The following is a 57671-nucleotide window of genomic DNA, read 5'->3' as shown; positions in this document are numbered from 1 at the left end:
GGTGCCAATGTTGGCCAAAACGCGCAAATACGCGGGCTTTTTCTCTGCACTTACGTTGTTGATTTGACCCAATAAAAGTTGGGTTTGTTGATTAGCATTTCCTGTACCTTTGAGGGCAGCGGTGATGGCTTCTTGAGTGGCAAGCAGCTCAGTAGGTGCCGAAACCGTGCCTAATAGTTCGTACAAGGTTGGTAAATCCTTCGGCATCGAAACGCGCTTGAGGGCAGAAAAAGCCGCATTCTTAACGCTGGGGTCGTTATTCTTTAATTGTCCTACTACCACGTCAATTTTTGAATCAGCCGCGCGGGCAGCCAAAAACTCAAGCAAAGCCACTTGGGCGTTGGCTGGTTGTGTCGGCAGTGCCGTGGCTACTTGATTGACCACATTGTCTCCTTTGAGCGACAAAAGCGCCGTTTTTACGGCCTTCACTTCGTCGTCTGAGCTTTTTTTCAAGACGTCCAATAAGTTCTTTAAGACGCTTTCTTGGCCAATCTTTGCGGAAGCGCCAATCGCCGCAATTTTAACCACACTTACTTTGCTAGAAAGTTGCTTGAGGAGAGCAGGAAGTGCCGTTTTGGCGTCGGCTTGTCCTAACATCGTAATCACCTCGGCTTGGGCTTCGGGTTTGAAACGTGGCAAAGCGGCTATCCATTGTTGCGTATTGGCGGGAGTAAGGAACTTTTGAGCCAGTTTCAAAGCGGCAATTCGCTCCTCAATGGCAGGACTAGCTACTGCTTTTTGGAGACTTGGGACGCTCAACGCTCCTTGTGCATCGGCCAAAATTTTCAAGGCAGCCGTGCGAGTAGGCGTTTGTTTGTCGGAGATGGCATTCTTTAAGAGCGCAGTAGCGCTTTTAACCGCCAACGCTTTTTGGCCATTTTCAACCAAACGTTCTAAATAGACAAGGTACGACGAGGTAGCGTTCGCGACGTCGTATGAATAATTGGCTTTAGCAGCGGCATTCGATAACGTATATACAGAGGTGTTACCCCCAATTTGGGCCAAAGCGTAAAGTGTTACCTTTTGCAAATTGCCCGTAGCACCCGCAGCGATTCGCTCAATGGCAGGGGCGGCGTCGCTAACTTTGGCGTCGCCAAGGGCTTCGATGAGGGAGATTTGTGCCTCACCCGTTGCGGTGGAAAGCGCTTGGTTCAAGGCTTTTGTTGCTTGAGCGGTTCCAATTTTACCAAGGGCGCGTGCGGCAGGGCCACTCAATTGTGCGTCTGTCAAGTAGTTGGCCAACGTGCCTACGACCTCGTCTTTTCCCACTTGTTGAAGTTGAAAAATCAGAAAAGCTTGGTTGTTTTTATCGCTCACGCGGGGTAGTGCTTCGGCGTAGGCTTCGGCCGCCATTTTCCGCCATTCTTCCTTGCCAGCTTGGGTAACGTAATACGTAAAGCCACCGATTGCATATTGTACTTTTGCGTGTTCTGTTTTATCGGGCGATGAAAGTTGTGAAGCCAGTGCAGTAATTCCAGTTTTGCCAAGCGCGGCCATGTCGTCCATGTTTTTTTGCTGCTGTTTGGCGTTTTGGGAGGGAAATTGCCGTAAAAGATTGGTAATTCGGGCATCCACCTGCGCCATGGCAGCGGTGGTACTTAGCCAGAGTCCTAAAAGTAAATGTATGGTATATTTCATAGAAAGTCGAAGTTTTAATTTTGCAATTTGAAAATGAGCAAATTTGAAAATGAAGTGCTAAATTGTCTCAGTAGTCATTCTTCAAATTTTCAAATTACCACATTATCTAATTAATTTACATAGTCCAAGGGCCGCGCATGGGTTGGTCGATGAGGCGGTTGGCCCCTTCGTCGTCCACAAACAGCTGCTTAACAGGGTCAAATTTGAGCGAGCGACCCAAACGCAATGCCGTTAATCCCATGTTGACAATCGTGCAAGAACGGTGGCCGTTTTCTTCGTTGAGCGCAAATTTTTGACGTTTTCTTACCGCTTCGGCAAAGTCCGTTACTTGAGGTTCGGGGTCGGGGAAAGCAGCTAGTTTTTTCTCCAAATCAGGAATATCTGACCTGAAATTGGGGTAAAGCTTGCCTTTTGGCCCTTCGATGTACGGAACGTTTTCGTCTTTTCCTTCGCCGTCGAGGATGATTTTACAGCCGTCGGCGTAGGTGTATTCGATACGGCGCCAAGTACCTACGGCGTCCGTATGTTGCTGTGGCGCATCAATTTCCACGCTGATGGGGCTGGTATCGTCTTTTCCTAGGAAATACTGGATAGGGTCTAAGTAATGTTGCCCCATGTCGCCCAAGCCACCGCCGTCGTAGTCCCAGTAACCACGGAAGGTATTATGGACGCGGTGGGTGTTGTAGGGTTTGTATTGCGCAGGGCCGAGCCACATGTCGTAGTCGAGGTCGGCGGGAACGGGTTCGGGCGTTAGGTCGGTTTTGCCTACCCAGTAAAACTTCCAATCGAAGCCCGTGTGGCGGCTTACGGTGACCTTGAGCGGCCAACCCAATAGCCCACTTTCTACCAGTTTTTTGATGGGTCGAACGGTAGAGTTCATGCCATAAAAGTTGGACTCGAACCGAAACCAAGTATTGAGGCGGAAAATCCGACCGTGTTGCTGTACGGCTTCTACCAAACGTTTCCCTTCGCCGATGGTTCGGGTCATGGGTTTTTCGCACCATACGTCTTTGCCTGCGCGGGCGGCGTCGGCGGCAATGATACCGTGCCAGTGAGGGGGAGTCGCCACGTGAACAATGTCCACTTCGGGCAATTGAATCAGTTCTCGGTAATCCCCAAAGGTTTTTACGCCAGAGGCATTGGTGCCCAGTTCATCGAGGGCTAGTTTGATGTGTCGTTTGTCCACATCGCACACGGCCACTACCCGCGTTCCTGCGTACGGAATATGGCCGCGGCCCATGCCGCCTACGCCGACGATTCCTTTGGTAAGTTGGTCGCTAGGAGCGAGATAGCCTTTGCCCAGCACATGCCGAGGCACAATAGAAAACGTGGCTAAGGTAGCCAGCGAACCTTTGAGAAATTTTCTCCGAGAAGTCTGTGAGGTCATAGCAGATAGTCAATTAGGTGCTTATGTCAGTAAGGCAACAGTGACTATACATTACTCATTTTTTTTAAAATAAGGCCAAGGGTTATTGAAGAAAAATAGAAAAGGGGGAAGGGCTAACCCTTCGGATTTTGTGTATCTCACTTCTCAAAGCAAATGTGCAATATCGGACAGGTCTTTTGGTCTGCCTGTTATTTTCTTGTCTGCTATTAAGTCCTCGCGACTTATGAATGGAATCTCAAGCTCATTTCCAGTAAAGATTTCTCTCCTGATATACGATTCGCTGAATTTTAAAGGAGCATTTATTCGAGGTAAGCAATCGAGCGTGTAATTATCAAATTCAAACTTGAAAAACGATTTTTTCGGATCTGGATTAACCTCATTAAGATAGGAAGTTATATCCTTTCCGAGGTCTTTTACAGCGTTAAGAAGAGAATAGTAATTTTCATAATTCGGGTTGTACCAAATATCAATATCAGGTTTTTCAGTAATTTCACCAGCGATATTAGTAGAAAGTCTGCTGTGGCCATAGAAAGCGACTGCCATGCCTCCAACAACTAAGAATTGTACATGGTGCTTATTTAAAGATGTGAAGATGGAGGAAATAGGGCTATCACTCATACTATCATTTAGAGGTAGGCTTACGGCTTTTTGAAGCTATTTTTTTTGCATGCTCCTCCCTAACAAACCCCATAAAGGTATCAAACATAGTATGGCGTTCCATTACTTCAGTAGCATTAGTTGGGTTTATTGAAGTAGAGTTGATTTTCATTTCATGAAAGCTACTGTATTTTTCTTTCTTTTTCATGTAAAAGTCATTTTTCTTTTGTACAAATATATAAAATAAGTGGGGAAAGCACTTATAACGTGAATCACAAACACAGTCTGTCTTCTCGAAGACAGGCTGTGTCCATTTGCTTACTTAGGCGTGGCGTAAATATTAATGGTTTTTTTCCATTTTGTAATTTCTTCCTTGGTGTTGATTGGAATGACCTCAGCCGTTGTTTCAAACGCTTCAACGTAATAAATTTCGTATCCGTGTTGGGCAATCGTGGTAAAAAGCTCCATTTTGTCGGTATCGGTATTTTTACCAAAGCTCTCAGCGATAATCACGGGTTTATACTGAGCAATCAAATCAGCAATCGACTTGAGAATTTCTTTGTCATAGCCTTCGGTATCTACCTTAATAAACGACAACTTAGGCAACGATTCGGCATAATTTTTTTCTAAAAATTGCTTCATTGGCACCCCTTTGATTTTTTCGGGATGGACAAATTTACCATGACGACTCTCTTTGGTGGGCGAAATCCCTCCGTTGACAAACGAAGCTTCGGAAGAAATAAAATAAAACTCTTCTTCTTGCACCGAAATAGCAAACGGCAAAGGATGAATCGTTGCTTTATCCCGATTGAGCAAAGCATTTTCCTGTAGAATTTTAAAGACGTACGGATTTGGGTCAAACCCTAAAACAAGACCTTTCTGACCAGCAGCTAAGCCCATCGGAACGGTAGTATCTCCGATGTTGGCACCAATATCAATGGCCAAATCCCCTTCTTTGATAAACTGACGGAAAAAATCTACCGTTTCTTGTTTGAGTCCAAGTGGTGTCATAAATGGATTTGTCCATTCGGCAAAGTCAACTTTACCTTCTTTTTCCAAATGATATTGATGAATATGTGACGGGTACTCTTTGGTAAAACGCCGAGCTACTTTTCGCCGAAACGAATTTTTTAAATACGTGAGCATGTAGAGTGTAATGGTTTTAATACAGTAGTTGAATTCGGAGATAAGCTACAGGTTTTTCTTGATATAAACTAATAATACTTTTTATTTTAATTATTAGGTAACAAAAAAGCCTGTCTCCTCAAAGACAGGCTTTCAAATATAAAATCGTTGGGGATTAGCCTTGCGATAATGCTTCGGCACCACCCACGATTTCGAGGATTTCTTTGGTAATGGCCGCTTGGCGTGAGCGGTTGTATTCCAAACGCAACGCTTTCAAAAGCTCTTGGGCGTTGTCGGTGGCTTTGTCCATCGCCGTCATACGCGCACCGTGTTCCGAAGCGTTTGATTCGAGTACGGCACGGTACAATTGAATTTTGAGCGTTTTAGGAATCAAATCTTGCACGATTTGCTCTTCTGAGGGCTCAAATACGTAGTTAGCACCCGAAGCGGATACATTTTGTGATGCTGTTTCGTCAGCGACGATAGGCAAAAACTGCTCGGTACGGATGATTTGGGTTGCAACGTTTTTAAATTCGTTGAAAACCACTTCTACCGCGTCGTATTTTCCAGCTTCAAAGTCGGCCATGATGCTTTCAGCGGCTTCTTTTACGACGCCAAAGCTCAAACGAGTATATACATCCATGTAGGTTGTATTTACGTTGAAGCCCCTGCGCTGAAATGCCTCACCTCCTTTTTTTCCCAACGCCAAAATTTCTACGTTGCCTTTGGCAGCTTGCGTAGCGTATTTTTCGTTGATGAGCAGGTTGGCGGCTTTAGCGATATTGGAATTGAACGCCCCACAAAGGCCACGATCAGAAGTAACAGTGACAATCAACACTTTTTCTACCGAACGGACCTGCTTAAATGGGCTTTCTGCGGCGGTTTCAGCTCCCGCTGATACCGTTGCAAGCATTTCACTCAACTTCTTGGCGTAAGGGCGCATCTGAATGATGGCGTCTTGCGCACGGCGAAGTTTAGCGGCGGCCACCATTTTCATGGCCTTCGTAATTTGTTGCGTCGAGTTAACCGACGTGATTCTACTGCGAACTTCCTTCAGTGAAGCCATTGTGTGTTACCGTTAACTGTTATTTGTTAATAGTTTCCGTACAGGATAAAACTATTTAAACTTACTGCTTTTTACTTGGTTTTTCTCAGCCATATACTCGACCCTCGTCCACGCGTGGCGTAGGTTGGCATGTGCTGAGCTAACCACTCTGAATGAAACGTTTGAAGAAAATCGTTGTAAAACAACACTTCAAACTGGTTTTGGTACATCAAAAATGCCCGCATCATGTAGGCTTCGTTCCAGCCAAAACGCCCGTTTCCGTCGATTACCCACGCTTTGGGGTACTCAAAAGGATAAAATACGTCGTGAACGTGAACGATAACCCCAGGTTGGAGGCGAGGGAATATCTCAAACAAGAAATAGTTGACGTCGCTTCCTGTTTTTGAGACGTGGGTCGAATCAATAAACAGGATGTCGTTTTCGCCTAATTGCTCAAAATACGTCACAGGAATATCCTGCAATGTTTTTTCAAAAATGGTTGTCTGTTGGCGGTCGGCGGGTGTCAACAACGAATACAAACGGTCGGGATAAGGCTCAATAAACGTGAACTTTACGCTTTGGTTCAAAAACCGTTCGTTGGTATCCAACATCACAGCCGACGAAAACCCAGACCCTGCTTCAATGATGTGCTTGGGCTTAAAGTGCCGCATCATGCAATGCAGCGTGGTGGCGTCGGCGTGAATAAAATATTTATTAACAAAATAATACCGAAAGCCTTCTTGGGGGTTGTCCGTAAACGGAACACTCCCAAAGTAAGACGAGGCAAACGTCTGCATCAAGGCGACTTGCGCTTCTTCGCGAAGATCAATACCTGGCAACGTCCGTGGCGGAGGTGTGGGGTAAATCTGTTCTTCACGTTTACGTATTTCGTCCACCGATACAATCGGGCTATAAAAGTGCCCTGCGGGTACCCGTGTGCGATATTTTCCGATAAATCGGGCTACGTCCCCAATGAGGGGCGTAGCCTTTACGATTTCTTTGATGCGAGACATTCGATATGAACCTGCTAATGCAGTAAATTAAGCGTATTTAGGAGCGAGTTCGCGACCTAGTTTCTTGATAGTATCTGTTACTGAATCGTCCAATTTGCCAGCAGCCAATGCTTTCAACACTTCTGGATGCGAAGCTTTCAATTGGTGGATAAATTCGGTTTCAAATTCTTTTACTTTTGAAACGTTTACTTTATCCAATACTCCGTTGATAGAAGCATAGATAATCGCTACTTGGTCGCCCACACTTACTGGTGAGAACTGACCTTGTTTCAAGATTTCTTGGTTGCGGCGACCACGGTCGATGGTCAATTTAGTAGAAGCATCAAGGTCTGAACCAAACTTGGCAAACGCTTCCAATTCACGGAACTGCGCTTGGTCAAGTTTAAGCGTACCTGCTACTTTCTTCATTGACTTGATTTGTGCGTTACCACCCACGCGAGATACCGAGATACCTACGTTGATGGCTGGACGGATACCTGCGTTGAAGAGGTTTGATTCCAAGAAAATCTGACCATCAGTGATCGAGATTACGTTGGTTGGAATATACGCCGATACGTCACCCGCTTGTGTTTCAATGATTGGAAGGGCGGTCAATGAACCACCACCTTTTACTTTGTCTTTCAACGAAGGTGGCAAGTCGTTCATGTTTCTCGCAATTTCGTCCGACGTGTTGATTTTCGCGGCACGTTCTAGCAAACGGCTGTGAAGATAGAATACGTCTCCTGGATAAGCTTCGCGGCCTGGTGGGCGACGAAGCAAAAGAGATACCTCGCGGTAAGCAACGGCTTGTTTTGACAAGTCATCGTAAACTACCAAAGCAGGACGGCCAGTGTCGCGGAAATATTCCCCGATGGCAGCACCCGTAAATGGTGCAAAGAACTGCATTGGTGATGGATCTGCTGCTGACGCCGAAACGATAACAGTGTAGTCCATTGCTCCATAACGACGGAGGGTAGCTTCTACTTGCTTCACGGTAGAGGCTTTCTGACCGCAAGCTACGTAGATACAATATACTGGCTCACCTTTGTCGTAGAATTCTTTTTGGTTGATGATGGTATCGATACAAACGGCTGTTTTACCCGTTTGACGGTCACCAATCACCAATTCGCGTTGGCCACGTCCGATAGGAATCATGGCGTCGATTGATTTGATACCTGTTTGAAGAGGCTCAGTTACAGGCTGACGATAGATAACCCCAGGGGCTTTACGCTCAAGTGGCATTTCGTACGTTTCGCCTTGGATAGGTCCCATACCGTCGATAGGTTCCGCAAGCGTGTTTACTACACGTCCGATGATTCCTTCACCTACTTTTACAGAGGCGATTTCGCCAGTACGTTTTACGGTATCACCTTCTTTAATTTCGGACGATTCGCCGAGCAATACCGCTCCGACGTTGTCTTCTTCGAGGTTGAGGGCAAGGGCTTTGAGGCCATTTGCAAACACGAGAAGCTCTCCTGCTTGTACTTTGGTAAGGCCATAGATACGGGCTACACCGTCACCTATTTGGAGCACCGTACCTACTTCTTCGAGTTGGGCGTCGGTTTTGGCTCCTGCCAATTGTTCCCGAAGTATCGCCGAAACCTCATCCGGTCTTACAGCTACCATATTATGATATAAAGTTTATAGTGATTCATAAATTTGCCGCAAAATTAACGATAAATTTTCTTTGATAACAGACGAGCGTATAAAAAATGTACAATTTTTTGCTAAACAGCAGGTAGATGCTCTTGTGAGACCAAACAGCCTATTTTTGAGGCCAAAATTACAAAGCATAACTACCGAGAGAATAAACCCCCATCAGAAGGATATTTGAAAGGGTATCGGTAAAATTTTATTTTGGATAGACTTTTTCTTGTACCTTTGGGTGTCTTTTGTTACCCCAAAGAAATCAGCACCAACCCAAAGGTGGTATGAACCCAGTCGTCGTCGTTATTCCTGTATATAAATCTGATTTTACTGCATACGAACGGATTGCTTTTGTTCAATGCCTGAAAGTTTTAGGAAAATACTCCATTCAAATTGTTAAACCTCAATCACTCGACCTTCAATTTTTGACAGAAGTTCGGCCTCAATTGCATTTTGAGTCTTTTGATGATAGCTATTTTAAAAGTGTTCAGACGTACAACCGATTGATGCTTTCGACGGAGTTTTATGAGCGTTTCGCTAGGTATGAGTACATGTTGATTTACCAATTGGATGCGTTTGTGTTTCGGGATGAGTTGCTGGAATGGTGCCAGAAAGGATACGATTACATTGGAGCACCTTGGCGTCTTGAACGCGATTTTTCATCGGTAACGGACAAGCTTATTTTTCGTCTCAAGAAACAATTGGCGATTTGGTTTGATTTGCGCGACAAAAACCGAAACAATCAACCGTTGGATGTTATTCTCAAAATGACCGTAGGCAACGGTGGTTTTTCGCTTCGTAAGGTTCAGAAAATGCTTGATATTGTGCGTTCACAACGCCCTATGATTGAGCGTTATTTGGCAGGAAAAGGTTCTTTTTACAATGAAGACGTCTTTTTTTGCATCGAAATGAACCGATACTTCCAGCGGGTACGGGTACCGCATTGGCGCGAAGCATTGCGGTTTGCTGTGGAAGATAAACCGTCCAAATCGTTTGAGCTCAACGGCCAACAGCTTCCGTTTGGATGCCACGCTTGGGATATTCATGAGTTAGAGTTTTGGAAAGAGAAATTTAGCCAACTGGGTTACACTTTGTAAATAAAGAATTATAATTGATTGATGAAGCGATATTACAGCGGCACCCCTCGCGAGACAATTCCAATGCGTTTGACTGATTTTTTTATAGATGCCTATGCAAGGTGGTTCTATAAAAGGAGAGAACGTGGGTCTATTTCGAGTAGTCCCAAGGTGTTGATTGCTTCGTTGGGGCACATGGGCGATGCCCTGACGGTTTCGTACCTGTTTCCGCTGATTCGTCAAAAATACCCCAATGCCATCATTGATGTGATTACGCCGACATGGTGCAAGGCCGTTAATGAACATAATCCTTACATTCATCAGGCTATTTACCTCGACCACATCTTGAGTAATCGTGCCAAAAGTAGTAACTGGCAGAAAATCAAGCAGTTTTTTGCTACGTTCAAAACGGCAATTGCGATTTTAAAACGGGAAGAGTACGACTATTATATTGATGTCCGTACCTCCAACGCGGTATCTCATTTTATCCTGCCTTTTACGAAAGTAAAAAAAGCGATTGGATTTAATCGACGAGGGCAGGGAGGTTTGCTTGATGTGGAATTGACGTTGCCCGAAAATACGTGTTTCCATCATTTTGACACTTATGCAGCGCTCTTGAAAGAGATGAATATTACGGCCAAACTCGAAGATGTAAAGCCGTATTTTCATATTCTTCCGTCAGTTTCTTGGGAATCCGTTGGGACAAAACTTCCCTATCCGCTGGTCAATTCCTACGTCATGCTTTTTCCTGAAACGGGAGAGCCGCATCGACAAATGAGCCTTGCTTTTTGGGCAGACATTGTCCGAAAAGTTTTGCAAGAATCGTCTTATTCAGTAGTGTTTTGTGGCCAGACTGATTTATCTGCCCGCATTATCAACGAAATAAATCCCTCGTCAGTCGATTCAAATCGCCTTTTAAATGCGTCGCGGCTGTTGTCGATTCAGGAGTTGGCATTGGTGGCTACCCAAGCAGAATATGCCTTAACGCTTGATTCTTTTCCTGAACATTTGGCCTGTATTTTTTGTAAAACCATCACCATTTATCGGGTTTCGGGCTTGCCGTTTTTCCCGATTGCTAATTTTCCTGCATTGCTCTTCCACGGGCATCAACCCAGCGTAGGCATAGAATACGTCCGCAAAAATGTTGAAATTCATTACTATCCCGAAACGGACATTCCTGAAGTGAAGAATAAGATTACGGAACGAATACTACTAGAGAAAGTGGTTAATACTGATTCACAAGAGTGGGAGTAGCTTGTTAACAGTACTTTAAAGGTGCTAATGAGCTTGTATGTATGTGCTGTACTTCAAATATGTTTATACCTTCCTGTAGGCTACGAACTTTGTAAAAGAGCAAATAATGAGTTTGCAAAGTCTGAACGTAGATTTTTGTCAACTAGGTCTGTATGAAAATCTGATGTCACTAAATATTGATTATTTGATACGTCTATTTTTAACACAAAATTCAAGTTATATACATCAGAGACTTCAACTTTTCTTTTTCCAGCTTTAAATGACTCTTCGTAATCGCTAGTTGTGACGAAAAGGTATCTATCTTCACTCAATTTATTAATATAGTGAATCCTGAATTTTCCTATGTTGTTTTTATCCTTGTTTAGATAAAAATCAAGCTCTTTAAGACTATCGCTATTGTTAATACTCGACTTTTTTACTAAAATGTCGAGTGATTCTGCAAAAGCGTCTTCGGTATCAGTGTCTTTCTTTAATTGCTTAATGAGAGAACTAGTTCCCGATTTTGTTCTAAAATTCTCAATAATTTTATATCCAATATAAAGGATAGCAGCAGAACCTATAATAACTATTTTTGGGCTCATTCGATTGAAAATCAATAAGTTGAGTATTTTTTATGGGTGCTGCTAATAATCAATAAATACATTATTCTCCAATCAAATTTTGAGTAGGAACAAACGAAAGTGTCAAAGTAATTAATAGAAAAATACCTAACAAGATAAGGCCTATTGCAGCTCCATTACTAAACCCTTTGTCCCCTCGCTTCAGTACAATTGCATTAGCATTTATATGTAATCCTGACGAGGTAAATAAGTTTAAAGTTTCGTTTGTTAACTTTTCACCGCTATATTGCCCCTCTATACTGAAAGTTGGACTATTGAAATACGTACCAGTACTATCAAGGTCATTGTCTAAAACATGAGTATCGTAAATTACTAAATTCGCCTCTATATTGTCTGTGTTTTTATAGATAGCTATATTTCCTGTAGAATCAGCAATGATTTTTGAATTATCACTCTTTAACTGTGATACGGAATCTAAATTTATTTTTACAGATTCGTGTGGATATACAGGATAGTAAATACCAACCAGTGAATTATTTTTCTCCTTACGATATTCGACATAAGAACCAGAAGGAACAACAGCGTCCTTTATTTTTAAATAACGAGGTATATTTTCTGGGGATGTTTTTAATAACTCACTAATTGATACTTCTACAGGCTTACTTGAATATATATTGAATTTTAAATCAGGGATTGCTTCCCAAAAAACTACAAAAAATGACAAAAATATGCCGATGCCACGGTAAATAAAACTAAGCCTTTTGAAAAAGAGAGCAATTTGGATTATAGCTTTTTTCATAATTGTATTTAAAAACGTTAATTTATCTTATGATTTCATTGAAAAATAAAGAAAGGCAATAGTAACTATAAATTTAACCTTAAAAAAGAAAATTATAAAATATTTTTAAAAACATACGCATAGAATTAAAACAATATACCTAAAGGTTGGAGTTTTGGAAGTAAAATAGGCTTGAGAAAAGTACTGCCGCTTATACTTACCCAAGCCTATTGTTTTTAAATTGAAAAATGAACTGCTCATAGCCCTACTAATTTCTTCCGCTACCACTCAAACAAATACTCTCCACTTCCAACTTCCAATGCTCCTTCTACAAGCTTGAGGCGTTGGGTTTGGGCAAGTTGATTTAACTTATCTGCACCAATGCTAGGAAGTTTGACAAGGGCTTTTGAATTGGTGGGTACGCTTATTTTTAAGGTAGTTTTTCCGTTTTGTTGTTCCCACGACGAAGCTATCGTTCCATACGGAGATTCATAGGTAGCTTTGGTGGAAGTAAACCCGCCGCCAGGTTTGGGTGCAATCACAAATTTTTTGAAACCAGGCTCTACCAAATCAATTCCTGCCATGTTTTGATACATCCAATCGCCAATGGCACCGTAGGCATAATGGTTGTAAGAGTTCATGCTAACATCCTGAAAACTTCCATCGGGTTTAATTCCGTCCCAACGCTCCCAAATCGTGGTTGCGCCTTTCTTAACGGGGTAGAGCCACGAAGGGTACGTTTCTTGATTCAGTAGGTCGTAAGCGACGTCGTTTTTGCCAAAACGAGTCAGGACGTGGCACAAATAAGGCGTACCCAAGAAGCCCGTAGTGAGGTGGTTGCCGTGTCGCTTGATGTCTTGCACGAGTCGCTCAACGGCCTGTGGACGAAGGTTTTCGGGTAATAAATCGAAATGAAGTGCCAACACATAAGCCGTTTGGGTATTGCAAACCAACCGACCATTGGGTGAAACGTATTCTTGCAAAAAGGCTTTTTTGATGTTTTGGAACAACTCCCCGTACAAGACGGCATCCGTGGCTTTGCCTAGGGTAAGTGCCGCTTTGGACGTTAGGTTAGCCGAATGGGCAAAAAAGGCCGTCGCAATAAAGTCATTGTCGGTTACAGGCTCTCCAAATTGTGCGGCACCACGGTACGACAGCCAGTCACCAAAGTGTTCGCCGTTGGTCCACAGAAGCTTAGCCCCCGCGTTTTTACGGACATACTCCACCCATTTTTTCATGGATTCGTACTGCGTTTCTAACAGACGACGGTCGGAATACACTTGGTAAAGTGTCCAAGGGGCAATCGTTGCGACGTCGGCCCAGCCTGCCGATGACTTAATGTCGTCTGGGTTTTTATTTTGAATCACGTCGGGTACGACGTGCGGAACTCCGCCGTTGGGCTTTTGATCAATCGCCACGTCGCGTAGCCATTTGCTAAAAAAGCCTGCTACTTCTTTGTTGAACGTAGCGGTACGAACAAATGCTTGGGCGTCGCCCGTCCAGCCTAGGCGCTCATCCCGCTGCGGGCAATCGGTGGGTACGTCCACAAAATTGCCAATTTGTCCCCAAACAATGTTTTTTTGAAGCTGATTTACCAGCGGTTTTGACGTTTCAAACGTTCCTGAATTGGGGAAATCAGAGTGAATGACGATGCCCGTGAGGTTATCGAGGGTGGGTGGATTGGGAAGCCCTTCGATGCGGGCGTAGCGAAAACCCATGAACGTAAAACGAGGTTCATAGACTTCGATGCTGTCGCCTTTCAGGGTATAATTGAGTTCACATTTGGCCGAGCGGAGGTTGGCGGTGTAAAAATTGCCTTTTTGGTCGAGGACTTCGGCGTGGGTAATGCGGATTTTGGTGCCAGCAGGGCCTTGCACGCGCAACCGAACCCATCCGACCATGTTTTGGCCAAAATCATAAACGGTTTCTCCCGCGGGCGTTGTCAGTACCTTGAGGGGTTTCAACTCTTGGGTACGGCGTACGGGCGGACCAGCGGGGGCAATTAGGTTGTCTTTGGGGTAATTGCCAAGACGGACATTCCACCACGCACTTTCGTCGAAACCAACGGCTGCCCAGCCTTTTTTCTCCAAACGTGCGTCGTAGGTTTCACCGTTGTAGAGGTCATTTTCGCGGACAGGGCCGTTGTTGTTGGCCTTCCATGTTTCGTCGGTACCAATGATTTGTTCGGTTCCGTCTTCGTATTTAATCACCAATTGACTCAGCAGGGCGACGCGTTCACCCCATACGTTGCGGTTGTTTTCCCACACCAAATAGCCACGGTACCAGCCATCGCCCAGCATGGCACCTATCGCATTGTTGCCTGCTTGAATAAATGCTGTGACATTGTAGGTAAAATACGGAATACGAGCTTGGTAGGCCGTCCAGCCTGGGCTGAGGACGTCTTTGCCGATGCGTTGGCCGTTGATGTACATTTCGTTGAGTCCACGGCTGGTGACGTACAAACGGGCGGAGGCTATCTTTCCTTTGGGTTTGGTAACAAACTCTTTGCGGAGAAGCGAAGCGGGTTGTTGTTTTTTGAAATCAATTCCTTCTTTTTCGGGTTCAATCCATTTGGCTTGCCAGTCGGAAGCGGCTAAAAGGCCCATTTCAAAGAAATTGACGGCCGATTCGGCTACGTTTCCGTAATTATCGACGACTTTGACTTTCCAGAAATACCGTTGGCGACTTTGTAGGTTAGGACCTTGGTAATCAATGAGGTGAGAAGCGTCAGAAACAACGTCGCCCGATTGCCAAATAAGCCCTTTTTTGGAAAATTTATCGTCTTTTGAAACTTGGATTTGATATGATTTTTGAAGGGTATTGCGCTCCTTGGAAAAGAGCTTCCAGCTGAAACGAGGCAAAAAGGCATCAATACCAACGGGATTGGTTTTGTACTCTACCCGCAGCTGCTCCACGCGCAAAGGGGAAGGCGGAGGTGTTTGTCCAATTACCGAAAGCGACAAACACAAAAAGAACAACAAAAAACGATTCATTGGGGAAAACGATTGATTTACTAGATAAAGGCTGAAAGGAGGGGAATCTACACGAAAGAACCGTGAAGAATGCGAAAAGCGGCGGCCAGTTCTAAACTGACCGCCGCTTTTTTATGTGTAGGGTTGCTCACAACCCGACTGTACTAGCTTAGAGGGTTGTGAGCAACCCTCTACACCTATTAGTGCTTAAAGTGACGAACGCCCGTTGTCACCATCGCCATGCCGTTGGCGTCGCAGTATTCAATCGAATCTTTGTCGCGGATAGAGCCACCTGGTTGTACCACTGCGGTAACGCCTGCATTGTGCGCGATTTCGACGCAGTCGGCAAACGGGAAGAACGCATCCGAAGCCATTACCGAACCTTTCAATTCAAAGCCAAACGACTTCGCTTTTTCAATCGCCTGACGAAGGGCATCCACGCGTGACGTTTGACCCGTACCACTTGCAATAAGTTGGTTTTCGTTGGCCAATACAATTGTGTTTGATTTGGTGTGTTTACACACTTTCAACGCAAACTCCAATGCTTTTACTTCCGCGTCAGTGGGGGCTACTTTCGTCACGGTTGTAAATTGAGAAGCGGTTTCTACTACCAAATCTTTGTCTTGCTCCAGTACCCCGTTGAGGATGGTTTTGAACATTTTGGTAGGCAACTCAATGTTTTTACGCTGGAGAAGAATGCGGTTTTTCTTCGATTGCAACAACGCCAACGCATCTGCTTCGTAGGCAGGAGCAATCAAAATCTCCATGAAAAGCTTGTTAAGTTCTTCAGCCGTAGCCAAGTCCACCGTTGTGTTGGTGATAATAACCCCTCCGAAAGCCGAAACAGGGTCGCAGGCCAAGGCATTTACGTAAGCCTGATGAGACGTAGCGGCCGTTGCTACGCCACAAGCATTGGTATGTTTGATAATCGCAAAAGTAGGTTCATCGCCAAACTCGTCGATGAGCGCAACGCAAGCGTCAACATCGACTAAGTTGTTGTACGACAACTCTTTTCCGTGAAGTTTGTCGAACATCGCATCCAAATCTCCGTAAAACGTCGCGGCTTGGTGCGGGTTTTCGCCGTAGCGAAGGGTTTGTTGTGGACAGTTTGCTGTTTGCAGTTCAGGGAAATTACTAACAGGCTGGTTCAAAAACCACTGATTAATCGCGGTGTCGTAGTGGCTAGTAGTGGCAAAAGCCTCTTGCGCATAACGACGACGGTCGGCAAGGTCGGTAGCGCCGTCTTTTTCAGTAAGAATAGCGAGTACGTCAGCGTATTGATTCCGCGAAGAAACGATGAGTGAATCTTGGAAGTTTTTAGCACCTGCCCGAATCAATGAAATACCTCCGATGTCGATTTTTTCGATGATGTCTTCGGCACTTGCCCCCGACGCAACGGTTTCCTCAAAAGGATACAAATCGACAACCACCAAGTCAATCGATGGAATGTTGAACTGAGTGGCTTGAGCCAAATCGCCAGCGTCGTCACGACGGTACAAAATACCTCCAAAAACAGCAGGGTGAAGCGTTTTTACGCGGCCTCCGAAAATAGAAGGGTAGCCCGTAAGGTCTTCCACCGCAGTCACAGGAATTCCCATGTTTTCGATGAACGTCTGTGTTCCACCCGTTGAGTACAACTTTACGCCGTGTTGGTGGAGGAGTCTTACGATTGGTTCAAGACCGTCTTTGTAATAAACCGAAAGTAAGGCCGATTGGATTTTTTTCATTGGATTGGGAGTTTGCGCACTTCAAATAGTTGCTTCTAAATCGTGTTTTTTGGTTTAAAATACTTTGATTATTAGGCAATTAGTGCGGTATGTGGTGGTAAAATAACTAGGGATGACTTAGTTGTAAAAAATGAAGCCGCAAAATTACGGCTTTTATAACAAAAAATCGCCTTGTCGATGAAGACAAAGGCGATTTTTAGGGTAAAAAATGAGAATCAATTACCAAATTTTCACTCGATTGGCTTCAGGACGGTACATTTTGTCGCCAGGTTGTACGCCAAATGCTTTGTAAAATGGCTCAAAGTTGGACAACGGGCCATTGGCGCGGAACTGCCCTGGAGAGTGCGGGTCGGTGTTGACTCTCAAGCGAAGGGCTTCGTCGCGGAGTTTGGCACGCCAGATTTGTCCAAAAGCCAAAAAGAAGCGTTGCTCAGGTGTAAAACCGTCGATTTTTTCGTTGCCTTTACCTTGCTTCGTAAATGTCTTGAAGGCTTCATACGCGACCGAAAGCCCCCCAATATCGGCAATGTTTTCGCCTAACGTCAACTGACCTTTTACGTGCAAATTATCCAAAACGGTAAAGCCGTCGTATTGGTCAATCACCACTTGGGCGCGTTGTTTAAACTGGTCGTTATCGTCTTTTTTCCACCAATTCTTCAACATTCCCATGTAGTTGTATTGACGTCCTTGGTCGTCGAAACCGTGCGTCATTTCGTGGCCAATCACGGCCCCGATGGCACCGTAGTTGAAGGCATCATCGGCTTCTGGGTCAAAGAACGGCCACTGCAAAATTCCCGCTGGGAACGCGATTTCGTTGCGCAATGGGCTGTAGTAGGCGTTCACCGTTGGCGGCGTCATGCCCCATTCGGTTTTGTCAACGGGCTTGCCCAAACGACCCAACATTTCTTCGTAACGCCATTTGCCAAAGGCTCGCACGTTGCCGTAAAAATCGTTGCGTTTTACGGCAACGCCTTCGTACGTTTTCCATTTAGACGGATAACCGATTTTGGGCGTAAATGCTTTGAGTTTGCGAAGGGCTTCTACTTTGGTTTCAGCAGTCATCCAGTCGAGTTCGTTGATACGTTTTTCAAACACCTTCTGAAGATTGGCTACCAACTCGTCCATGCGTTTTTTGGCTTCTGGTTTGAAGTGTTTTTCCACGTAAAGTTGTCCCAACAAATCGCCCGCAAGGTTGTCGGTAAGGCTCGAAATCCGCTTCCAGCGGTCTTGTTGCGCTTTTTGCCCGTTAAGGGTTTTGCCACTGTACTCAAAACTAGCCTCTACAAAGGGTTTGCTGAGGTAGTTGGCGGCGCCACTGATGACCGAAAACTTCATTTTGGCTTTCAGCGTTTCGATGTTGGCCTTAGGCAACCATTCGTTGAGGGCTTCGTAGTACTTTGGTTGGCCTACAATGATGCTGTCGGTTTTCATACGCATCGTCGTCAATCCATTCACCAAGTTGAGATTGGGCACTTTGGCGGCAAAATCCTTGGTGGCAAATTTGTTGTACATCGCCACAGGATTTCTCATTTCGATGCGACCCATGTGCGAAGTAGCGATTTGGGTTTCCAAAGCCAAAATATCGTCGGCCAACTGTTGGGCTTTGGCGGCGTCGGTACCTGTGAGGGTAAACAGCGTCGCGATGTATTTTTTGTAAGCATTCCGAACCTTGATAGTAGGCTCGTCGGTCTTGGTGTAATAGTCTTTTTCGGGAAGCCCTGTGCCCGTTTGGCGCATACTCACGATGTACGTATCGGGGTTTTTAGCATCTTGCCCAATGCCTGCACCAATAAATGTGCTTCCTCCGTCTTGGGGGTGAGTGGCCGAATAACGGAGTAAATCTTCGTAGTTTTTGATTTTGTCGATTTCGGTCAAAACGGCTTTAATAGGTTCGTAACCAAGCTTTTCGATGGCAACGGTGTCCATACCCGACGCAAAAAAGTCGCCAACGCGCTGTTTGACACTTCCCTTAGGGGACTTGTTCGCGGCGGCCTCTTCCAAAATGGCTTTGAGGTTTTTAGAATTGCTGTCTCGAAGAATGTTGAACGACCCCCAAGCCGTTTCGGAGGCAGGAATGTCGGTTTTTTTCAACCAGCTACCGTTGGCATACAAAAAGAAGTCTTCGCGCGGGCTAACGCTCAAATCCATGCCAGATAGGTCAAGTCCTTTGTTGGGCTTTGGGTCGTCTGATTTGACGAATGCGACAGAAAGTGCTCCTGCGAGCATCCAACTAGCCGTAAATCGTAATTTTTCCATTTTTGGGTTGTTAGTTTGAATGATTATTAGGCAAAATTCCTCAATACCAAATGAAAACCGATGGCGTATGGTCTATTTTATGTACTAACCCGATGATTTTGTCGATAAATCAGTCTTTTATATCATGCTCTAACCATCCCAAGGTAAAATTAAAAACTTCCAATTTTTGAGGTTCATTGTGAATTTCGTGGTACATACCCTGCCATTTTTTGTAAGTGACCGAACTACCAACGCGCTGAGCAAACTCTTCGCTGGCGGGTTGAGAAGTGAGCAAGTCTTCGTCGCCGTGCATGATGAGGGTCGGGATGGGCATAGGTTTTTCGTACGAATTGAGAAAAGCAGCGGCTTCAAGTAGTCCAATGCTCGCGGAGGCAGTGATGGTACCGTGAACCAACGGATCATTTTTATAGGCTTCTACCACGGCGGGGTCTTTGGAAATATGGTCTTGTATCAAGCCACTTCCTTGCGAAAATCCTGGGAGCACCTTGCGAAAAAGTTTACCGATGGTCACTAAAATAGGCTTCGGTTCAAACGCCAGTCGAATCCACGGCCCAGTGGCAATCACACCTTTGAGGGCAGGTTTGCGACGAAGGGTGTAATTAAGCGCCAAATTTCCCCCCATCGAGTGCCCGTAGAGATAGATAGGTAGCTGAGGTACTTGTTGTTTGGCATAGTTGAGAAGGGTTTCAATGTCATTGAGATAGACATCGTAAGTAGGAGCGTGCCCACGTTTACCTCCCGATTTGCCATGGCCGCGGTTGTCCATCGAAACGACAGAATAGCCGTTTTGGTTAAAAAAATCAGCAAAATGAGCGTAGCGACCACTGTGTTCGCCAAATCCGTGAATGAGTACGATGACTGCTTTGGAAGAAGGTGCGAGCCAAGCGCGGGCAAAAAGAGAGGTGCCGTCGCTGGCCGTGAGGGTAGTAGTAATTTCAGACATGGTTAAGGAGTTTTGGGGGGAAGATACAGAATTTGCGTCTATATCCATTCTAAAACACATAGAGCCCATTAGAATTTTCACATAGAAAACATAGCTCTGTTCTCTGTGCTCTATGTGCAAATTCTATCTGAACTATGTGTTTACAAAGTAACTGAAACAATTGATTGATTGAGAAAAAGAGACTCCAATTTAAAACACATAGAGCACCTTAGAATTTTCACATAGAAAACATAGCTCTGTTCTCTGTGCTCTATGTGGAAATTCTATCTGAACTATGTGTTTACAAAGTAACTGAAGCAATTGATTGAGTGAGAAAAAGAGACTCCATGCCTTTTATAAATGGAAAGGCTAGATTTGATTTTTGAAGAAAACAAGAAAATGAAATCAAAATGGATATTGACGGGGGCTGCGGCGATTGTGCTGTTGAGTTCCTTTTCGTTTTTAGGAATTTTTAGTCACCAAATCAATTTTAATGAGGAGGTAAAACCCATTTTGAACAAGCACTGCATGGCGTGCCACGGTGGGGTTAAGAAAGCAGGAGGCGTGAGTTTTTTGTTTGAAAAAGACATGTACGACCCTGCCAAATCGGGGAAACCTCCTGTGGTGGCGGGAGACGCCGAGGAGAGCGAAATGATGCGGCGGATTTTGCTGCCCGAAGGCCACGAAGATAAAATGCCCAAAGATGGCCCGCCGCTTTCAACCGAAGAAGTTGAGATTCTTACCAAATGGATTGACCAAGGGGCTAAGTGGGGCAACCACTGGGCGTATAACCGAGTCGAGCGGCCGAGTGTGCCTTCTGTTGGTAGTTTTTGGGCGCGATTGGGCTTTACCGACGATGAGGAAACGCGCTGGGCTAAAAACGAAATTGACCATTTTGTGCTGGAAAAGCTGCGCGAACAGCAACTCAAACCCGCTGCCGAAGCCGACCGCGCTACGCTGATTCGTCGAGTGAGCTTGGACTTGACGGGATTGCCTCCGACGGATGCTCAAGTCCAGCGATTTTTGAAAGATACTTCTCCCAAAGCCTACGAAAATTTAGTGGATTCGCTCTTGGCCTCGTCGGGCTACGGGGAGCGCTGGGCGGGAATGTGGCTCGATTTGGCCCGTTATGCCGATACCAAAGGATACGAACGCGATCCTGGGCGAAGCATTTGGCGCTACCGCGATTGGCTCATCAAGGCGTTTAACGAAGATAAAGCCTACGACAAGTTTGTGGTGGAGCAGCTCGCGGGCGATTTGTTGCCTAACCCAACCGATGCTCAGTTGATTGCGACGGGTTTTCACCGCAATACCATGAACAACGACGAAGGGGGAACGCAAGACGAAGAGTTTCGGGTAGCGGCGGTTATCGACCGAGTAAATACGACTTGGGACGTTTTTCAGGGGACGACATTCGGGTGTGTGCAATGCCACAGTCATCCGTATGACCCGTTTACCCACGAAGAATACTACAAATACTTGGCCTTTTTCAACAACACCCGCGACGAAGACGTGACGAGTGACACGCCGACGCTGCGTTTTTATGGAAAAGAAGACTCGGTGCGGGTTGTAAAAATTGGGCAGTGGATAAAAGCTCACCAAGGGCAAAAAGGGATGAAATTGCCCGATTTTCAGCGCTTCGCGCGAATTATGGAGCCGAAGGTCAATTCGCACGATTTTGACCAACACGTCAATGCGTCGTTGTTGGATGCCAAATACTTTGGGATTCAAGACCAAGGAACGGCGCGCTGGCCGAATGTGACGCTGACGGGCAAAAATAGGTTATTACTGAACATCGGTACCAATGCTGAAAATGCGCTTTTGCAACTTCACCAAGATAGTACGAAAGGGAAAGTCATTCTTTCGCTCGAATTATCCAAAGTAGGAGATACCGTGATGGTGCTGCCTGTAGCGCCTGATGGGGGGAAACGTTCGCTATTCTGGACGCTCCATAGCCCCAAAACGCCCAAAGAATGGGTAAGAATCAAGTGGGCGGCGTTTCAGGAGGCTTTGCCAGGGAAAGACGAAGCTGGCTTTGCCGATGTTGAAAAATTGTACGCCGAAATTCTGACGGGTGGGGTGGAAAGTACGCCCATTATGTACGATGGACACGGCGATTTGGCGCGTACGACACACGTTTTTGAACGAGGTAACTGGACGGTCAAAGGCAAGAAAGTAAACCCTGACGTGCCCAACCTCTTTAGAGAATCGGGAGCAAAAAACGCTTCTATGAAAAACCGTTTGGATTTGGCCCAATGGATGACATCGCGAGAGCATCCACTCACGGCGCGGGTGGCGGTAAATCGGATTTGGGAGCAGTTGTTCGGAACAGGCATCGTCGAAACGGTCGAGGATTTTGGCTCACAGGGCATTACCCCCACCCACCAAGAATTACTGGACTGGCTGTCGGTGGAGTTGATGGAAACGCACCAGTGGAGTCTTAAAAAACTGCTCAAACAAATCACGCTTTCGGCTACGTACCGACAAAGTGCTGCCGTCACTCCCGAAAAATTAGCCCAAGACCCCTTCAACAAATGGTTGTCGCGGGGGCCACGGGTGCGTCTTTCGGCCGAGCAAATTCGTGACCAATTGCTGGCTACCAGTGGTTTGTTGTCGCACAAAATGTACGGACGTAGCGTGATGCCCTTGCAGCCCGATAATATTTGGCTTTCGCCCTACGATGGGGCAAAATGGCAACTGAGCGCAGGCGAAGACCGCTACCGTCGAGCGTTATATACTTATTGGAAACGGACGGCTCCTTATCCGTCGATGGTGATGTTTGATGCCCCCAGTCGGGAGTTTTGTCAAGTAAGGCGTATCCGAACCAATACGCCATTGCAGGCATTGGTAACGCTCAACGACCCCGTGTATTTGGAGGCAGCGCACTGTTTTTCGGAAGCTATTGCGGCGAAGTACGCGAGTCCGCAGGAGCAAATTCGCGAAGCCTACCGCCGTTTGACGTACCAATCCATCTCTCCCAAACGTTTACAAGTTTTGCTTAATTTGTATAACAAGTCATTGGCAAACTATCGAAAAGATACTGGTGCAACGAAGAAGCTTTTGGCCAACGATGGCAACGCCACGCCCGAACTGGCGGCTCTGACTGTCACCGCAAATGCCATGCTTAATTTGGACGAAGTAGTGACAAAACCATAAAGTAGTGACGAATGTCAAATGCAGAATGTCGAGTTTAGAGTGCAGAATGTCGAATAAATACGTTTAATTCGAGACTCGGGGCTTTACGTTTAAACAAAAAATCAGATGAAAATACAATTCTTTGGCGCGGCGCGCCGCGTAACGGGCTCTAAGCACCTGATTACGACCGAAAAAGGAACAAAAGTTTTGCTTGATTGTGGGATGTTTCAAGGGATTAACACTCAAGATCTTAACCAAAATTTTGGCTTCAAAGCCAATGAAATTGATTTTGTGGTGCTCTCCCACGCCCACATTGACCACACGGGGCTGCTGCCTCGCTTGGTTCGTAAAGGTTTCAATGGCCCCATTTATTGTACACCTCCAACGGCCGATTTGTGTAATATTATGCTGCTTGATAGCGCTTTTATTCAGCAAAAAGACTTGGAACGCATCAACGAACGCCGTCGGAAACGGGGCGACGAAGAGTTGGAGTTGTTGTACGATGAAAACGACGTGCGCAAAACCCTTGAATTGCTGGTGACAGTCGATTATCACCAAGATTTTTGGCTTAATACCGACGAGATAAAAGTACGCTTTACCGACACAGGACATATTTTGGGAAGTGCAGCGGTGCATTTGACCATCAAAGACCAAGGAACTGAAAAACAAATTACGTTTTCAGGAGACGTGGGTCGCCCAGACGACAAAATCTTGCGTAGCCCTGAGCCATTCCCGCAGGCCGAAGTGATTATTTGTGAGTCAACCTACGGGAATCGTCAGCACGAGCCTGAGCCCGACATGAAGGCGCACTTGCTGCGGGTGGTGCGTGATACGTGCGTAACACGAGGAGGAAAACTGATTATCCCTGCTTTTGCCATTGACCGTACCCAAGAACTGATTTATGCCCTAGATCAATTGGCCAACGAGGGACTTTTGCCCCGTCTAAAAGTATTTATTGATAGTCCGTTGGCCATCAAGGCAACGTCTATCATGCGCAAGCACGATGAATATTTTAATCCTGATATTTTGGAATATATTGAGAAAGACGGCGATGCGTTTAACTTCCCTAACTTACACTACGTGTCTGATGTACAGGAGTCGAAGGCCATCAACGACCTCAAAGAGCCTTGTGTGATTATTTCGGCATCGGGGATGGCCGAAGCGGGACGGATTAAACACCACATCAGAAACAATATCCTCAACCCCGATAACACAATCATGTTGGTAGGTTACTGTTCTCCTGATAGTCTTGGGGGAGCGCTAAAACGCGGTGATGCGGAAGTGCGGATTTTTGGAGAAACGTACCAAGTAAAGGCGAGAGTAGAGGTGATGGATTCGTTTTCGGCCCATGCTGATTACAACGAATTGATTCAGTTTTTGAAATGCCAAGACCCCGCGCAGGTGAAGACGTTATTTTTGGTGCATGGGGAGTACGACAACCAACTTGCTTTTAAACATCGCCTTGAAGCGGAAGGCTTCCGCCATATTGAGATTCCAGACCAGTTTACGGTCTTTGAGGTGTAGAAGCCAAACTTCCCGAAAGTTCAAAACTTTCGGGAAGTTGAAAGGAAGTTGAAAACCTTCGGGAAGGTATCTACGAAAGAGGAGTTACTTCCACCACGGCTTCGCGATTGATACCACCATAAATGTGCGGGAACAATTCTCCGTTGTGCGGGGCAGGTTCGTAAAGTAGCGTTGAGGTAAGTTTTGACTCGTCGATGTGCAGCAAAACCAAGCCTGTGACGCCCACATAATACCGCTCCAATACCCCCGCAATCTGCTCTTCGAGGCTACAATGGATGAACGTTTCAGCGTCGAATGTTTCGCTGAAATAAGCGGGTTGGCCTTCAAAGCCTTTCCAGTAATCTTCCGAAACAATGTGATAAATCATGCGTTAGCAGGGGTTTCTTCTTTGGGAGGAAACAAAAGCGAAGCAATGACTGCCACGGCCAAAATTCCCACAATGATGTACAATGAATAGATGGTTTTGAAACCCCATTTTTCCAAGTAGCTGTGGGCAATCATCTTGGTTCCAATGAACGAAAGCAAGATACCCAAGCCTGGCTTGAGGTAATGGAATTTGTCCATGATGCTCGACAAGAAAAAGAACATCGAACGTAGCCCCATGATGGCAAATACGTTAGAAAAGAAGACGATATATGGGTCTTTGGTGATGGAGAAAATCGCGGGAATAGAATCCACGGCGAAAATCAAATCAGTGAAAGCAATCACAATTACCACCACAAAAATAGGTGTGATGTACCATTTTTTGAACCGCTTATGATAGACAAAAAAGTGGTCGATGACATTGCGTTTATACACATTGAAGTATTTTGACGCAAACTTCACCGCAATGTGGTCGTTGGGGTTCATTTGTTCGTCTTCTTCTTTTTCGAACAAAATTTTCACCCCCGTGTAAACCAAAAAACCACCAAAGATGTAAATAATCCACTCAAACTGCTGGAGCAAGGCCGAGCCCACAAAAATGAAGATAAAACGAAGCACAACTGCGCCCGAAATTCCCCAAATCAAGACTTTTTTGTAGAACTTTTCGTGGACGCCAAACGAATTGAAAATCAGAATAAAAACAAAAATATTGTCGGCCGAGAGCGAATATTCCACCAAATAACCTGTGATGTACTCCAGGGCCATGTTGTTTTCAAAGATTTGGAGACTCGCGTCAAAGTTATCGGGCACAAGGACGAGGTGTTTGGCGTATTTATCTACAATTTCTTGCAAATGAGCCATGTCCGACACGTCGTGGATGAGGTAGCCATATTGTTTGATAAAGAAATAGAAGGCAACCGACAACGCCACCCAAATGGCACTCCAGATACCTGCTTCCTTAAAACTAACAATGTGGCTTTTTTTCTTGGAAAACACACCAAGGTCGATGAGCATTACGAAGATGACAAAAATCGTAAACGCTCCAAAAAATAGAGTTTCGTTCGAGAGCATATTTGTTTAGTGGGTAAAATAGCTTGAAAACATCCGCACGGAGGCTTTCGCAGGCGCCGTTTCTAGGGGTAGAAGCGAGAACTGTTGGTCAAAGTTCCATAGATTCTTTCAGAAAGCCAAGAATAGCAGTTCCTTATTCGATATTTTTCAGAAACTCCGCCAGCGCATTTGCGCAGGCTTCGGGCGCTTCAAACATACCCATGTGGCCTACTTCGGCCAGCACGAGCGTCTGCGCATTTTGGGGAAGTTCGCTGAGCCCGATGTTCTTTTCAAAAGGAATAAATTTATCTTCTTTCCCAAAAATGAATAAAACAGGAAGAGACGTTGCCTCCAAAACCGCCGTACGGTCGGGGCGATTCATGATGGCTTTGAAGCCTGCAATCACCGCATCGGTAGGAAGTTGGGAGTACGTTTGAATATGATTTGAAAGTGCTTCTGGATTCGTTTCGAGGTAGCTTTCGGCATACATGTTGGGAGAGGCCTGTTTAATAAACGCCGCTGCCCCGTGGGTTTCCATAAACCGAAGCGTTTTGATGCGTTGCTCGCGCTTGGCTTCGTCGTCGGCGTAGGCCGTGGAATGAAACAACCCAAATCCAGCCAATAACTCAGGGTATTTTTCGGCAAAAGCCAACGCAATGTAGCCACCCATCGAATGCCCCACCAGCACACAGCGCTCAATGCCTTGTTCCAACAACCACTCCCGAAGCCCTGCGGCATAGTCTTCGATGCTCACAAAGCGAGTTTCGGAGGCAAGTTCAGGGGTAAAGATAGGGTACTCAGGAAGGCATTTTTTGATGCCTTCCCAAATTGAACTATCAATACCGTGGCCGTGAAGAAGTACGAGCGGTGTCATTAGGCGACTGATTTAAGGATGTGTATAGACGAACGCTCAAACTTCTCGCGGGCGTAATCGAGCGTAAGGGTAAACTCGGTAACGTCTTTGTTGGATGGCAAATCGAACATCGCATCGGTCATAATGGCTTCACAGATGGAGCGAAGACCACGGGCCCCGAGTTTGTACGCCAACGCTTGGTCAACAATGTATTCAAGCACTTCATCATCGAAAGTGAGTTTAATCCCTTCCATTGAAAACAGCTTTTTATACTGTTTCGTCAACGCGTTTTTAGGCTCAGTCAAAATCTGACGAAGTGCATCGCGGTCGAGCGGATTGAGGTATGTCAACGCTGGAAGACGCCCGATTAGCTCAGGAATCAAACCAAACGACTTCAAGTCTTGGGCCGCTATGTAGCGCAGCAAGTTGCCTTTGTCGAAAATTTCTCCCAAACGGCGGTCGGTCGTAAACCCAATCGGGCGCGAATTAATCCGTTTGGCAATGTGGCGGTCGATACCATCAAAAGCCCCTCCGCAGATAAACAAAATGTTTTCAGTATTAAGCGGGATTAGCTTTTGGTCGGGATGTTTACGACCTCCTTGCGGCGGTACGTTCACCACCGAGCCTTCCAACAATTTAAGAAGCGCTTGCTGAACCCCCTCGCCACTCACGTCGCGGGTGATAGAAGGATTGTCGCTTTTACGCGCGATTTTATCAATTTCATCAATAAACACGATGCCGCGTTCGGCTGCTTCGGCGTTATAATCGGCCGCTTGGAGAAGGCGCGTCAAGATGGTTTCTACGTCTTCGCCTACATAACCTGCTTCGGTCACGACGGTCGCGTCGGCAATACAGAAAGGTACTTGGAGCATTTTGGCGATGGTACGGGCCAAATAAGTTTTCCCCGTCCCTGTTTCACCTACCATGATGATATTCGATTTCTCAATCTGTACATCATCGTTCGACTTTGGCTGCATTAGGCGCTTATAGTGGTTATAAACGGCCACCGAAAGTGTTCTTTTTGCCTCGTCCTGGCCAATGATGTATTGGTCGAGGTAGCGCTTCATTTCCAGGGGTTTAACAAGGTTAAACTTCGGGGTAGAAGGCTTTTCTTTTTTCTTTTTTGGGTACAACTCTTCTTGCACTACCCCGTATCCTTGTTCGATACAGAAGTTACAAATATGGGCATCGATGCCCGAAAGCAGGAGCTGAACCTCGTTCTTGCGTCTGCCGCAAAATGAGCAATTAATTGCAGCCATGGAAGGTGTCAAAATAGGCGAAGTATGATTTTAATATGCAAAGGTAGATGATAACAACCACAATCGCGAATAAGTTTATCTTGCGAAATACGCATAAACCGCAAAACATGTTGCTAGTTTCGCAAAAACGGCGACGAAGCTACCAACTAACGAGACGTACTAGGACAGGTCTCAACGTTGAGTAGTTAGAAAAAATCCCCCTCGAAAGAAATTCGAGGGGGATTTTTTAGTCCTTGAGAAGACCCAAAAACAAGCTTACGCTCCTTGGAAAGTAGCTTCTGCTTTGTTCCAATCTACAACGTTCCAGAAAGCGTCCACGTAGTCGGGGCGTTTGTTTTGGAACTTCAAATAATAAGCGTGCTCCCACACATCAAGGCCGAGGATAGGTGTGCCTTTTACTTCGGCAATGTCCATCAAAGGGTTGTCTTGGTTGGGAGTCGAAGTGATGGCTACGCCTTCGGCAGTTTTGATAAGCCACGCCCAGCCCGAACCAAAACGGCCCAACGCTGCTTTTTTGAACTCGTCTTTGAACGCATCAAATGAACCGAACTTAGCGTCGATAGCCGCCGCCAAATCACCTACTGGAGCGCCGCCACCGTTGGGTGAAAGGATATTCCAGAAAAATGTGTGGTTCCAGTGGCCACCGCCGTTGTTACGAACGGCTGGTGAAATAGCGCCTGCGTTGGCTACCAATTCTTCGAGGCTTTTGCCTTCGTTTGGCGTACCAGCTACGGCATTGTTGAGGTTCGTAACGTAAGTATTATGGTGACGACCGTGGTGGATTTCCATTGTCGTTTGGTCGAAATGGGGTTCCAACGCGTCAGATGCGTATGGAAGCGGATCTAATGTAAAAGCCATGTGATTGGTTGTTTATTTTAAAAGTAAGATTGTATGTTCGAGAGCAAAACATCATGCCCGCGTTTTATGTTCGCAGCTTGAGGAAAAAATTCTTCAACAATTGCGTATTTTCTTCTTCAAGCACGCCTCGGCGAACCAACGTTTTGGGGTGGAGCAGGGGCTGTTTGACGAGCGAAAAACCGCGTTTTTCGTCGGAAGCACCATAGACTACTTTGCCAATTTGTGACCAATACAGTGCGCCCGCACACATCACGCAAGGCTCAAGCGTTACGTAAAGCGTACAATCGCGCAGGTATTTTCCACCCAAATACGAAGCCGCTGCCGTGATGGCCAAAATTTCGGCATGAGCAGTGACATCCGTTAATTGTTCGGTTTGATTGCGGGTTTTGGCAATGATTTTACGTTGGCATACGACCACCGCTCCCACGGGGATTTCGCCTGCTTCGGCGGCGGCTTCGGCTTCGTAAAGGGCCAATTGCATGTAGTATTCGTCCGAAAATAAAGGGTACATAGTCGTGTACAGTAAGTCACAAAAATAAAGAGGATATGACCATCATAGCCATATCCTCTTAAAAGTGTTTGAATGGGTTGCTTGCCTTAGGCGGCCATCGCAACGCTTTGTTCTTCTTCAAGGTACTGGATAAGTTTACTCAATGTAGTGAGTTTGTGATAATCTTCGTCGGGGATGCGCAAGCCAAACTCTTGCTCAAGCTTCATCATTAAGTCAACAGTGTCGAGGCTGTCAAACCCTAAATCTTTTACAAAATGAACATTTTCTGTGACGGCGCGGCGTTCAACGCCAAATTCTTCAAGGATGTTTAAAATACGATCTTTCATGGCACTGTACGTTATGGTGACTACTGGTTTCTACTATGCTTGTTTAACGTCGAGTTAGGCATAAAAATTTCACAAAATAAGATGAAACGAATGCTTAGCTGGCTGCCTTTTGCACAACCTCCTTTGAAACAGTAAGATAGGGGAAACGTTTTTTGTAAAAAAAGTAGAATCTGGCTTTTTTGCTGCCTAATTTATTCTGAGGGGCTGAGTAGTCACTTGCAAAAAAAATGACGTATAGTTTGGAAAGATTTTTGTAAATTTCGCTTTGAGCGGCACAGTACCGCACAGTTATTTGAAACAAGTTTTTTAAACTTGCCCACTTTCTTCTGAAATTGATATTTATACTAAAAATACTGATAGGTTAAGGAACGAATGAAAGCAAATGGTAGTAGTTAATCACTACTACCATTGTCCATTTGGTTATCTTTTTTTAGTAGCTTGCTCCCTCGATTTTTCTCCCTGTCGTTTTTTTTTAAATTAACACAGAATTTATGAAACAGCTAGTGGCTAGTTTTTGCCTTTTGATGGCTTTTTTTTCGGGATTGGCGCAAGATTTTCGACCAACGTTTCATTATACTCCTCCCAAAAACTGGGTAAACGACCCCAACGGTTTGGTCTATCTTGATGGAGAGTATCATTTGTTTTATCAGTACAATCCTTTTGGGAACAAATGGGGGCACATGAGCTGGGGACATGCCGTGAGCAAAGACCTAGTGACGTGGGAAACGCTACCCGTTGCGCTACCCGAATATCCCAATACCGACGGCACAACGACCATGGTGTTTTCGGGCTGTGCGGTAGTTGATAGCCTCAATACGTCAGGCTTTTTTGAGGAAGGGTTTCATAAAGGGCTGGTAGCCATTTATACGTCGCACATTGAAGGAAAAGCACAGCACCAAAGCATTGCGTATAGCAGCGATAAAGGCCGTACGTGGCAACTGTACGAGAAAAACCCTGTGCTAGATTTGGGAATGAAAGACTTTCGTGACCCCAACGTAATTTGGTATCCTGAACACAACGCTTGGATTATGACGGTGGTAAAACCGCTGGAATACACCGTACAGTTTTATGAATCCAAAGACTTGAAAACGTGGGCGTTGTTGAGTGAATTTGGAAAGCAAGGCGACATGACCAAGATTTGGGAATGTCCTTCGCTGATTAAAATACCCGTAGAAGGGAAAGGCAAAAACCAATCGAAGTGGGTATTGATGATTTCGAGCGGGCATCGGCAAAAGGGTTATTTGGCGATGCAATACTTTGTTGGGGACTTTGATGGGAAGCAATTTATACCTCAAAAACAGGAAGAAATTTTGTACGTGGACGAAGGGAAAGATTTCTACGCAGGAATTCCGTTTAGCAATTTGCCTCCAAAACACAAAAAGCCAATCATGATAGGATGGATCAACGACTGGGAATATGCCAACGATATTCCTACGGGCGATACTTGGCGAGGGGCGTTTTCAGCACCGCGTGAGATGTCGCTACGGATGACACCCAACGGGTATCGGCTTTTTCAACGGCCTATTCCTGTGTTTCAAAAAGTGATGAGTAAAAAAGCGTTAGTGGCTAAAAATGCGGCCATCAGTGGTGTATGGAAAGTGCCTTTTCAGGGAGATTCGTACGATTTACTGCTGGTGATTCAACCTCAAAAAGCAGAAGGATTTACGCTTCGTTTGCTTCAAAGTGGAGAGGAAGCGACCGTGCTGCGCTATGATGTGGCTACCCAAGAACTTTTGCTCGACCGTACAAAATCGGGCTTGACCGACTTCCACCGCCGTTTTTCGGGTATTGATCGGGTAAAAGTACCACTCCGAAAAGGTAAACTGTATGTGAGGGTATTGGTAGATAAGTCCATCGTGGAGGTGTTTGCGCAGGGGGGAGAAAAAGTAATGACCAATTGGGTGTTTCCCACCAAAAACGCGGGTGAAATCTCTATTGCTTCAGAAGGTAGCAGCATTAAAGTAAATTCCTTGTCTATCAAGACCTTCTAGTTTGCAAATCACGAAAGCATTTCTAACTTGCAGGCCATTACAAATATACCTATGATGAACAGAAAATACGCTTTAGTATCGGTCGGAGAACTACTGGCCGACCTTATCGGAACGGAGTTTACCCAAAACTTAACGGACACCACTACCTTCCAACGTTTTCAGGGAGGAAGTCCCGCCAACTTAGCCGCCAACATGGCGCGTTTGGGCAACCAGACCGCGCTGGTGTCGTGCGTCGGTACCGACAATGTGGGGAATTATCTCATTGAAAAAGTGGCTGAAACGGGCGTTGATACAGCTTACATTGCCAAAGATGCCTTGGCTCCTACGAGTATTGTGCTGGTGTCACGTACCAAAGGAACGCCCGATTTTATTGCGTACCGTACGGCCGACCGAATGATTCAACGGGAACATATTTCGGATGAATTACTCCAAAATGCCTCGTTTTTTCATACTACTTGTTTTGCCCTGAGCCAAGAACCTGCCCAAAGCGCCATTGTAGATGCGGCAGCACGGGCGCAAGCAGCGGGCTGCATCGTAAGCCTTGATGCCAATTATGCACCGCCCATTTGGCCTGACCGTGCGCACGCCCAAAAAGTGATTGCGGACTATTGTAAAAACGGTGCTTTTGTAAAACTAAGCGAAGACGACGCCGAGCGAATTTTCGGTGAAGTTCGCTCAAATGCAGCGGTTATTCAGACTTTCCACCAAATGGGGGCGCAGTTGGTGTGTCTTACGTTGGGGGGGAAAGGAAGCATTGTTTCGTCTAATTATGGCAAAGACTACGTCGAAATAGAAGGCCGTCCGATTGAAGTAAAAGATGCCACGGGTGCGGGTGACTCGTACTGGTCAGGGTTTTTGACAGCGTGGCTGGACGGAAAAACGCCTGCCGAATGTGCCCAAGCAGGGGCCAATATCGCCGCGTTGAAAATCAGCACCGTAGGCCCGCTTCCTGCCAAAGTCGATAGGGCTATCTTGTATTGATTTTGTCGGATTGCCTTGATTCTGTCGGGTTGTGAGCAACCCTACTCACGGTGAAGCGGGTTGCTCACAACCCGCCTTACTGATTCTATTTAGTAGAAGTAACTTGCAGTCGATTTTCGTCGCCCGTTCGGTAGGGAACGTAATAAATCACCATTTCCATCATTTCGGAGGTGGTATTCCAGCCAAAGCCTACGTCGCGGGCGGGCTTGAAGGGATTGAGGAGGTTTTCTTCCGTATTGTCATAGGCTGCTTCGGCCAAAATAACGGTGCCGCGGGGTACTTTCACGAGCTTTTCAAACTGGTAGGTCATTTGCCAATTAAAATCCCAATTGTCAATTTTAATAAACGGTGCCAAGTCGCCGTCGGGTGTGATTCCAAACGACTTGAAGGTTTTGCCCAAATAGTGCATGTGGGGCAAAATCGAAATCGCTGAAATGTCTTCTTTGAGCGGGCCTAAGCTCATAAAAAATGACGCTTTTTGGTTGGCACGAATCAAAAAAGGCGGGTTGGTGATGTGCTGCTCGTGAAGAATCAATGACTGAACTTCTCGCTCGACGGGCTTACGGGTGTAGTAAAGACGGATTTCTGATTGGTCGGTTTGGAAGGTGGCCGAGGGCGAGTAGTGCATGTACAAAATCAGGTTGGAATGCGCCTTGATTTTCTTGGCAACGCCATCGGGAAACTGAATGCGGTCATTGCCAGGCACCCAGCCGTACAGAAACTCATCAGCCATCGGAATTTTTTGAAATTCGGCCAATTTTGGGTCAGCGCCGTGCATCCCTTCCAACCCCGCCATGCGCCCACTGGTATCGACCATCACACGGCTGTGGTGTACCACCTTGCGGTTGCCAGGCAAAAACTCGATGGCTTCCACCATCACATCTTCGGTCAGCCCAGTGGGAATGTGAAAATACCTAAACTCCTCAACGCCCGTATTGGGAACCGTAAACGCATTTTGCATTTTCAGAACCAAATCGGGTTGGCGCATTGTCATGCTGACGAAGGAAGCATCTATTTCCTTGCCCTTTGCCAATTTTTGCTCCTTGCTTTTTTTTCCTTCCACACTCCCTTGCGCTACCCATTGCTGAATCAACGCAATTTCTTCATCGGTAAGTCCGCGTTCGTTGGCATAATGCTGAAAAGAGCGGTCGGCAGGAAAAGGGGGCATGTAACGAATTTGGGTTACTTTGGCTACAAATTCGGAACGTTTGGCGACTTCTTGGTAGGTTTGAAGACTAAATGGCCCAATGCCGCCAGGGCGGTGGCAACCCGTGCAGTTTTTGGCAATGAGGGGTTCTATATGCTCATAAAACGTTAGCTTCGTTTGAGCCCACGAGTTCGTAATAAAAAACAGTAAAGAGAGCGTTAACCCCAGTCGCATTAGTTGAGGGCATCAAAGTTTGCGTCTAAAAAATGCCATATTTTTAGTTTCAGAAAATCTTCACGCAATTGCCGATTATCTCGCTCTGTGATAATAATAAAATCAGATTGGCTCATGCGTCTCACCTCGTCTTTGAATTCCATGTTTTATGACACTTTATTGCTCTCCAAAAATAAAACAAAACCCACCCAAAAACAAAAATAGCAGACCCCGAAGAATCTGCTATTAAATATTCTATGGAATTGGCGGTGAGAATACCACCAATGGAGTTATAAGTTGTTATTGGTAATATATTAAACAAGCCAAATCACAACCACAATCCCCCAATTCAATTCCATAACTTCCTATAAGGTCATTAGGACAATGTGAACCTTCAAATTCAGAACAGTCTGCTATTTGAATCGTAATATAACTCGCATTACCGCCGCCAGCCACTACTGTTACCCACGTACTGGTAGGGTCTTGCCATGGGGCAGAGCTACAAGGACAAGAAGTAGAACGATAATATGTAACTGTTGCTCCACAATAAACTTGAGTTGGTCCCGTAATACCTTCTACAGCCTTCTTTTCAGAAGTTAAATGAGTAAAACTCATTCTTACTAGACGCACCAATACTGATAAAGCTCATTAGGGCAGCTACACAGAAAGATAGTAGAACTTTCATAAGAGTAATAAGTTTAGAGGTTACAAATATTAACTAAGTTACAACCTCTAAACTTAAAAAGCAAATACTATTTGACATATTTTATCTGACATCCAACGTCAATCGGCAATTTGCATTACCTTCTGAAGGAGGGGTTGGGTCAAGGCAGATACTGTCTTCATTCCACACACTAAATACTAAGCCAGATGTTGTAGTTAAAGCCCATGTAACTTTGATTAAGTCAGCAGCAGCACCTGTTTTTGCTGCTTGTAAACGTGCTCCCGCAGGGCGAGGACGCGCTGGGTTATCAAATACTTTTACCGCATTTACTTTGTCATACTTTACAGTAGCATCCTTAAACAAATTATAAATTTCGTCAGGAGTAATGCTAAAGTTATTCCATTGACGGTTAGCAGTAACACTTGAAATGGACTTAATAACTTTTTTACCAAGTGAAGCAACTTTTGGATTTCCATCAGGGTCTGTATAGGACTCCTGCATTTCCACGAAGATGTCTATTTTATTTACTGTTAACTGATTATCCAAGGATACCCAACGAATTTTGAAGTCAATTTTTTGGGTACTTTGATCTGCTTTGGTAAAGTAATCTGCATAATCTTTCTTAAGTGAAAGATATTGTTCAGTTGCTTTTTCTGCATCCGTTTTTTTGGCGGCGATATTAGCAATATAAGTCGGGTTCGTAACTTTTACAAAAGACCCTAATCCATGCACACCTGGTTCCCAAGGTTTGTTTGGGTTCAACGATTCATCACGGCATCCTACCAAAAGGAAAATCGCCAGAGATAGTGAGTATATAAGTGTTTTTTTCATTTTGTATCTTTCTTTAGGTTTGGAGAATGAAGAGTGCTAATGTTAACATTCGGCATTCTTCATTCTAAATTCGTCACTATTTTAAAACTCCCACTTCACTTTAACTTTGTCCCAGAAGATTGGGTCGCGGTCAAAAATCACATCTGTGATGTACTTAGAGGCGTTAGGGTTTAGTGCACCTTCCGACTGAGGATAAGGCAAACGCAACGCGTACTGACGTGGTGGTTTTGAGATTGGAGTCATGATACCTACCGAAAACTGCTTAAATTGGCCTTGGATAGGATAACCTGTACGGCGTTGGAAATTCCACAAATCCATGCCTTGACCCCAAGAACAGAACCAAAGTTGTTTGGCCACTACGTTTAATTTAGCCGAATTACTTGCAGCAGCATCATAAAGACCTAACCAAGTTTTTACGTAAGCGTCCACATCAGCTGTAGCTGGTGCTTTGGCGCGGGTTGGATCCGACTTTAGCCCTTGTGCTACTACTACTGCCATTTGCTCGCGCATTGCTGCTTCAAACAACGCTTTTGCGTCGCCTGTTACCCCTGTATTATCCAAGATAGCTTCAATTTGGTAATACTTAGTGTTCCAGCTATGGATGATAGGCCATTGACCATCACCACCTGTGTTAAGGGCAGCTTGGCCAGTAAGTCCTACGGCAGCCACACTGCGGTCAGAATATACCCCACCCGCAGGATAACAACCTGGCGTAGCGCGAAGCGTTCCATCGGCAGCAGCTCCTGATACGTCTCCACGGTCACGGCCAAAGAAACCAGCGATGTAAGCTAAGTCGGCTGCAGGAATATCGCCTGTGATGTTAAAGGCTTTTTTATACTCATCTAAGAATGTAGCACGCAATGGCAAGTAAGAACCCCCAAAAGGAGTCGTACCACGGTCAGTTGGGTTGTTTTGATCCAAGATGCGGCTTGTCTGACGATAGAAATAGAAAGGCAAACGTGGGTCTTTGTTCAAAAGCATTTCTCCCATCAATTGGTGGTTGATGTAACTTGGATCACCAAGACCTGCGTAGGTAGCATACCATGGGTGCGTATTTCTTTCAGGAGCTACTTGCTTAGAGTACAAATAAGACCAGTTTTGGGCAGCAGTAGTAATGTAACCACCTGCTTCAAAAGCTGCTTTCAATTCTGCATTTCCGTTGGCACGACCCTTACGAGAGGTAAGCAACAAACGTAGCTTAACAGATTTTGCGATACGCGTCCACGTAGCAGCGCTACCACCACCAAAGTAATCATTTTGAACGGCTACGGCTTGAGGCTTTGCCAATTCAGTAACCGCTTGGTCACACAATTTGAGCAAGTCTTCATAAATCTCCGAATCTTTGTCAAACTTCGGCGTTTTATTAGGTTCTGTGGCGTTTCCTTTCCAGGCTTCAGTGTAAGGAATATCGCCAAACATATCCACCATGTGACCTACTGCAAATGCTTTCAAGGTCAAGGCAATGCCGCGATATACGGGGTTTTTACCATCTGCGGATGCTTTTAACATTTCTTCGATGGTCTGAAGCTCACGGAAACGAGAGTTCCAAGTTCCTTGGTAAGACGTATTGCTGAGGTTATAGGAATCACTAACCGTACTTAGACCTGCAAAGCCCATAGCGTCGTTGTTGACTGCTACGTGTGCGTTGATGGCAGCGTTTTCTGCTACTGGCAACAAAAGCGCCAATGAGCCCGTTGCAGGGCGGTTGGGGTCGGTGTTGATATCCAATTCTGTCAAAGTACAAGAACTTGCAATCGCAATAAGTCCTCCTAGCGACAGGGTTTTAACTATGTTTTTGTAATTCATTGTATGTCTCTTTTGAATGATGAATGAATTGGGCTACTGATTAGAACGTTGCCGTTAAGTTCACCCCAAAACGGCGTGTTGAAGGTGAAGCTCCCAAGTCAAATCCTTGAATATTTGAATCCGAGAAGTTTGACAAAACTTCAGGGTCAAAGTTCAAACCTTGTAACATATTTGGAGCGTAGAACCACAAGTTACGTCCTGATACTGAAGCACGGAGGCCACCAAATACTTTGAGGTATTTTTTCAAGAACGTTTTAGGAACTTCGTAACCCAAAGAGATTTCACGAAGACGTACTACTGAAGCATCATAGATGTTTACTTCATCAGCACCGTATGCACCATAACCATCAGAGAAGTGGTATTGGAAGGCAGACATGGCAATCGTGTTTTTGATAGGCTTACCGTCGTCACCCAACAATGGCTTGTACGTAGCTGGATCACCCAATACACCTGGGATTACGCGCATTCCTTCGCGATTTTCAGAGTTTTTCAACTGACCACGCAACAACAACGATGCTGCCGTAGATGAGAACAAGCTTCCACCCGCTTTGTAATCAAGCAAGATATTCAAGTTAAACCCTTTGAAAGACACTGTGTTTGTCCAACCTACAGTATATTTCGTGTTAGGATCTCCGATGATGGATGCACTAGCCGCGCGTATTGGCAAACCAGTATTAGGGTTAATCAATAAGTTACCGTTTTCGTCGCGAGCATTTACTGAACCGTAAATTTGCCCATAAGGCAATCCGTTACGGAAGATAGTTCCCAATGACGAAAGACCTGTACCGCCAATGAAGATTTCGCCTCCAGGGCCTGCATCTTCCACTTTAGAGCGAATACGTGTGTAAGCTACAAACGAAGTCCAAGTAAAGCCGTTGCGTAATTTTACTGGTACAAGCGTTAAGCCCAATTCCCATCCCTTGTTTGAGATTTTACCTGCGTTGGTAATTTCTGTGTTAAAACCAGTGGTGTTTGGCAATTGGCGTGTTACAATCAAATCGGTAGAAACACGATTGAAGTGAGCTAAGTCAAGACCGATACGGTTGTTCAAGAATTGAAGTTCTGCTCCTAATTCTACTTCAGAAGTGAATTCTGGTCGTAGCGTGGCGTTGTTCAACTGGCTTGGCAAAGACGCGGTTGAAATAGCCGTTCCGTTGTAGAAAGTACGACTCAAGTTGTAAGCCGTATTTACTTGATATGGATCGGCATCTTTACCTACTTTAGCGTAGTTAGCTCTGATTTTACCAAAGTTGATGATGTTTTTAGGCAGTGCTAAGATATCCGTAAAAATAAGTGATCCTGAAATCGCAGGATACAAATAGCTGTTGTTAGCCGCAGGTAATGTAGAAGAATGGTCTTGACGAACTGATGCCGTGATAAAAGCATAGTTGCCATAGCCCAAAGTCAATTCAGAGAAAACACCATACAAACGACGCTTGCGAGAATATTCGTACGCAGTTTGGGTCAACGTTGCTGCGGTTGTCATTACGTTTGGATCAATTACAGGAGACCCTGATACACCAGACTCACTATAGCTACGTTCGTTGGGGTTAAAACCAACCAATAATTTTGCGTTGAATTTTTCGGTGAAATCGTGTTGTGCGGTTGCCAAAAACGTAAAGTCAACCTCCGTATTGGTCAAATCTTGACGTGAAACTGAGCCCAAAGGTTGGAAAGTACCGCCTGGACGGATGGTGTTACGACGAATTTCTGAGTAGGTGTTCAAACCACCACGGGCTGTTAGGTTTAACCAAGGCGTTACGTCGTAGCTCAATGCCATGTTTCCATAAACACGGTTTACGCTTGAGTGATAAAGGTTGTATTTCGCTGTCCAAAGTGGGTTGTCCAATGCACGGAAATAAACGTTTGAGCCATCCACTGGGTTTTCAAATGGATAACCAGCAAGGTCAAAGTTACGTGGCTGATAAAACAAACGACCATAGATAGAACCCGCAGAAGCAAGTCCGCCGTAGTCGGCGTAATAACCAGCACCCGACTGCGGGCTTTGCTGATTGGTGCGTGTGTAAGCAACACTACCACTTACGTTCAAACCATTAACCAAGGTAGCATTTCCACCAAAGCTAAGTGTTGTACGATCAGTTGATGAATTAGGAATAATCCCTTCGTTTTTGGTACGCGACATAGAGGCGTTCAACGAAGTTTTGTCCCCAGTAGAGTTGATTTGAACGCCATTTTCGATGACATTACCTGTACGGAAGAATCCACCGATGATGTCATAAGGCTGCAAAGGTACTGCAATACCACGGCCATTTGCTTGCAATAGCTCAGGAAAAGCTGTTTTATAACGTGCTGCGCCGTAAGCTACAGTTTGGTCCACCAATGGGTGAGGAATTGTACCTGCAGGATAATCAGGGTCAATAATTTTTGAATAACGCTCAAAGCCCAGAGCAGCATTAACACGATCTACTTCAGAGGGGAATACAGTTCCCCAGTTACCGATAAATCCACCGTTATAGGTTTGGCTGGACCCTTGGGTATAAGTATTTTGGTAGTCTGGAATAGATGAAATCTTTTCCATTGAATAAGAAGAATTGTAGGTTACTTCCAATCCTTTGCGGGCCGATTTACTACCTGCTTTTGTGGTGATAACGATAACCCCGTTGGCAGCACGTGAACCGTAAAGTGCCGAAGCCGCCGCACCTTTCAACACCGTCATTGACTCAATGTTGTTAGGGTCGATGTCGTACGCACGGTTTGAGGTTACAGTGTTTTGGTTGTAACCTTGGGTTGAGTTTACCCCGTTGTCAAAAGGAATACCGTCCACAACGAAAAGGGGCTGGTTGTTACCTGTAAATGAGTTGTTACCACGGATGGTGATACGTGTACCCGCACCTGGGGCACCGTTACCCGCTGTGATGTTAACCCCTGGCACTTTACCACTCAATGCACGAAGTGGGTCAGGCTCAGAACGTTGTTGTAAGTCAGAGCCTTTTACGTTAGAAACGGCAAAGGCCAACGCCTTCTTGTCGCGCTGGATACCAACCGCCGTTACCACCACTTCCGACAATTGCTTGGTGTCAGCTGCCAAGGTAACGTTGATTTGCGTACGACTACCTACTGCAATTTCCTGAGAAACAGTACCAACAAAGCTAAACACTAATGTAGAGCTGTTAGAAGCATCTATTGAATAGCTTCCATTCCCGTCGGTATTCACACCTTTCGACGTACCCTTTACTACTACCGACACACCTGGCAGGGCACTCCCGTCCTCTGCCGAGGTCACTTTTCCTGTAATCTTGCGATCTTGAGCCACTACTGTGACACAACCTGCGCATATCAACAGGAAGCTCAGAAATAGAATTTTCCTCATAGGGATGTTTGATTTGATTTAGTTTGGTTAGATAAGTGAAACATTAGTTATGGTTAAGAAAAACGCGTGAGCGCAAAAGCAAAAACGGCTATATAATCATCGCAGAACTGTAATAGAATCCACACCATAGAATAACTATATAAGACTACTATGGTAAGAACGTAGCTTGTGTTATTCGATGTTTTGAACCTGTCTGTCTGGAATGAAAAATAGCAGCGCTATAAGAAATACGAAGAAATTGAGAAAGTAGAGTTTTTTGTCATATCAAGATTTAGTTAGGTTAAGAAAATTCCGTTCGTAAAGTAAATCAAATAATCCAAGAAATCAAATAGGAAGTAAATTCTGCAAAAGTGCCAATTTGCCAAAAATCATCTATGGAAAAATGGGTACTTTGGAAAGAAAAATTTGCTATTATAAGCGTTTTTAAGCGAATATTCTAGGTATTTTAGGCGAATGATAAGCCATGATAATCCTAGTGCAACGTTTTTTTTTCGATGCAAATTTAAAACAAAATTCTTCAAAAAATACAATAAAAAAGTGAAAAAAGAATGTTAAATTTTACTGATACCAAGGTGTGTCATTCAGGTTTTCGTCTTCAAAAAAAGGTAGTTCGTCTATTTAGTGTGTCAATTTTGATAAAATTGGAAGCCTTACTTTTTGGAGAGGGAAGAAAGAAGCATGGGTTGCTTGAGCGCACAACGATAACCTATCTGAAAAATCTCACGTGCTTTGCGCACGTCGAAAATATCATAACGGCCTACTTCTTTGGGTTCGAGCACAATATCACAGCGTTGGAGTCTTTCTTGGGTTTTGTTGCGAACAGCCAAAAGCAAGCTCCGTTCAATGATGGTGCGCGTAGAGTTGAGGGGCTTGTCTAGGGAATGTGGGTTGCAGTTGGAAGCGATGAGAAAATCGGCCTGGCGGTCGAGTAGGGGTTCAATGGGAAGGTTGTTGAGAACTGCCCCATCGACTAACATCCTTTTGTGAAAATTAACGGGGGCAAAAATACCTGGCAGGCAGCTTGAAGCCATAAGCGGACGAATGAGCTCGCCCTGGTCAAAATAAACAATTTCGCCTTGTTCGATGTCAGTAGCCGCCACAATGAGCGGTGTTTTGAGCTGGGCAAACGAATTATGGGGAATGAGCTGGAGGTATAAATCTTCTACTTTGTCCATTTTCAGTAATCCTGGGGCTGAAAATGAGGGACGTAAGTATTTGAGAAAATTGGTCTTTAACAGGATTTGCAATACTTCGTCGGGGCTGTATCCATGAGCTACCAAAGCACCTGCAATGGCTCCTGCGCTTGTGCCAGCAATAAAATCGGGGACGATTCCTTGTTCGTTCAATGCTTTAATAACGCCTAAGTGCATGATGCCACGGGCGCCTCCTCCCGATAGTACAAGTCCGATTTTCATATTATAGTTTTATATTTGTCGTCTGTATCGCAACAAATTTGTATAAAATAAAGATTCAATCATTCGTCACTCGACAATATAAATAACATGTCTATTGATTTTACAACCCTTCCGTCGCCTTGTTTTGTATTGGAAGAGCGCTTATTGCGTCAGAATCTACAACTTATCAAAGGAGTGATGGACGAGGCTGGCTGCCAAATCATCTTGGCTCTGAAAGGTTTTTCAATGTTCAGTGCTTTTTCGATTGTAAGGGAATATTTACCTGGCGCAACGGCGAGTTCGCTAAACGAAATTAAACTGATCAATGAGTATTTAGAATACCCATCGCATACGTACATTCCTGCCTACAAAGACAATGAGTTTGACGAAGTATTGGAGCGTAGTAGCCACATTACCTTCAATTCGCTTTCTCAGTGGAATCGCTTCAAAGACAAAGTAAGTGCTTACAATGCTGCTCACCCAGCGGCAAGTGTTTCGTGTGGGATTCGGGTCAACCCGCAGTATTCGGAAGTAGATACTGACATGTACAACCCGTGCGTGCCTGGTTCACGCTTGGGCGTGACTCGCGACCACTTTGGAGAAACGCTCCCCGAAGGTATTGAAGGGATTCATTTTCATACACTTTGTGAAAATGGTTCGGATGTGCTTGAGCGAACACTGGAAGCCTTGGAAGCGCGGTTTGGAGATTTGTTGCACCAAGCAAAATGGCTAAACATGGGTGGAGGTCACCTCATGACGCGCGAAGGATACGATATTCCAAAACTCATTCAATTGGTAAAAAGGTTAAAAGAAAAATACCAATTAGAGGTTATTTTAGAGCCAGGCTCGGCGATTGCTTGGCGAACAGGGTATTTGACTTCTACGGTTTTGGATATTGTCAATAGCCAAGGAATTGAGGTGGCGATTTTGGATACATCCTTTGCGGCACACATGCCCGATACCCTCGAAATGCCGTACAAGCCGCGTATTTTGGGGGCTTACCATGAGCCGCAGGCAGGAAAACCAACCTATCGCCTTGGCGGAATGACCTGCTTGGCGGGTGATTTTATGGGAGATTATTCCTTTGACCAGCCGCTAGAAGTGGGGCAAACGTTGGTATTTGATGACATGATTCACTACACAATGGTTAAAACGACGACCTTTAATGGAGTAAATTTGCCCTCAATTGGTATATTTCAGCAAAATGGTACTTTTAAACTTGTCAAAGAATATGGCTACGATAGTTTCAAAGACCGCTTGAGTTAGGACAAGTGTAATGTACTCAAATTTAATAGACTATTGAAAAAAGTCGTAAAAAATATGAGTTGAACATGATAATCTATTGTTCAAATCGACTAAATTTGCAAAAAAGTCTTTTTCGTTTATAACCCTCAACCATAATGATTAACTCATGATTTCTAAAAAAGCCAAATACGCCCTCAAAGCTTTGAAAGTTTTGACCGAAGAGCACGGCAAAGGCCCAGTGCTTATTTCTCATATTGCAGAGCGCGAAAATATACCTAAGAAGTTTTTAGAGGCTATTCTGTTGGAATTGCGTAATCACGGTATTTTATCAAGCCAAAAAGGCAAAGGCGGAGGGTACATGTTGAGAGTTGATCCAGAACGTGTCAATTTTGCGCAAGTGATTCGGGTTATTGATGGTCCCATTGCCCCAACGCCGTGTGTGTCTTTGCATTTTTATGTAAAATGCGACGACTGCATCGACGAAGCTACCTGTGCTTTACGACCTATCATGGAAAATGTTCGGGATGCAAACTTGGGCGTATATGAGTCAACAACCCTTTCAATTTTTGTGAAATAGTTGAAAGTCTGGTATTTAGTCAACAATTAACAAATAACAGTGGCTCGCCACTTTAAACAACCCAATCCCAAATGGAAATTCTCGTTCGTGCACATTCAGGCTTGCGATATGTTGTATTAGGGCTTTTGATAGCGGCTATTATTACAGCATTCGGTAAGAAAAGTGAAAGCAATGCCCCGTATTCTAAAGTGTATTTGTTTGCCATGATTGCGACGCATACACAATTACTTATCGGTTTAATTTTGTACTTCATGAACATTGGTGTGAAAGTACGATTTGATATGATGAGCGATAAATTTTACCGCTTTTTTGCCGTTGAGCACCTCGTTGGGATGCTTATTGCCGTAGCCCTTATTACGGTCGGCAACGCCCAAGGGAAAAAAGGAAACCACGCAAAAGTGTTTACGTTTTATTTAATCGCATTGGTCGTTATTTTCTTATCGATTCCTTGGCCTTTCCGCAACTTGGGTTCAGGTTGGTTTTAATACTTGGTCAGACGACAGTCTGACCGAACCTGCAATTTTAGCATTCAGTCTGACTATCGTCTGACTTGGGACTCGGTCAGACGACAGTCAGACCGAACCTGCGATTTTAACATTCAGTCTGACTATCGTCTGACTTGGGACTCGGTCAGACGACAGTCAGACCGAACCTACGATTTTAGCATTCAGTCTGACTATCGTCTGACTGAGACTCTACAAACAAAAATCGGTCAAATAAAGGTATGCAAACCTTTGTTTGACCGATTTTGCTTGAAAAGCATCTGACATTTTCGTATATTAGCCACAGATTCAGAATTTTAACCCTCCCTGCCCATGAAACACGGTTACGCGCTTGCTGGATTGTTGTGGTGGTTTTCGTTGTCGTCAGGATTTTGCCAAAACCGCCTTTTTAGAGGACACTGGTACGTAGGTGCCGACGTTGGTATTTTAAGTAGTCAAACCCGCATGGTGGCGGGAGAACTCCAGAAATATAGCTCGGGAGGGTCGGGGATTATGCCCATCTACGGCCTCAAAGTAGGAAGAATCTTGAACCCTTATTTTTCGGTAGAAACGGGGGCGTATGCTTTACCGCTCAATCTTGTTTATCTGTACCAAACCGACCGGGTCATTGGAACCAACTCCTTTCGTTTCTTGAGTATTCCTATTCGTGCCAATTGGCGAGTACGGGTTTTTCATGACAAACTGGAAGCACACCTTGGTGCAGGGTTACAATACGTTCGTTCTAATACACCCTATAATTTTACTAAGTTTAGTGGCCTAATCACGTCGCGTGGGCATACGTGGACTGATTCGTTGGCGTATTCAGGTTCGGTTGGGGTGGTTCGCCAACATTCGATAAATGCCGAACTCAACGCAGGCATTCATTGGGCATTGTCACGCCGCTTGACATTGAGCATGTATGCTCGCCAAATGTTCGGTATGATGAACATTGCGCAGATGGAAGTGGCGATTAAAAATAACCAAGAACCTACCGATAAAGCAAGGTTTGTCTCCAAAGGAGCGGGCTTTACCACTGGTGTAGGTATCCGATACAACCTTGCTCCTAAACGACGTTTCAACTAGCCCCCAGTACGAATGGCTTTACAAACATCCTCACTTTTACGACAGCTCACGGCTTTTTCGCACCGTGGTGTTGGTAGTAGCTCAAACACAAAAACGGCGACCCTGATTGCCGAAACCCTTCAAAAGATTGGCTTTACCGTCGAAAAACAAACATTTCAAACCCCTGCGACTTATGTTCCTATTGTTTATTGGCTGATTGGGGTTTTGGCGCTTGGGCTGTTGAGTGTGCAGTGGTGGGGATTGGTTTCTGTATTGTTGGTAGCCATATCTGCGGTCAATGGTGTTCTTTACTTCGATTGGCGTCCCTCTTGGCTGCTATACGCCCCGCCTTTGGTGCGTGCCGAGAACGTGATTGGGCGTTATGGAGAAAAAGCCAATGGTCAAAAAGTGATTTTGATGGCACATTTCGACTCTGCTCCTGTCTCTTTTTTGTACCGACGCCAAACCAAAGATGGTTTTCGTAATTCCATTCGGGCAAGTATGGTTTTGATGGCTTTGGCGGTTCCTGTGGTAGGGTTGAGTTATCATTTGCCCCAAAACCAGTATTTACTGGTGATTCGGGTGTTGTTAGTCACTTATTTTCTGGGGCAAGCCATTTTGGGGACAATAGGTTTTTGGCAAAAAGGGTTTACCAACGGTGCGAGTGACAACGCCACGGGTGTAGTGGCTGCGTTGGCAACTGCGGAGAAATTGAAGGCATTACTGAAAGATGCGGAGATAGAAGTCGTACTGACCAACGCCGAAGAGGCAGGCATGATAGGAGCCTATCATTACTTTCAGAAAAAGTTTGATAAAAGTCGCCAAAATTACCTCATCAACTTCGATACATTGGGAAATGGCCAGTTGAATGTCATTACAAAAACGGGCAGTTTGTCGTTGATTGAATACAACAATGACCTAACAAAAACGGCATTGGCATTGATTGAAACCCAGCCCCAATTTAAAGAGATAGCCGTAGGAGATTGGCATACGGCTGATTTTGACTCCGCTTGGTTTGTCAGGGCGGGAATTCCTTGCATGACGCTTTCGACCTTAGACGCCGAGGGAACCATGCCCAATATTCACCGCCCAGAAGATACCATTGACCATGTGGACGAAGCTCCTATGCACCAAGCGATTGATTTTGCGGTGGCCGTTGCCCAAAAAATTCCCCAGTAATTATTGGCTCTATTTGGAATAATTTCGGTATTCCTTTGTCCAGTTGTAAGCCCCAAAAGCGGCGATAAAACAGAAAACAAAGTAAAGCAAAGCATACAGCTTCACGTCTTTGAGCGAATACATGTAGGTAGAAATGGCATCGATCAAGAGCCACACGTACCACGCTTCAATTTTTTTGCGAATGAGCATAAAAGTAGCAACAATGCTCATCACCGTAGTGAAAGAATCCATGTAAGGAAACGCGCTAGGCTGACTAAATAAGGTAGGAAATAATCCGTGCAAATTTTTGGCAAAAGTGCCTAACAGTACCGTACAGATAAGCCCACCGACGCCCAGAAAAAGCCATTGTTGCACCGATAATTTGCTAATTCTAAGTTCGTTTTTGAGGTTGGCTTCTGCTGCCTTCGGGTATTTCCATTGCCACCATCCGATGAGGTTGGTAATGAAAAAGAATACCTGCAAAAACATATCGGGATATAATTGTATCTGATAAAACAACACAAAAGCCAGTACGACATTGACCAAGCCAATGATCCAGCTCCACACATTTTCACGGGCTGAGAGCCAAACTGCCACGCCGCCAGTGATGGTTGCCCAAAATTCGAGGTGGCTCATTTGGTAGCCTAATGCCTCAAAAAAGATGTTATTGATGTCAAAAAAATCCATTTGTGTAGGTAGCCCGTTAAAGAGATAGGGGGAGTATTTTAATTGGAAAAAGATTTTTTAAACTTAATAGTACAATTATGGCTCGAAAAAATCTATTTTGCGGCATATAACCTATAGTGAACCAACTCTAAGCTCAATATTATGGCAAAATCAACCAAAACAAAAAAAGAAGTTGTAGCCGAACCCTCTGTCCCTAAAAAAACGCGCAAGAAAGCCGAACCCGTTGTAGAAGCAGCAGAAACTGCCGAAATAGCGGTGGAGTTGAAAAATGTTGAAGAATATTCCCTGTTTTCCGAATTTGATATTTACCTTTTTAAATCAGGAAAGCACTACAAACTGTACGAAAAACTCGGTTCGCACGTCGTCGAGTTCAAAGGTGTCATTGGTACGTACTTTGCAGTATGGGCTCCCAATGCGCGTTTCGTCTCGGTGATTGGAAATTTTAACGGCTGGAACCGTGGAAGCCACCCACTAAGCGCTCGCTGGGATGGCTCAGGTATTTGGGAAGGGTTTATCCCGAATATTGGTCGTGGCGAAGTTTACAAATACTTTATTCACTCCAATAACCACGGCCAAGACCTCGAAAAAGCCGACCCGTTTGCTTTGTGGTGCGAAGTGGCGCCCAAGACGGCTTCGGTGGTTTGGGATACGTGGTACGAATGGCAAGATGAAGCGTGGATGCGCGACCGTCGGAAAAACAACGCCCTCAATGCGCCGATGTCGGTGTATGAAGTGCATTTGGGTTCATGGATGCGCGACCCCGCCGATCCCGAACGGTTCCTTAATTACCGCGAGATTGCCGATGCCATGGTGCCTTATGTCAAGGAAATGGGCTTTACCCACGTAGAGTTTATGCCCATCATGGAAGCGCCTTATCCGCCGTCGTGGGGCTACCAAATCACAGGCTATTTCTCGTGTGCGTCGCGCATGGGAGCGCCGCAAGATTTGATGTACCTGATTGAAAAGCTTCACGAAGCAGGGGTTGGGGTGTTGATGGACTGGGTACCTTCTCACTTCCCAGGCGATGCGTACGGGTTGTACAATTTTGACGGAACACACCTCTACGAGCACGCCGACCCACGCAAGGGTTACCATCCCGACTGGAAGAGCTATATCTTTAACTACGGCCGCAACGAAGTGCGCTCGTTTTTGATTTCTAATGCTTTGTTCTGGCTAGAACGCTACCATGCCGATGGTTTGCGGGTGGATGCCGTGGCGTCGATGCTGTACCTCGACTACTCACGCAAACACGGAGAATGGATTCCTAACGAATTTGGAGGCCGTGAAAACTTAGAAGCAATTTCGCTCTTGCGCGAAATGAACGAAGCGGTTTACAAAGAGTTCCCCGATGTTCAAACCATTGCCGAAGAATCGACGGCCTTCCCTGGCGTTTCTCGTCCTGTGTATTTGGGCGGTTTAGGCTTTGGTATGAAGTGGATGATGGGCTGGATGAACGATACCTTGAAGTATTTTGAAAAAGACCCAATGTATCGTCGTTGGCACCAAGACCAAATCACGTTTAGTTTGGTTTATGCCTTCTCCGAAAACTTTATGTTGCCACTTTCGCACGATGAAGTGGTGTATGGTAAAGGTTCGCTGATTGGAAAAATGCCAGGGGATGATTGGCAACGCTTTGCCAACCTCCGTTTGTTGTTTACGTACATGTACACACACCCAGGAACGAAGCTAGTATTTATGGGTGGGGAGTTTGGACAAGAACGCGAATGGAATTTCCAGCAGTCGCTCGATTGGCATTTGCTCAACCATGGCTCGCACCAAGGTATGAAAGCCTGCATGAAGGCCCTCAACCAAACACTGCGTAGTCAGCCAGCTTTACACGATTACAACTTCTCACCCGAAGGGTTTGAATGGATAGATGCCCAAGACCGCGACAACTCGATTGTGATTTATATGCGCAAAGGCATCAATCCAAGCGACACCATAGTGGTGGTGCTCAACATGACGCCAACGCCACAGTATCAATACCGCATAGGTGTTCCTGCGGCGGGTAGTTGGGAAGAGGTGTTTAACAGCGATTCGACTGCGTATTTTGGTAGTGGCGTGAGCAATGCGACACCGATTGAGGCCGAGCCTATCAAGTGGCATGGGCGGGAACAGTCGGCCTTAATTACGATTCCGCCGTTGGCGGGTATCGTGTTGAAACGCAAAGGATAATACATTAGACCTACGCATAAAAAAACTCCCTCGGTACATGCCTGAGGGAGTTTTTTTATGGTTGTGTAAAATCCAAAATTAGAAGAGTAAACTTAAACCTCCTCCAAAGCTCAATAAACCTATTGGATGTACTTCTCTGATTTTGTCATCTACCTTATCTTCACCGATGGTGAGGGTGCTGGTGAGGTTGTTGTACGACGCACGCGTGCTGATGTAGTCGGCATGGACGGCGAGGGCAAAATTGCGGGTTACTTTCACGCGAATGCTGCTACCAGCACCTACAGAAAACGAACCGCTTTTGGTCTGGGAGGTTTTGATGGTCAAAGGGACATCATAAAACTGCCCTTTGAGTTCTGTCGATGGACGCTCAATCCAAGAATAACCACCTGTGACCCGGGCATCAAACATCAAAAGCCCTTTGGACAACGTCAGGTAAGGACCTACCATGAAGTGCGAGCAGTTCCAAGTGCCTCCCGTAACACTCCAACTTCCTCCAGAGTGACTTGTTTGGATATTTTGAACTAGCTTTTGGGTACTTGATTCATTTAAACAATTGGTAAACGAACCTACCACCCCCAAACGGCGCGTAAGACGATAGCCGCCTGTGATTTGCATAGAAGTACCACGCAGCGCTGATACGTCCGAAGGTGCTGTGGGGTCGCCTTTCATGAGCGACTTTACAGGCATACTGATACCCCCTGAAAGGTTGATAAAACCACGGTGGTCGATGTGTGATAAAATAAAAGTTTGCTGGCCAAAACTCATACCTGCGATGAGCATAGCAACAACCGATGTATATACTTTTTTCATTTTATTGTATGGATTAAGGTTACTTGATTAGGGTCTATCAAACTCCGTGCCAAACTTTTAAATCGCTGATTTACAGTTGGGATTTGGTGCCAATGTTTTTGGTGAAAAAGATTTTGCGATATTCGTACATGGATTTAACTAGCGCAGAACTACTGGAGAGAATCATCGGAAAAATTGCGGCTTTGCAGTCGAAAGGGGAAGGATGTTTTGATGAAGGGCTTTTTCCAGCCCAGCGCGTCAACCGCTCAATTGGGTACGTAAGGCCAGATACGACGGTGTTTTTTACGGCCGTTGTTGTGTTTACACTACAAAAAATAAAGTCAAAGCTACCCAAGAAAGCCCAACAGCAGGTGGAAGTAATGGAAGAAAAAGCGTTAAAAACGTACCCGCTTTTTCGGAACAAAGATGGCTTGAAAACGTATAATTTTTGGAAAACACGGCCGTCTAATCATTTTCCAAATGGCTATTTATTTCGCCGATTCGAACATTTTCGGATTCCTGATGACGTGGACGATACGGCCATGATTTACCTGACTTCATCGCCTACCAACGAAGAGGTAAAATGGCTAAAAGAGAAGCTGATTTTACACGCGAACCTCACGAAACTACAGGTGAAGAATACCTACGCCGATTATCGGAATTTACGGGCGTATTCCACGTGGTTTGGAAAAAATATGTACATCGAATTTGACGCGTGTGTGTTGGCCAATTTGATGTATTGTATTTATGAATACCAACTTCCGCTCAATCGACACGACGAGGATAGCTTGACCTACATTCGGTCGGTTATTGAAACAAATCGATACCTTGAGGAGCCGTTTCGCTGTGCGCACGAATACCCAAGAACGGTTCCGATTATTTACCACGTAGCTCGGCTTATGGGTGCTTTTGTCGTTCCAGCGTTGGAGCCCATTCGGGAAAAATTGATGGCAGATACGCAGCAGTTGTTGACCAAAAAACAACCGATTTTGGACGAAATTGTGTTAAAAACGTCATTGATACGCTTAGGGGTGACGGAAGGGATAACCGTGAGCCGTGATTTGTCAACCTTGACAAAGGCGGACTTTGAAGGGTTTTACTTTTTTATTGCGGGTTTGTTGACGGCCTACGAACATCCTTGGCTTTACCGATGGGCCAAGTCGCCACTGGTGCAAATGCGTTGGGAGTGTGAAGCGCACTGTTGGACGCTCATTGCTGAGTACGTGGCCTTATCACAAAGCTTGTAACGGTACTTCAAGCCATTGTTCACTGCTTGAAGTACCGTTGTTGGAATTAGAAATTAAACCGAAGTTTACCAAAGAAAGAGCGACCTACGTAGCCCATCTGTACAGATTCGTACATGCCTCCCGTTTCGCTTTCGTTGGGGTTGTGGTTGTTGGTATAAGTGCCTAGTAGGTTAGAGCAGCCGATGATTAACCGAGTACCTTTTTTGAGCAAAAAGCCGACGGAGGCATCAGAAATAACACGGGCGTTGTAGATGTTTGAGATGTAATTCCCTTGGTCGTCTTGGCCGTGGCTTTTGATGTCAATTTTGGAAAACCCAATAAAACGAAGATTCGCATTAAACTTGGGTTGTTGAAGTGCAAAGGTCAGGTTGAATTTATATTTTGGCGCAGCATATAAAACGTAAGACTGGTCACGTTCCGAAAAATAGTACTCTTCTTTTCCTGCCAAAGACGCCGTTGTGTTGATTTTTCCCAAAGAAAGGTGGTTGTAATTCATGGAAAACATCGTTTCGAGCTTTCCTTTTTCACCAATTTCTGAAAAAGCCGTTCCCACAATGTCCACCCCATAACTTTGTGTACTCAGGGCGTTGGTAAAAAATAAGGCCGATTTTACGTCCAAAGGTTTGAGGTATTTGGCAAGGTCGGGGTCGTCTTCGCTAAAATCGCCTGTCAACAAAATACGGTTTTTGACCGATACATAATAACCATCCACAGTTAGGCTAAAGTTGGTATTGGGCTTAAAAACAGCACCTGCGCTGGCGTTGATGGCGGTTTCTTGCTTGAGAGGTTGGACCCCAAGGGCGCGCGTAATGGAGCTATTGTTGGCGGCCAGTACTTTTTCAAAAGAGACTCCATCTACAACGTCGTTGAAAATAGAGCTAAAATGCGACTGGGCCAACGAAGGCGCGCGGAATCCCGTACTGGCCGATCCTCTGAGGGCGAAGGTTTCATTTACTTTTAGTCGAAACGAAACTTTGGCATTGAGGGCGTTCCCAAAATCGCTATAACGCTCAAAACGAGTCGCAAAAGTGGCCAACAGCGAGCGCGTAAGGTCGGTTTCTAGGTCAGCATAAGCGCCCAAATTGGTACGAACAGCATTCACTTCGTTGTCGGGCCGATAGCCTGGGAATGTCTGAGCACCGCCAGGCAAATCGGCGGCGTTGGGGTACTTTTTCCAAGAAGCTTCTTCACCAGCAAACACATAGTAGTCTTCAACCCGTAATTCGGTACCTAGCGCTACGTGGGTCGTACGCAGGCCATTTCGAAATTTGCGCGTTAGGTGCGCTCCTGTCACGTTTTGCAATAACCCAAAGCCGCCTGCATCAAACGAACGGGGCGAGTTTGCTCCCAACGAAGCGTTGAGGGTATTGGCAACGGTATAGTGCATTTGGTTTTGGCCAAAGGTATTGTTGATGTCAAAGTTCCAAGCATTGTTGGTTTTGGTCTTGACGCCCACTGAGAGCGTTCCGTCCCAAATTTGTGACAAAATACGGGGTTCAAAACCATTGGGATAAATCGCTTTGATGTTCCGTTCGTTGTCGGCCTCATACGTCCAAGAATTGGCATCCGTACCACGTGATTGAATACCGCCAAAAGCATAGAAAAACAGTTTTTTCTGACGGTTAAATGGCGCTTCAGTGTTAAAATACACACTATAACTGTTCACTTTGGCATCGCCAAATTTGGCACGTGGCACTTCGCTATAGGCACTGTAAGAGGGGCGGTATAAGCGACCACGGCCCATGTAGTCGGCGGTTACATCAAAAAAACCGTCGTTTTTAAGTGCTTTCCCGTAGTGTAAACTGTAGTTTTGAGAAAAGCCATCTCCTTGGTCGGTAATGCTGTGGTTGGTATTGACTTTTAGTCCATTGGTGCTAGATTTCAGTACAATGTTAATAACGCCCGCAATGGCATCCGAACCGTACTGGGCACTGGCGCCATCGCGTAATATTTCGACGCGGTCAATCGCCGCTACTGGAATGGTGTTGAGGTCGGTAGGGGTGTTGCCACGACCTGTGGTTCCAAACAAGTAAATAAGCGAAGCTTGGTGCTTACGTTTACCATTGATAAGTACCAAAACTTGGTCTTGGCCTAGCCCCCGCAATACCGACGGGTCAACGTGGTCGGCACCATCCGAACCCGACTGGCGGTTGGAGTTGAACGAAGGGAGTACAAAATGGAGTAGTTGACTCAAATCCAACTGTCCAAAGGCATCGGCAAACTGCTCAATCTTGAGGTTGTCGATGGCCACGGGGGTGTCGGTGTACGTACGGGTATTGGCGTCGCGCGTGCCGACTTCGGTTTCTTCCTGCGTAAGGTCGCTAGAAACGCGCATGGAGATGTTGAGTTGATAATCGACAACTCCAAAACGAATGAGGGTGCGGTAGGTGACGTAGCCTGGCATTGTAACTCGGACAAAATACTCACCTCGACTGACGGGGATACTGTACCTGCCATCGCGCCTTGTGGGGGCTGAGACATCAAGTCCTTCGACTGTGACTTGGGCTCCGATGAGGGGCTTACCTGTTTGATTTTCATACACGCGCCCTGTGAGTTGTTGGGCAATGACGGCAGAATAGGCAATAATGAGCAAGAGTAAAGTTGTAATAACTTTTCTGGTAGAGAATAGCAGCATGATGGATTAGAGTAGTGTTGAGGTCAATAATTTCTACTTTGTTAAAGTGGTTTTTTATGAGTTGTGTCTTGACTTTGGTATATGCCTCATTTTTGAGCCACCTAAAAAGTAGCGTTATATTAAATCAATTGTTTGAAAATAACAATGATTTGTAAAAGGAACATTTTGTATTTGAATGCTTTTAAGAATAAATAGGCTTAATTCAATAGATATGAAGAGATTATCTGCGTTTTTGGGATTCATTTTATGTTTATTAGTAGGAATGGCATTCGTTCCAAAGGAAAAACAACAGTTGAAAATTCCGCCAAAAAAGTCGGTATTACATGCTGTTTACGACTCAAAAAACTCAACCATTTCGGTGGCTCGTTTAGGTATAAAGCAGCCGATTTTGGTACAAAATGTAAAACCCGACCACCGACCTTATCTGCACCCCATCGTGGCGCCCGATGGTAAGGGGATTCTGACGGAGTACAGCCCAGGTCATCACAAACACCAAACGGGGATTTACTGGGGATTTACGCGGGTCAACGGCCGCGATTATTTCCATCATCCCGAAGGCGATTATTGGCGTAAAGTTTCGGCCAAAGTCATCAAAGCACAGGGCACGGAAGTGAAATGGGAAACAGTGTATGACCTGCTCGACGAAAAAGGCAACGCCGTACTGACCGAAACCCAGACGTGGGTGATGCGCGAACAGGATGGCCGCTATCTGCTGGATTTGGAATGGGCGGGCGAAGCCCAAACCGACGTCACCATCGGTAAGTACGACTACGGCGGGCTGTTTGTACGGATGCCGTGGAAGCAGGGCATTAAAGGAGAGGTAATTAATGCGGCTCGCCAGAAAAATGAGAAGGCTGAGGGGCAGCGTGCGGGCTGGGTTGATGTAGGTATGCAGATTGAAGGTCGTTCCGACTGGGCGCATATCGCCATACTAGATCACCCCGAAAACAAAGGCTTTCCGCAGCATTGGCGGGTGGACGGTCAGCTGGGAATTGGTCCTGCGAAAGCGCGTCTGAGCGACTGGCAGATTCCGAAAGGAAAAGTGGAAGTGATTAAACACCAGCTGGTGATTTATACGGGCGAGCTCAATGATGTGAAAATGAACAACACGTGGAGCGACTACAGCGGACAGGAAATGATGTATTCGTTGTGGGGCATTGCGCAGCAGGAAGGCCGCGACGCTAAATTTCTGACGCCCGAAGAAGCTATAGCCAACATGACGTTGAAGGAGGGTTTCAAAGTAAATACGTGGGCGTCGGAACCGATGATGACGCAGCCAATGGCCTTTTGCTGGGACGACCGTGGTCGCTTGTGGGTGGCCGAAAACCGCGATTATGAATCGCGCGGAAGTGGTTTTTCCAACGCAGGAAACAGCCGTATCCTGATTCTGGAAGATACCAACCACGACGGCGTGGCTGATACCAAAAAGGTGTTTCTAGAAGGTATTGCCTTTCCTGCGGCCATGGCGGTGGGTTTCGACGGGCTGTATCTGGGTGCTCCGCCAAACCTGCTTTTTGTGCCCGACCGCAACCACGACGACGTGGCCGACATGAACGATATTGAGGTGCGCTTAACGGGCTGGGGCATTCGCGACCGCCACGAAACACTGAACAGCTTGCATTGGGGACCCGATGGCTGGTTGTACGGCTGTCAGGGGTTTGCGACCCCGTCGAAGGTGCGTAAACCACAAGGCAAAGGCAAGCTGTATCGCCACAAAGACCCGTTCCCCGAAGACTTGTTGCAAGGGGAAGGCGTGGACATCAACGGCGGGGTGTGGCGTTATCACCCGACTAAAGATAAATTTGAAGTGGTAGCGCACGGGTTCAGCAATCCGTGGGGAATTGACTACAACGCCAAAGGGCAGCTGTTTATCAGCGCCTGCGTGATTCCGCACATGTGGCACATCATTCTGGGTGGGATTTATCACCGTCAGGGTGGTCAGCACTTTAACCCCTACATTTACAGCGACATACGAACCATTGCCGACCACAGCCACCGCTCGGCCCACGGCGGGGCGCGGGTGTATCAGTCGGACGCGTTTCCTGAAGAACACAAGGGGCGTATTTTTATGGCCAACATCCACGAACACGCCGTTTTATCGGATGTACTGGTGCCGCGCGGGTCAGGGTTTGTGGCCAAACACGGTGACGAACTCCTGATGGCAAACAACGCTCAGTGGGTGGGATTCAGCATGGAAGTCGGGCCTGACGGCGGGCTGTATGTGCTCGACTGGCACGATGCCGACATTTGCGGTAAGGAAGTGGTGAACGGCGAAACGGGGCGAATTTTCCGAATTATGCCCAAAGAATCACTGGCCAAAAACTGGGACGGCCGCTACGATGATTTATCAAAACTGACGGATAAACAACTCGCCGCCCTGCAAACCAGCCCGAGCGACTGGCACGCACGCCGTGCACGGGTGATTCTACAGGCACGCGCCGTCAAAGGAAGCATTGCTGCCGATGCGGTGACGGAACTCCAGACTATTTTTCAACAAAACGCCAATTCCGATTTTCGTCTTCGGGGGATGTGGGCGTTATACGTGACCAACCGATTGTCCGCCAACGATTTACAGGCATCGCTGGCCGACAAGGATGAATACGTTCGGGCGTGGGCGATTCAGTTATTGTGCGAAGACAAAGCCCCTAGTTCGGCGGCATTGGTCGCATTTGCGAAAATGGCCAAAGACGATCCTTCGCCCGTCGTTCGGTTGTATCTGGCATCGGCCATGCAGCGGGTAGATACTGAAACGGCGTGGAAAATAGCGGAGCAATTGTCCCGTCACGGCGAAGACAACGAAGACCACAATTTGCCTAAAATGATTTGGTTCGGACTGGAACCACTGGTAAAAACCAACCCGCAAAGGGCGCTGGAGTTGGCCGCTCAGGCGCAGATTCCACTGGTGTCAAAATACGTAGCCCGTCGGTTGATTGATGCCAATGCGCCAGAAAGCGTAGTCGGAACGTTGGTAAAGTTCCAAACTTTGCCAAAGCTCAATGTTGTCAGTATGCTGGAAGGGATGCGGGACGGGCTGGAAGGCCGTTTTGACCTCAAAGCGCCTGCCAACTGGTCGGGGTTGTACACCAAACTCAAACAAAGCGGGGGGGAAACCGCCCAACTGGCGTTACAGATTGCCCAGCGTTTTGGCGATACCGAAGCCACACAAAAGTCGATGGTGACGCTCAAAAACAAAAATGCGCCGTTGGTACAGCGTCAGCAGGCGTTGCAGGCCATTGCCGTTCGCAAGCGCGAGGAACTGGTGGCCGAAATTCCTGCCTTGCTCAACGAACCAAAACTGCGTTTGGACGTGATTCGGGCCATTGCCGATTATGACAAAGAACCGCTGGCGAAGTTGTTGATTTCGAATTACAAAGACTTTACGGCGACCGAAAAACAACAGG

At 45.7% G+C, this 57671-nt stretch carries 44 protein-coding genes (2 of these 44 only partly in view); 14 read left to right on the top strand and 30 right to left on the bottom strand.

Annotated elements, in window-relative coordinates; genetic code table 11:
• The 8 genes from AC23N5_RS02260 to atpA all read right to left on the bottom strand — a co-directional run.
• A protein-coding gene (locus AC23N5_RS02260) for a 3-keto-alpha-glucoside-1,2-lyase-like domain-containing protein (RefSeq protein WP_487754331.1) crosses the window boundary here: on the bottom strand, positions 1-1638 show its 5' end (the start). 1800 nt of this gene lie to the left of the window's left edge; only the first 1638 of its 3438 coding nucleotides appear in the window; it begins with the start codon at positions 1636-1638; its stop codon lies off the left edge, out of view.
• Between the two features lie 115 nt (positions 1639-1753).
• Complete coding sequence (locus AC23N5_RS02255) at positions 1754-3025, bottom strand: Gfo/Idh/MocA family oxidoreductase (RefSeq protein ID WP_183978247.1); 1272 nt, start codon at positions 3023-3025, stop codon at positions 1754-1756.
• Between the two features lie 144 nt (positions 3026-3169).
• Entirely contained in the window at positions 3170-3643 is a 474-nt protein-coding gene (locus tag AC23N5_RS02250) for a hypothetical protein (RefSeq protein WP_487754330.1), read from the bottom strand.
• Between the two features lie 4 nt (positions 3644-3647).
• On the bottom strand, positions 3648-3830 hold the full coding sequence (locus tag AC23N5_RS02245) for a hypothetical protein (protein ID WP_122932550.1): 183 nt from the start codon (positions 3828-3830) through the stop codon (positions 3648-3650).
• 110 nt (positions 3831-3940) lie between these two features.
• A complete protein-coding gene (locus tag AC23N5_RS02240; protein ID WP_487754329.1) occupies positions 3941-4768 on the bottom strand; it encodes an FkbM family methyltransferase in 828 nt (275 codons plus the stop codon).
• Positions 4769-4922: 154 nt separating this feature from the next.
• Positions 4923-5813, bottom strand: a complete 891-nt coding sequence (gene atpG / locus AC23N5_RS02235; RefSeq protein WP_028523885.1) for an ATP synthase F1 subunit gamma — start codon at positions 5811-5813, stop codon at positions 4923-4925.
• A gap of 71 nt (positions 5814-5884) precedes the next feature.
• The gene (locus AC23N5_RS02230) at positions 5885-6805 is read right to left on the bottom strand and encodes a class I SAM-dependent methyltransferase (protein WP_183978251.1); all 921 of its coding nucleotides are present in this window, start codon (positions 6803-6805) and stop codon (positions 5885-5887) included.
• Between the two features lie 27 nt (positions 6806-6832).
• On the bottom strand, positions 6833-8410 hold the full coding sequence (gene atpA, locus AC23N5_RS02225) for a F0F1 ATP synthase subunit alpha (RefSeq protein WP_183978253.1): 1578 nt from the start codon (positions 8408-8410) through the stop codon (positions 6833-6835).
• Between the two features lie 305 nt (positions 8411-8715).
• Here atpA and AC23N5_RS02220 point away from each other — a divergent pair, with 305 nt between their 5' ends.
• Entirely contained in the window at positions 8716-9528 is an 813-nt protein-coding gene (locus tag AC23N5_RS02220; RefSeq protein ID WP_487754328.1) for a DUF5672 family protein, read from the top strand.
• Positions 9529-9549: 21 nt separating this feature from the next.
• On the top strand, positions 9550-10761 hold the full coding sequence (locus tag AC23N5_RS02215; RefSeq protein WP_487754327.1) for a glycosyltransferase family 9 protein: 1212 nt from the start codon (positions 9550-9552) through the stop codon (positions 10759-10761).
• A gap of 80 nt (positions 10762-10841) precedes the next feature.
• Here the strand turns inward: AC23N5_RS02215 and AC23N5_RS02210 are convergent, their stop codons facing one another.
• The 6 genes from AC23N5_RS02210 to AC23N5_RS02185 form a co-directional block, all read right to left on the bottom strand.
• Positions 10842-11342 (bottom strand): hypothetical protein, encoded by a 501-nt coding sequence (locus AC23N5_RS02210; protein WP_487754326.1) that lies wholly within the window; start codon positions 11340-11342, stop codon positions 10842-10844.
• A gap of 61 nt (positions 11343-11403) precedes the next feature.
• Entirely contained in the window at positions 11404-12120 is a 717-nt protein-coding gene (locus AC23N5_RS02205) for a hypothetical protein (protein ID WP_487754325.1), read from the bottom strand.
• Positions 12121-12380: 260 nt separating this feature from the next.
• Positions 12381-15092, bottom strand: a complete 2712-nt coding sequence (locus tag AC23N5_RS02200) for a family 78 glycoside hydrolase catalytic domain (protein ID WP_487754324.1) — start codon at positions 15090-15092, stop codon at positions 12381-12383.
• A gap of 179 nt (positions 15093-15271) precedes the next feature.
• Entirely contained in the window at positions 15272-16798 is a 1527-nt protein-coding gene (gene purH, locus AC23N5_RS02195; protein WP_183978265.1) for a bifunctional phosphoribosylaminoimidazolecarboxamide formyltransferase/IMP cyclohydrolase, read from the bottom strand.
• Positions 16799-17017: 219 nt separating this feature from the next.
• A complete protein-coding gene (locus AC23N5_RS02190) occupies positions 17018-19054 on the bottom strand; it encodes a M13 family metallopeptidase (RefSeq protein ID WP_487754323.1) in 2037 nt (678 codons plus the stop codon).
• Between the two features lie 109 nt (positions 19055-19163).
• Entirely contained in the window at positions 19164-19997 is an 834-nt protein-coding gene (locus AC23N5_RS02185; RefSeq protein ID WP_487754322.1) for a lysophospholipase, read from the bottom strand.
• Positions 19998-20375: 378 nt separating this feature from the next.
• On the opposite strand from AC23N5_RS02185, the gene AC23N5_RS02180 reads away from it, so the two are divergent.
• Positions 20376-23132, top strand: coding sequence for a PSD1 and planctomycete cytochrome C domain-containing protein (locus tag AC23N5_RS02180; protein ID WP_487754668.1), 2757 nt, complete (start codon positions 20376-20378; stop codon positions 23130-23132).
• Between the two features lie 105 nt (positions 23133-23237).
• Complete coding sequence (locus tag AC23N5_RS02175) at positions 23238-24635, top strand: MBL fold metallo-hydrolase RNA specificity domain-containing protein (RefSeq protein ID WP_487754321.1); 1398 nt, start codon at positions 23238-23240, stop codon at positions 24633-24635.
• Between the two features lie 70 nt (positions 24636-24705).
• On the opposite strand, the gene AC23N5_RS02170 is transcribed toward AC23N5_RS02175, so the two are convergent.
• The 7 genes from AC23N5_RS02170 to acpP form a co-directional block, all read right to left on the bottom strand.
• Complete coding sequence (locus AC23N5_RS02170; protein ID WP_487754320.1) at positions 24706-25002, bottom strand: DUF952 domain-containing protein; 297 nt, start codon at positions 25000-25002, stop codon at positions 24706-24708.
• Positions 24999-26069, bottom strand: coding sequence for a TerC/Alx family metal homeostasis membrane protein (locus tag AC23N5_RS02165; protein WP_487754319.1), 1071 nt, complete (start codon positions 26067-26069; stop codon positions 24999-25001). The genes AC23N5_RS02170 and AC23N5_RS02165 overlap by 4 nt, the downstream gene beginning before the upstream one ends.
• A gap of 133 nt (positions 26070-26202) precedes the next feature.
• The gene (locus tag AC23N5_RS02160; RefSeq protein WP_487754318.1) at positions 26203-26922 is read right to left on the bottom strand and encodes an alpha/beta fold hydrolase; all 720 of its coding nucleotides are present in this window, start codon (positions 26920-26922) and stop codon (positions 26203-26205) included.
• Positions 26922-28160: an ATP-dependent Clp protease ATP-binding subunit ClpX gene (gene clpX, locus AC23N5_RS02155; RefSeq protein WP_183978282.1), complete on the bottom strand. Its 1239-nt coding sequence runs from the start codon at positions 28158-28160 to the stop codon at positions 26922-26924. Before clpX ends, AC23N5_RS02160 begins: the two co-directional genes overlap by 1 nt.
• Positions 28161-28415: 255 nt before the next feature.
• A complete protein-coding gene (locus tag AC23N5_RS02150; protein WP_183978283.1) occupies positions 28416-29018 on the bottom strand; it encodes a superoxide dismutase in 603 nt (200 codons plus the stop codon).
• A gap of 64 nt (positions 29019-29082) precedes the next feature.
• On the bottom strand, positions 29083-29529 hold the full coding sequence (locus AC23N5_RS02145) for a nucleoside deaminase (protein WP_028523908.1): 447 nt from the start codon (positions 29527-29529) through the stop codon (positions 29083-29085).
• An 86-nt stretch (positions 29530-29615) separates the two neighbouring features.
• Positions 29616-29855 (bottom strand): acyl carrier protein, encoded by a 240-nt coding sequence (gene acpP, locus AC23N5_RS02140; RefSeq protein WP_028523909.1) that lies wholly within the window; start codon positions 29853-29855, stop codon positions 29616-29618.
• A gap of 491 nt (positions 29856-30346) precedes the next feature.
• On the opposite strand from acpP, the gene AC23N5_RS02135 reads away from it, so the two are divergent.
• Both AC23N5_RS02135 and AC23N5_RS02130 read left to right on the top strand, forming a co-directional pair.
• Entirely contained in the window at positions 30347-31846 is a 1500-nt protein-coding gene (locus AC23N5_RS02135; RefSeq protein ID WP_487754317.1) for a glycoside hydrolase family 32 protein, read from the top strand.
• Positions 31847-31897: 51 nt separating this feature from the next.
• Positions 31898-32827: a carbohydrate kinase family protein gene (locus AC23N5_RS02130; protein WP_487754316.1), complete on the top strand. Its 930-nt coding sequence runs from the start codon at positions 31898-31900 to the stop codon at positions 32825-32827.
• Positions 32828-32912: 85 nt separating this feature from the next.
• Here AC23N5_RS02130 and AC23N5_RS02125 read toward each other — a convergent pair whose 3' ends face one another.
• The 6 genes from AC23N5_RS02125 to AC23N5_RS02100 all read right to left on the bottom strand — a co-directional run bounded on the left by AC23N5_RS02125 (position 32913) and on the right by AC23N5_RS02100 (position 42234).
• The gene (locus tag AC23N5_RS02125) at positions 32913-34208 is read right to left on the bottom strand and encodes a monooxygenase (RefSeq protein ID WP_487754315.1); all 1296 of its coding nucleotides are present in this window, start codon (positions 34206-34208) and stop codon (positions 32913-32915) included.
• Positions 34208-34351, bottom strand: coding sequence for a hypothetical protein (locus tag AC23N5_RS02120; RefSeq protein ID WP_487754314.1), 144 nt, complete (start codon positions 34349-34351; stop codon positions 34208-34210). The genes AC23N5_RS02125 and AC23N5_RS02120 overlap by 1 nt, the downstream gene beginning before the upstream one ends.
• A gap of 602 nt (positions 34352-34953) precedes the next feature.
• Positions 34954-35682, bottom strand: coding sequence for a hypothetical protein (locus AC23N5_RS02115; RefSeq protein WP_487754313.1), 729 nt, complete (start codon positions 35680-35682; stop codon positions 34954-34956).
• Between the two features lie 81 nt (positions 35683-35763).
• Complete coding sequence (locus AC23N5_RS02110) at positions 35764-37488, bottom strand: SusD/RagB family nutrient-binding outer membrane lipoprotein (RefSeq protein ID WP_487754312.1); 1725 nt, start codon at positions 37486-37488, stop codon at positions 35764-35766.
• Between the two features lie 40 nt (positions 37489-37528).
• Positions 37529-40819, bottom strand: a complete 3291-nt coding sequence (locus AC23N5_RS02105) for a SusC/RagA family TonB-linked outer membrane protein (protein ID WP_487754311.1) — start codon at positions 40817-40819, stop codon at positions 37529-37531.
• 650 nt (positions 40820-41469) lie between these two features.
• Entirely contained in the window at positions 41470-42234 is a 765-nt protein-coding gene (locus AC23N5_RS02100; RefSeq protein WP_487754310.1) for a patatin-like phospholipase family protein, read from the bottom strand.
• A gap of 87 nt (positions 42235-42321) precedes the next feature.
• On the opposite strand from AC23N5_RS02100, the gene nspC reads away from it, so the two are divergent.
• The 5 genes from nspC to AC23N5_RS02075 all read left to right on the top strand — a co-directional run bounded on the left by nspC (position 42322) and on the right by AC23N5_RS02075 (position 46758).
• Entirely contained in the window at positions 42322-43479 is a 1158-nt protein-coding gene (nspC, locus tag AC23N5_RS02095) for a carboxynorspermidine decarboxylase (protein WP_487754309.1), read from the top strand.
• Between the two features lie 145 nt (positions 43480-43624).
• Positions 43625-44035: an RrF2 family transcriptional regulator gene (locus tag AC23N5_RS02090; protein WP_122932518.1), complete on the top strand. Its 411-nt coding sequence runs from the start codon at positions 43625-43627 to the stop codon at positions 44033-44035.
• 71 nt (positions 44036-44106) lie between these two features.
• Entirely contained in the window at positions 44107-44520 is a 414-nt protein-coding gene (locus AC23N5_RS02085) for a hypothetical protein (RefSeq protein WP_028523918.1), read from the top strand.
• A 330-nt stretch (positions 44521-44850) separates the two neighbouring features.
• Positions 44851-45600 (top strand): hypothetical protein, encoded by a 750-nt coding sequence (locus AC23N5_RS02080; RefSeq protein ID WP_487754308.1) that lies wholly within the window; start codon positions 44851-44853, stop codon positions 45598-45600.
• 12 nt (positions 45601-45612) lie between these two features.
• Positions 45613-46758 (top strand): M28 family metallopeptidase, encoded by a 1146-nt coding sequence (locus tag AC23N5_RS02075; protein ID WP_487754307.1) that lies wholly within the window; start codon positions 45613-45615, stop codon positions 46756-46758.
• Between the two features lie 9 nt (positions 46759-46767).
• On the opposite strand, the gene pnuC is transcribed toward AC23N5_RS02075, so the two are convergent.
• The gene (gene pnuC, locus AC23N5_RS02070) at positions 46768-47424 is read right to left on the bottom strand and encodes a nicotinamide riboside transporter PnuC (protein ID WP_487754306.1); all 657 of its coding nucleotides are present in this window, start codon (positions 47422-47424) and stop codon (positions 46768-46770) included.
• A gap of 141 nt (positions 47425-47565) precedes the next feature.
• On the opposite strand from pnuC, the gene glgB reads away from it, so the two are divergent.
• Positions 47566-49599: a 1,4-alpha-glucan branching protein GlgB gene (gene glgB, locus AC23N5_RS02065; RefSeq protein ID WP_183978308.1), complete on the top strand. Its 2034-nt coding sequence runs from the start codon at positions 47566-47568 to the stop codon at positions 49597-49599.
• Positions 49600-49677: 78 nt separating this feature from the next.
• On the opposite strand, the gene AC23N5_RS02060 is transcribed toward glgB, so the two are convergent.
• Positions 49678-50409 (bottom strand): hypothetical protein, encoded by a 732-nt coding sequence (locus AC23N5_RS02060; protein WP_122932512.1) that lies wholly within the window; start codon positions 50407-50409, stop codon positions 49678-49680.
• 128 nt (positions 50410-50537) lie between these two features.
• Here AC23N5_RS02060 and AC23N5_RS02055 point away from each other — a divergent pair, with 128 nt between their 5' ends.
• Entirely contained in the window at positions 50538-51635 is a 1098-nt protein-coding gene (locus AC23N5_RS02055) for a hypothetical protein (protein ID WP_487754305.1), read from the top strand.
• Between the two features lie 46 nt (positions 51636-51681).
• On the opposite strand, the gene AC23N5_RS02050 is transcribed toward AC23N5_RS02055, so the two are convergent.
• Entirely contained in the window at positions 51682-54270 is a 2589-nt protein-coding gene (locus AC23N5_RS02050) for a TonB-dependent receptor (protein ID WP_487754304.1), read from the bottom strand.
• Positions 54271-54481: 211 nt separating this feature from the next.
• On the opposite strand from AC23N5_RS02050, the gene AC23N5_RS02045 reads away from it, so the two are divergent.
• A protein-coding gene (locus AC23N5_RS02045) for a PVC-type heme-binding CxxCH protein (RefSeq protein ID WP_487754303.1) crosses the window boundary here: on the top strand, positions 54482-57671 show its 5' portion. It continues 653 nt past the right edge of the window; the window shows 3190 of its 3843 coding nt (coding positions 1-3190); the start codon lies at positions 54482-54484; its stop codon lies beyond the right edge, outside the window.

The sequence above is a fragment of the Runella sp. R5_40 genome, assembly GCF_057652295.1.
Note: the sequence above shows the minus strand (reverse complement) of the source record. Positions and strands in the feature narration are given on the sequence as shown.

Excerpts from the sequence above, each read along its gene's own strand:
- AC23N5_RS02255 (WP_183978247.1), bottom strand. The coding sequence starts at position 3,025 with ATGACCTCACAGACTTCTCGGAGAAAATTTCTCAAAGGTTCGCTGGCT.
- AC23N5_RS02250 (WP_487754330.1), bottom strand. The coding sequence starts at position 3,643 with ATGAGTGATAGCCCTATTTCCTCCATCTTCACATCTTTAAATAAGCAC.
- AC23N5_RS02245 (WP_122932550.1), bottom strand. The coding sequence starts at position 3,830 with ATGAAAAAGAAAGAAAAATACAGTAGCTTTCATGAAATGAAAATCAAC.
- AC23N5_RS02240 (WP_487754329.1), bottom strand. The coding sequence starts at position 4,768 with ATGCTCACGTATTTAAAAAATTCGTTTCGGCGAAAAGTAGCTCGGCGT.
- atpG (WP_028523885.1), bottom strand. The coding sequence starts at position 5,813 with ATGGCTTCACTGAAGGAAGTTCGCAGTAGAATCACGTCGGTTAACTCG.
- AC23N5_RS02230 (WP_183978251.1), bottom strand. The coding sequence starts at position 6,805 with ATGTCTCGCATCAAAGAAATCGTAAAGGCTACGCCCCTCATTGGGGAC.
- atpA (WP_183978253.1), bottom strand. The coding sequence starts at position 8,410 with ATGGTAGCTGTAAGACCGGATGAGGTTTCGGCGATACTTCGGGAACAA.
- AC23N5_RS02220 (WP_487754328.1), top strand. The coding sequence starts at position 8,716 with ATGAACCCAGTCGTCGTCGTTATTCCTGTATATAAATCTGATTTTACT.
- AC23N5_RS02215 (WP_487754327.1), top strand. The coding sequence starts at position 9,550 with ATGAAGCGATATTACAGCGGCACCCCTCGCGAGACAATTCCAATGCGT.
- AC23N5_RS02210 (WP_487754326.1), bottom strand. The coding sequence starts at position 11,342 with ATGAGCCCAAAAATAGTTATTATAGGTTCTGCTGCTATCCTTTATATT.
- AC23N5_RS02205 (WP_487754325.1), bottom strand. The coding sequence starts at position 12,120 with ATGAAAAAAGCTATAATCCAAATTGCTCTCTTTTTCAAAAGGCTTAGT.
- AC23N5_RS02200 (WP_487754324.1), bottom strand. The coding sequence starts at position 15,092 with ATGAATCGTTTTTTGTTGTTCTTTTTGTGTTTGTCGCTTTCGGTAATT.
- purH (WP_183978265.1), bottom strand. The coding sequence starts at position 16,798 with ATGAAAAAAATCCAATCGGCCTTACTTTCGGTTTATTACAAAGACGGT.
- AC23N5_RS02190 (WP_487754323.1), bottom strand. The coding sequence starts at position 19,054 with ATGGAAAAATTACGATTTACGGCTAGTTGGATGCTCGCAGGAGCACTT.
- AC23N5_RS02185 (WP_487754322.1), bottom strand. The coding sequence starts at position 19,997 with ATGTCTGAAATTACTACTACCCTCACGGCCAGCGACGGCACCTCTCTT.
- AC23N5_RS02180 (WP_487754668.1), top strand. The coding sequence starts at position 20,376 with ATGAAATCAAAATGGATATTGACGGGGGCTGCGGCGATTGTGCTGTTG.
- AC23N5_RS02175 (WP_487754321.1), top strand. The coding sequence starts at position 23,238 with ATGAAAATACAATTCTTTGGCGCGGCGCGCCGCGTAACGGGCTCTAAG.
- AC23N5_RS02170 (WP_487754320.1), bottom strand. The coding sequence starts at position 25,002 with ATGATTTATCACATTGTTTCGGAAGATTACTGGAAAGGCTTTGAAGGC.
- AC23N5_RS02165 (WP_487754319.1), bottom strand. The coding sequence starts at position 26,069 with ATGCTCTCGAACGAAACTCTATTTTTTGGAGCGTTTACGATTTTTGTC.
- AC23N5_RS02160 (WP_487754318.1), bottom strand. The coding sequence starts at position 26,922 with ATGACACCGCTCGTACTTCTTCACGGCCACGGTATTGATAGTTCAATT.
- clpX (WP_183978282.1), bottom strand. The coding sequence starts at position 28,160 with ATGGCTGCAATTAATTGCTCATTTTGCGGCAGACGCAAGAACGAGGTT.
- AC23N5_RS02150 (WP_183978283.1), bottom strand. The coding sequence starts at position 29,018 with ATGGCTTTTACATTAGATCCGCTTCCATACGCATCTGACGCGTTGGAA.
- AC23N5_RS02145 (WP_028523908.1), bottom strand. The coding sequence starts at position 29,529 with ATGTACCCTTTATTTTCGGACGAATACTACATGCAATTGGCCCTTTAC.
- acpP (WP_028523909.1), bottom strand. The coding sequence starts at position 29,855 with ATGAAAGATCGTATTTTAAACATCCTTGAAGAATTTGGCGTTGAACGC.
- AC23N5_RS02135 (WP_487754317.1), top strand. The coding sequence starts at position 30,347 with ATGAAACAGCTAGTGGCTAGTTTTTGCCTTTTGATGGCTTTTTTTTCG.
- AC23N5_RS02130 (WP_487754316.1), top strand. The coding sequence starts at position 31,898 with ATGATGAACAGAAAATACGCTTTAGTATCGGTCGGAGAACTACTGGCC.
- AC23N5_RS02125 (WP_487754315.1), bottom strand. The coding sequence starts at position 34,208 with ATGCGACTGGGGTTAACGCTCTCTTTACTGTTTTTTATTACGAACTCG.
- AC23N5_RS02120 (WP_487754314.1), bottom strand. The coding sequence starts at position 34,351 with ATGGAATTCAAAGACGAGGTGAGACGCATGAGCCAATCTGATTTTATT.
- AC23N5_RS02115 (WP_487754313.1), bottom strand. The coding sequence starts at position 35,682 with ATGAAAAAAACACTTATATACTCACTATCTCTGGCGATTTTCCTTTTG.
- AC23N5_RS02110 (WP_487754312.1), bottom strand. The coding sequence starts at position 37,488 with ATGAATTACAAAAACATAGTTAAAACCCTGTCGCTAGGAGGACTTATT.
- AC23N5_RS02105 (WP_487754311.1), bottom strand. The coding sequence starts at position 40,819 with ATGAGGAAAATTCTATTTCTGAGCTTCCTGTTGATATGCGCAGGTTGT.
- AC23N5_RS02100 (WP_487754310.1), bottom strand. The coding sequence starts at position 42,234 with ATGAAAATCGGACTTGTACTATCGGGAGGAGGCGCCCGTGGCATCATG.
- nspC (WP_487754309.1), top strand. The coding sequence starts at position 42,322 with ATGTCTATTGATTTTACAACCCTTCCGTCGCCTTGTTTTGTATTGGAA.
- AC23N5_RS02090 (WP_122932518.1), top strand. The coding sequence starts at position 43,625 with ATGATTTCTAAAAAAGCCAAATACGCCCTCAAAGCTTTGAAAGTTTTG.
- AC23N5_RS02085 (WP_028523918.1), top strand. The coding sequence starts at position 44,107 with ATGGAAATTCTCGTTCGTGCACATTCAGGCTTGCGATATGTTGTATTA.
- AC23N5_RS02080 (WP_487754308.1), top strand. The coding sequence starts at position 44,851 with ATGAAACACGGTTACGCGCTTGCTGGATTGTTGTGGTGGTTTTCGTTG.
- AC23N5_RS02075 (WP_487754307.1), top strand. The coding sequence starts at position 45,613 with ATGGCTTTACAAACATCCTCACTTTTACGACAGCTCACGGCTTTTTCG.
- pnuC (WP_487754306.1), bottom strand. The coding sequence starts at position 47,424 with ATGGATTTTTTTGACATCAATAACATCTTTTTTGAGGCATTAGGCTAC.
- glgB (WP_183978308.1), top strand. The coding sequence starts at position 47,566 with ATGGCAAAATCAACCAAAACAAAAAAAGAAGTTGTAGCCGAACCCTCT.
- AC23N5_RS02060 (WP_122932512.1), bottom strand. The coding sequence starts at position 50,409 with ATGAAAAAAGTATATACATCGGTTGTTGCTATGCTCATCGCAGGTATG.
- AC23N5_RS02055 (WP_487754305.1), top strand. The coding sequence starts at position 50,538 with ATGGATTTAACTAGCGCAGAACTACTGGAGAGAATCATCGGAAAAATT.
- AC23N5_RS02050 (WP_487754304.1), bottom strand. The coding sequence starts at position 54,270 with ATGCTGCTATTCTCTACCAGAAAAGTTATTACAACTTTACTCTTGCTC.